At 58.4% G+C, this 50,539-nt stretch carries 54 protein-coding genes and 1 tRNA gene (1 of these 55 running past the window's edge); 30 read left to right on the top strand and 25 right to left on the bottom strand.

Annotated features, from left to right (window positions below; genetic code table 11):
* Positions 1 to 200: 200 nt before the first annotated feature.
* The 7 genes from AC2TEL_RS10220 to AC2TEL_RS10190 all read right to left on the bottom strand — a co-directional run bounded on the left by AC2TEL_RS10220 (position 201) and on the right by AC2TEL_RS10190 (position 7,964).
* On the bottom strand, positions 201 to 1,082 hold the full coding sequence (locus AC2TEL_RS10220; protein WP_480903594.1) for a DMT family transporter: 882 nt from the start codon (positions 1,080 to 1,082) through the stop codon (positions 201 to 203).
* Positions 1,083 to 1,218: 136 nt separating this feature from the next.
* On the bottom strand, positions 1,219 to 1,632 hold the full coding sequence (locus AC2TEL_RS10215) for a Fur family transcriptional regulator (RefSeq protein WP_480843042.1): 414 nt from the start codon (positions 1,630 to 1,632) through the stop codon (positions 1,219 to 1,221).
* Positions 1,633 to 1,704: 72 nt separating this feature from the next.
* A complete protein-coding gene (locus AC2TEL_RS10210; protein WP_480903591.1) occupies positions 1,705 to 2,409 on the bottom strand; it encodes an endonuclease/exonuclease/phosphatase family protein in 705 nt (234 codons plus the stop codon).
* A gap of 115 nt (positions 2,410 to 2,524) precedes the next feature.
* Positions 2,525 to 3,289 (bottom strand): outer membrane protein, encoded by a 765-nt coding sequence (locus AC2TEL_RS10205; RefSeq protein WP_480903588.1) that lies wholly within the window; start codon positions 3,287 to 3,289, stop codon positions 2,525 to 2,527.
* A 61-nt stretch (positions 3,290 to 3,350) separates the two neighbouring features.
* Positions 3,351 to 4,589, bottom strand: coding sequence for a DUF3179 domain-containing (seleno)protein (locus AC2TEL_RS10200; RefSeq protein ID WP_480903585.1), 1,239 nt, complete (start codon positions 4,587 to 4,589; stop codon positions 3,351 to 3,353).
* Positions 4,590 to 4,636: 47 nt separating this feature from the next.
* Positions 4,637 to 6,304 carry a sulfatase-like hydrolase/transferase gene (locus AC2TEL_RS10195; RefSeq protein ID WP_480903582.1) on the bottom strand — a complete coding sequence of 556 codons (1,668 nt, stop codon included), beginning with the start codon at positions 6,302 to 6,304 and terminating at the stop codon, positions 4,637 to 4,639.
* Positions 6,305 to 6,545: 241 nt separating this feature from the next.
* Positions 6,546 to 7,964, bottom strand: coding sequence for a protein adenylyltransferase SelO (locus AC2TEL_RS10190; protein ID WP_480843047.1), 1,419 nt, complete (start codon positions 7,962 to 7,964; stop codon positions 6,546 to 6,548).
* An 87-nt stretch (positions 7,965 to 8,051) separates the two neighbouring features.
* On the opposite strand from AC2TEL_RS10190, the gene AC2TEL_RS10185 reads away from it, so the two are divergent.
* Both AC2TEL_RS10185 and AC2TEL_RS10180 read left to right on the top strand, forming a co-directional pair.
* Positions 8,052 to 8,471 carry a cupin domain-containing protein gene (locus AC2TEL_RS10185; RefSeq protein WP_480903579.1) on the top strand — a complete coding sequence of 140 codons (420 nt, stop codon included), beginning with the start codon at positions 8,052 to 8,054 and terminating at the stop codon, positions 8,469 to 8,471.
* A 30-nt stretch (positions 8,472 to 8,501) separates the two neighbouring features.
* Entirely contained in the window at positions 8,502 to 9,392 is an 891-nt protein-coding gene (locus AC2TEL_RS10180; RefSeq protein WP_480903576.1) for a fatty acid desaturase, read from the top strand.
* Here the strand turns inward: AC2TEL_RS10180 and AC2TEL_RS10175 are convergent.
* Entirely contained in the window at positions 9,389 to 10,516 is a 1,128-nt protein-coding gene (locus AC2TEL_RS10175) for an anhydro-N-acetylmuramic acid kinase (RefSeq protein WP_480903573.1), read from the bottom strand. The genes AC2TEL_RS10180 and AC2TEL_RS10175 overlap by 4 nt on opposite strands.
* A 248-nt stretch (positions 10,517 to 10,764) precedes the next feature.
* Here AC2TEL_RS10175 and AC2TEL_RS10170 point away from each other — a divergent pair, with 248 nt between their 5' ends.
* The 8 genes from AC2TEL_RS10170 to tyrS all read left to right on the top strand — a co-directional run bounded on the left by AC2TEL_RS10170 (position 10,765) and on the right by tyrS (position 19,240).
* Positions 10,765 to 12,030 (top strand): MFS transporter, encoded by a 1,266-nt coding sequence (locus AC2TEL_RS10170; RefSeq protein ID WP_480843051.1) that lies wholly within the window; start codon positions 10,765 to 10,767, stop codon positions 12,028 to 12,030.
* A gap of 354 nt (positions 12,031 to 12,384) precedes the next feature.
* Positions 12,385 to 13,476: a hypothetical protein gene (locus tag AC2TEL_RS10165; protein WP_480843052.1), complete on the top strand. Its 1,092-nt coding sequence runs from the start codon at positions 12,385 to 12,387 to the stop codon at positions 13,474 to 13,476.
* Positions 13,473 to 13,619 carry a hypothetical protein gene (locus tag AC2TEL_RS10160; RefSeq protein WP_480843053.1) on the top strand — a complete coding sequence of 49 codons (147 nt, stop codon included), beginning with the start codon at positions 13,473 to 13,475 and terminating at the stop codon, positions 13,617 to 13,619. The genes AC2TEL_RS10165 and AC2TEL_RS10160 overlap by 4 nt, the downstream gene beginning before the upstream one ends.
* A 17-nt stretch (positions 13,620 to 13,636) precedes the next feature.
* The gene (locus AC2TEL_RS10155; protein ID WP_480903570.1) at positions 13,637 to 14,824 is read left to right on the top strand and encodes an MBOAT family O-acyltransferase; all 1,188 of its coding nucleotides are present in this window, start codon (positions 13,637 to 13,639) and stop codon (positions 14,822 to 14,824) included.
* Complete coding sequence (locus AC2TEL_RS10150) at positions 14,821 to 16,401, top strand: amino acid adenylation domain-containing protein (protein ID WP_480903566.1); 1,581 nt, start codon at positions 14,821 to 14,823, stop codon at positions 16,399 to 16,401. The genes AC2TEL_RS10155 and AC2TEL_RS10150 overlap by 4 nt, the downstream gene beginning before the upstream one ends.
* 20 nt (positions 16,402 to 16,421) lie before the next feature.
* The gene (locus AC2TEL_RS10145) at positions 16,422 to 16,661 is read left to right on the top strand and encodes an acyl carrier protein (protein WP_480903564.1); all 240 of its coding nucleotides are present in this window, start codon (positions 16,422 to 16,424) and stop codon (positions 16,659 to 16,661) included.
* Positions 16,662 to 16,664: 3 nt separating this feature from the next.
* Positions 16,665 to 17,585, top strand: a complete 921-nt coding sequence (locus tag AC2TEL_RS10140) for a sulfotransferase family protein (RefSeq protein ID WP_480903561.1) — start codon at positions 16,665 to 16,667, stop codon at positions 17,583 to 17,585.
* Positions 17,586 to 17,950: 365 nt separating this feature from the next.
* A complete protein-coding gene (gene tyrS, locus AC2TEL_RS10135; RefSeq protein ID WP_480903558.1) occupies positions 17,951 to 19,240 on the top strand; it encodes a tyrosine--tRNA ligase in 1,290 nt (429 codons plus the stop codon).
* 63 nt (positions 19,241 to 19,303) lie between these two features.
* Here the strand turns inward: tyrS and AC2TEL_RS10130 are convergent, their stop codons facing one another.
* On the bottom strand, positions 19,304 to 20,134 hold the full coding sequence (locus AC2TEL_RS10130; protein WP_480903555.1) for a hypothetical protein: 831 nt from the start codon (positions 20,132 to 20,134) through the stop codon (positions 19,304 to 19,306).
* A 225-nt stretch (positions 20,135 to 20,359) separates the two neighbouring features.
* Between AC2TEL_RS10130 and AC2TEL_RS10125 the strand changes: the two genes are divergently transcribed.
* Together AC2TEL_RS10125 and AC2TEL_RS10120 are read left to right on the top strand one after the other, a co-directional pair.
* The gene (locus AC2TEL_RS10125) at positions 20,360 to 21,115 is read left to right on the top strand and encodes a 3-hydroxyacyl-CoA dehydrogenase (RefSeq protein WP_480903553.1); all 756 of its coding nucleotides are present in this window, start codon (positions 20,360 to 20,362) and stop codon (positions 21,113 to 21,115) included.
* A 9-nt stretch (positions 21,116 to 21,124) separates the two neighbouring features.
* Positions 21,125 to 21,670 carry a sugar O-acetyltransferase gene (locus AC2TEL_RS10120; RefSeq protein ID WP_480903550.1) on the top strand — a complete coding sequence of 182 codons (546 nt, stop codon included), beginning with the start codon at positions 21,125 to 21,127 and terminating at the stop codon, positions 21,668 to 21,670.
* Positions 21,671 to 21,736: 66 nt separating this feature from the next.
* On the opposite strand, the gene AC2TEL_RS10115 is transcribed toward AC2TEL_RS10120, so the two are convergent.
* From AC2TEL_RS10115 to AC2TEL_RS10105, 3 genes are all read right to left on the bottom strand, one after another.
* Positions 21,737 to 23,545, bottom strand: coding sequence for an ABC-F family ATP-binding cassette domain-containing protein (locus tag AC2TEL_RS10115; RefSeq protein WP_480903546.1), 1,809 nt, complete (start codon positions 23,543 to 23,545; stop codon positions 21,737 to 21,739).
* 68 nt (positions 23,546 to 23,613) lie between these two features.
* The gene (locus AC2TEL_RS10110; RefSeq protein ID WP_480862047.1) at positions 23,614 to 24,354 is read right to left on the bottom strand and encodes a GNAT family N-acetyltransferase; all 741 of its coding nucleotides are present in this window, start codon (positions 24,352 to 24,354) and stop codon (positions 23,614 to 23,616) included.
* 99 nt (positions 24,355 to 24,453) lie between these two features.
* Positions 24,454 to 24,927 (bottom strand): outer membrane protein assembly factor BamE, encoded by a 474-nt coding sequence (locus AC2TEL_RS10105; protein WP_480843064.1) that lies wholly within the window; start codon positions 24,925 to 24,927, stop codon positions 24,454 to 24,456.
* A gap of 84 nt (positions 24,928 to 25,011) precedes the next feature.
* Here AC2TEL_RS10105 and AC2TEL_RS10100 point away from each other — a divergent pair, with 84 nt between their 5' ends.
* The 8 genes from AC2TEL_RS10100 to AC2TEL_RS10065 all read left to right on the top strand — a co-directional run bounded on the left by AC2TEL_RS10100 (position 25,012) and on the right by AC2TEL_RS10065 (position 30,401).
* Positions 25,012 to 25,548, top strand: a complete 537-nt coding sequence (locus AC2TEL_RS10100) for a YceD family protein (RefSeq protein WP_480903543.1) — start codon at positions 25,012 to 25,014, stop codon at positions 25,546 to 25,548.
* Positions 25,549 to 25,754: 206 nt separating this feature from the next.
* On the top strand, positions 25,755 to 25,961 hold the full coding sequence (rpmF, locus tag AC2TEL_RS10095) for a 50S ribosomal protein L32 (RefSeq protein ID WP_008756996.1): 207 nt from the start codon (positions 25,755 to 25,757) through the stop codon (positions 25,959 to 25,961).
* Between the two features lie 24 nt (positions 25,962 to 25,985).
* Positions 25,986 to 27,071 (top strand): phosphate acyltransferase PlsX, encoded by a 1,086-nt coding sequence (gene plsX, locus AC2TEL_RS10090; RefSeq protein WP_480903540.1) that lies wholly within the window; start codon positions 25,986 to 25,988, stop codon positions 27,069 to 27,071.
* A gap of 23 nt (positions 27,072 to 27,094) precedes the next feature.
* Positions 27,095 to 28,066: a beta-ketoacyl-ACP synthase III gene (locus AC2TEL_RS10085; RefSeq protein ID WP_480862048.1), complete on the top strand. Its 972-nt coding sequence runs from the start codon at positions 27,095 to 27,097 to the stop codon at positions 28,064 to 28,066.
* Positions 28,067 to 28,162: 96 nt separating this feature from the next.
* Positions 28,163 to 28,465 carry an integration host factor subunit alpha gene (gene ihfA, locus AC2TEL_RS10080; RefSeq protein WP_008755922.1) on the top strand — a complete coding sequence of 101 codons (303 nt, stop codon included), beginning with the start codon at positions 28,163 to 28,165 and terminating at the stop codon, positions 28,463 to 28,465.
* Between the two features lie 18 nt (positions 28,466 to 28,483).
* Positions 28,484 to 29,125: a MerR family transcriptional regulator gene (locus tag AC2TEL_RS10075; RefSeq protein ID WP_480843068.1), complete on the top strand. Its 642-nt coding sequence runs from the start codon at positions 28,484 to 28,486 to the stop codon at positions 29,123 to 29,125.
* Positions 29,126 to 29,186: 61 nt separating this feature from the next.
* Positions 29,187 to 29,263 (top strand) — tRNA-Pro (locus AC2TEL_RS10070).
* A gap of 61 nt (positions 29,264 to 29,324) precedes the next feature.
* A complete protein-coding gene (locus AC2TEL_RS10065) occupies positions 29,325 to 30,401 on the top strand; it encodes a 2'-deoxycytidine 5'-triphosphate deaminase (RefSeq protein ID WP_480843069.1) in 1,077 nt (358 codons plus the stop codon).
* 3 nt (positions 30,402 to 30,404) lie between these two features.
* Here AC2TEL_RS10065 and AC2TEL_RS10060 read toward each other — a convergent pair whose 3' ends face one another.
* From AC2TEL_RS10060 to argS, 6 genes are all read right to left on the bottom strand, one after another.
* Positions 30,405 to 30,647: a hypothetical protein gene (locus AC2TEL_RS10060; RefSeq protein ID WP_480843070.1), complete on the bottom strand. Its 243-nt coding sequence runs from the start codon at positions 30,645 to 30,647 to the stop codon at positions 30,405 to 30,407.
* A gap of 63 nt (positions 30,648 to 30,710) precedes the next feature.
* Positions 30,711 to 31,367, bottom strand: a complete 657-nt coding sequence (scpB, locus tag AC2TEL_RS10055; RefSeq protein WP_480843071.1) for an SMC-Scp complex subunit ScpB — start codon at positions 31,365 to 31,367, stop codon at positions 30,711 to 30,713.
* Positions 31,360 to 32,154, bottom strand: a complete 795-nt coding sequence (locus AC2TEL_RS10050) for a segregation and condensation protein A (RefSeq protein WP_480843072.1) — start codon at positions 32,152 to 32,154, stop codon at positions 31,360 to 31,362. Before AC2TEL_RS10050 ends, scpB begins: the two co-directional genes overlap by 8 nt.
* Entirely contained in the window at positions 32,144 to 33,151 is a 1,008-nt protein-coding gene (gene nagZ, locus AC2TEL_RS10045) for a beta-N-acetylhexosaminidase (protein ID WP_480903538.1), read from the bottom strand. The genes AC2TEL_RS10050 and nagZ overlap by 11 nt, the downstream gene beginning before the upstream one ends.
* Positions 33,148 to 34,263, bottom strand: coding sequence for an SPOR domain-containing protein (locus tag AC2TEL_RS10040; protein WP_480843074.1), 1,116 nt, complete (start codon positions 34,261 to 34,263; stop codon positions 33,148 to 33,150). The genes nagZ and AC2TEL_RS10040 overlap by 4 nt, the downstream gene beginning before the upstream one ends.
* 39 nt (positions 34,264 to 34,302) lie before the next feature.
* Positions 34,303 to 36,048, bottom strand: a complete 1,746-nt coding sequence (gene argS / locus AC2TEL_RS10035; RefSeq protein WP_480903535.1) for an arginine--tRNA ligase — start codon at positions 36,046 to 36,048, stop codon at positions 34,303 to 34,305.
* Between the two features lie 133 nt (positions 36,049 to 36,181).
* Here argS and AC2TEL_RS10030 point away from each other — a divergent pair, with 133 nt between their 5' ends.
* Positions 36,182 to 36,733, top strand: a complete 552-nt coding sequence (locus tag AC2TEL_RS10030; protein WP_480903532.1) for a putative pterin-binding protein — start codon at positions 36,182 to 36,184, stop codon at positions 36,731 to 36,733.
* Here AC2TEL_RS10030 and AC2TEL_RS10025 read toward each other — a convergent pair whose 3' ends face one another.
* Entirely contained in the window at positions 36,734 to 37,876 is a 1,143-nt protein-coding gene (locus AC2TEL_RS10025) for a deoxyguanosinetriphosphate triphosphohydrolase (RefSeq protein WP_480903529.1), read from the bottom strand.
* 76 nt (positions 37,877 to 37,952) lie between these two features.
* Between AC2TEL_RS10025 and AC2TEL_RS10020 the strand changes: the two genes are divergently transcribed.
* Positions 37,953 to 38,276: a HesB/IscA family protein gene (locus AC2TEL_RS10020; protein WP_170348987.1), complete on the top strand. Its 324-nt coding sequence runs from the start codon at positions 37,953 to 37,955 to the stop codon at positions 38,274 to 38,276.
* 283 nt (positions 38,277 to 38,559) lie between these two features.
* On the top strand, positions 38,560 to 39,339 hold the full coding sequence (gene xth / locus AC2TEL_RS10015; protein WP_480843078.1) for an exodeoxyribonuclease III: 780 nt from the start codon (positions 38,560 to 38,562) through the stop codon (positions 39,337 to 39,339).
* 4 nt (positions 39,340 to 39,343) lie between these two features.
* On the opposite strand, the gene AC2TEL_RS10010 is transcribed toward xth, so the two are convergent.
* Both AC2TEL_RS10010 and dksA read right to left on the bottom strand, forming a co-directional pair.
* Positions 39,344 to 40,495: an FAD-dependent oxidoreductase gene (locus AC2TEL_RS10010; protein ID WP_480903526.1), complete on the bottom strand. Its 1,152-nt coding sequence runs from the start codon at positions 40,493 to 40,495 to the stop codon at positions 39,344 to 39,346.
* Positions 40,496 to 40,566: 71 nt separating this feature from the next.
* The gene (gene dksA, locus AC2TEL_RS10005; protein WP_480843658.1) at positions 40,567 to 40,989 is read right to left on the bottom strand and encodes an RNA polymerase-binding protein DksA; all 423 of its coding nucleotides are present in this window, start codon (positions 40,987 to 40,989) and stop codon (positions 40,567 to 40,569) included.
* Positions 40,990 to 41,371: 382 nt separating this feature from the next.
* Here dksA and AC2TEL_RS10000 point away from each other — a divergent pair, with 382 nt between their 5' ends.
* The 7 genes from AC2TEL_RS10000 to AC2TEL_RS09970 all read left to right on the top strand — a co-directional run bounded on the left by AC2TEL_RS10000 (position 41,372) and on the right by AC2TEL_RS09970 (position 47,708).
* Entirely contained in the window at positions 41,372 to 42,217 is an 846-nt protein-coding gene (locus tag AC2TEL_RS10000) for an AAA family ATPase (protein WP_480843080.1), read from the top strand.
* Between the two features lie 176 nt (positions 42,218 to 42,393).
* Positions 42,394 to 42,783, top strand: a complete 390-nt coding sequence (locus tag AC2TEL_RS09995; RefSeq protein ID WP_480843660.1) for an N-acetyltransferase family protein — start codon at positions 42,394 to 42,396, stop codon at positions 42,781 to 42,783.
* The gene (locus tag AC2TEL_RS09990; RefSeq protein WP_480903523.1) at positions 42,780 to 44,144 is read left to right on the top strand and encodes a DUF2927 domain-containing protein; all 1,365 of its coding nucleotides are present in this window, start codon (positions 42,780 to 42,782) and stop codon (positions 44,142 to 44,144) included. The genes AC2TEL_RS09995 and AC2TEL_RS09990 overlap by 4 nt, the downstream gene beginning before the upstream one ends.
* Before the next feature lie 6 nt (positions 44,145 to 44,150).
* Entirely contained in the window at positions 44,151 to 44,321 is a 171-nt protein-coding gene (locus tag AC2TEL_RS09985; RefSeq protein ID WP_480903521.1) for a hypothetical protein, read from the top strand.
* A 3-nt stretch (positions 44,322 to 44,324) separates the two neighbouring features.
* The gene (locus tag AC2TEL_RS09980; RefSeq protein ID WP_480903518.1) at positions 44,325 to 45,509 is read left to right on the top strand and encodes a vWA domain-containing protein; all 1,185 of its coding nucleotides are present in this window, start codon (positions 44,325 to 44,327) and stop codon (positions 45,507 to 45,509) included.
* Between the two features lie 42 nt (positions 45,510 to 45,551).
* A complete protein-coding gene (locus tag AC2TEL_RS09975) occupies positions 45,552 to 46,979 on the top strand; it encodes an alkaline phosphatase D family protein (RefSeq protein WP_480903515.1) in 1,428 nt (475 codons plus the stop codon).
* A gap of 39 nt (positions 46,980 to 47,018) precedes the next feature.
* Entirely contained in the window at positions 47,019 to 47,708 is a 690-nt protein-coding gene (locus AC2TEL_RS09970) for a M48 family metallopeptidase (protein ID WP_480843085.1), read from the top strand.
* 45 nt (positions 47,709 to 47,753) lie between these two features.
* On the opposite strand, the gene AC2TEL_RS09965 is transcribed toward AC2TEL_RS09970, so the two are convergent.
* The 4 genes in view from AC2TEL_RS09965 to AC2TEL_RS09950 are tightly spaced (at most 42 nt apart) and all read right to left on the bottom strand, a layout consistent with a single transcriptional unit that may run on beyond the window.
* Complete coding sequence (locus tag AC2TEL_RS09965) at positions 47,754 to 48,320, bottom strand: RSP_2648 family PIN domain-containing protein (protein WP_480843086.1); 567 nt, start codon at positions 48,318 to 48,320, stop codon at positions 47,754 to 47,756.
* Positions 48,317 to 49,519 carry an RSP_2647 family RNA methyltransferase gene (locus tag AC2TEL_RS09960; RefSeq protein WP_480843087.1) on the bottom strand — a complete coding sequence of 401 codons (1,203 nt, stop codon included), beginning with the start codon at positions 49,517 to 49,519 and terminating at the stop codon, positions 48,317 to 48,319. The genes AC2TEL_RS09965 and AC2TEL_RS09960 overlap by 4 nt, the downstream gene beginning before the upstream one ends.
* A 42-nt stretch (positions 49,520 to 49,561) precedes the next feature.
* Complete coding sequence (locus tag AC2TEL_RS09955) at positions 49,562 to 49,834, bottom strand: hypothetical protein (RefSeq protein ID WP_480843088.1); 273 nt, start codon at positions 49,832 to 49,834, stop codon at positions 49,562 to 49,564.
* On the bottom strand, positions 49,824 to 50,539 hold the 3' portion of the coding sequence (locus tag AC2TEL_RS09950) for a [protein-PII] uridylyltransferase family protein (protein ID WP_480903512.1). Its footprint extends 2,074 nt past the window's final position; 716 of the gene's 2,790 nt are visible here — the last part of the coding sequence; the start codon falls outside the window, past its right edge; the stop codon is at positions 49,824 to 49,826. Before AC2TEL_RS09950 ends, AC2TEL_RS09955 begins: the two co-directional genes overlap by 11 nt.

The following is a 50,539-nucleotide window of genomic DNA, read 5'->3' as shown; positions in this document are numbered from 1 at the left end:
GGATTGCCCCGGCTGTCCAATATCTCGCGTGCGTGTATGTCGATGATCGTGCTCATGATGCCAGTCCCTGAAGCTGCATTAGTTGTCAGCCTCATACCAGTACCCGGCAGAAAGTAAACGGGCGTCGTTACCGCTAACGCTCTTATTTTCCGACCTTTAGGGCTAACAATTCACTGTTTGCGCCAACGTGCGACGATCCGTCAGGCCGCGATGGCCAATTCGCGCGCCAGTCTGCGTTCGCGAATAAAGGTGTACATGCCCGACCCGATGATCAGCGACGCACCTGCCAATGTCATCAAATCGGGACGCTCGCCAAACATCAGCATTCCGGCGGCGATTGAAAACACCAACCTAGTATAACGGAACGGTGTCAGGGCCGACGCCTCTCCGATCCGCATGGCGGTGACAATGCCGTAATAGCCCAGAACACCAAATCCTATGGCGCCCAGGTAAGGTCCGATCTGCGGTGTTTGCAACGGAACAACAGGCTGAGCCGAGAACACCATAAGCACCGCTCCTGCCAATGCCACTGCGACATACGCCTGCAATGCCACAACAGACGAAGCCACGCGGACATCCAGCCGTCGAGTAATCAAATCGCGTGCCGCGATGGCCACGACGGTGGCGACGACAAACAGCGACTCGGGCTGGAACCCCTCCAGACCCGGCCGGATAATCATCAGAACACCGATAAATCCAACGCCAATCGCGCTCCACCGGCGCCAGCCGACCTGTTCACCCAAAAACAGCGCAGCCCCCATGGTTACCGCCAGCGGCATCGCCTGAAACACGGCAGCCACAGTGGACAGTTCCACCAGCGACAGCGCGGTCACGAATGTCAGTGCGCCAAAGGCTTCGGCCGCGCCACGCGCCAGCGGCAAGGGCTGCCAAGCCACCGGATCAAAGATGCGTTTGCGCGTTGCCAACGACATCAGCACAAAGACGAGCCCGCAGAACAGGCCCAGCACGATCATGATCTGGCCGGTCGGCACACTGATCGACAGGTGCTTGATAAACATGTCCTCAAGCGAGAAGGCCGCCATCGATGCGATGATCAGCAGAATGCCGTTTACGTTGTTCATTTGCGCGTCCGTTGGAATGGGCCGACAAAACATGAGCCCTTAAGGCACCAAAACCCCAACTATTGCGACGTAGCAAGCAGAATTCCGACACGTTTGATGAATTGCCGTGAGGCGATCAATCGCGTTTCGTGATGGATCAGTCCTGTTCCAGCGGAACGCCGTACAGTTCCAGGCGGTGCCCCTTGAGGCGATACCCCAGCTTGGCCGCTATCTTTTCCTGCAATGCTTCGATCTCGGGGTCGACGAACTCGATCACTTCGCCCGACTGCATGTCGATCAGATGGTCGTGGTGATCGCGCTCGGCATCCTCGTACCGCGCACGCCCGTCGCCGAATTCAAGTCGTTCGAGTATCCCCGCCTCTTCGAACAACTTCACGGTGCGATAAACCGTGGCGATCGAAATCCCCGAGTCCTCGGCCGAGGCGCGGGCATAAAGCTCTTCAACATCCGGGTGGTCCTCGCTTTGTTGCAGCACGTGCGCAATGGTTCGGCGCTGACCTGTCATGCGCAGGCCCTTGGCTTCGCAACGGGCGATGATCGTGTCGGACATAGTGACCCCCAGAGCTGTTCGGGTCTCTGTCTTAGTACGGATGCGCGTGCTGCGCCACAGGTGAATTGCCCTTTAAGCGGCGCGCTGCAAATCCGCCCAGACCGGCAAATGGTCCGATGCGATATGCGCCGGACGTGCGTCGTGCACTCCGTGGGCCATCGCGGACAGCCCCTGCCCCAACGCAATCCGGTCCAGCGCGCCCAATGGCTGAGCCGCCGGAAAACTGGGTACGGGAGGCAGAAACCGCATGTCCGGGGCGAGGTGATCCAAAACCGGCTGACGAGACCATTCATTGAAGTCCCCGGCCCAGACCGTAGGCATTTGATTCAGATCGGAATCGAAGCGACGGATATGGGTAATCTGTTGTCGCCGCGAGGCAGGCAGAAGCCCCAGATGCATTCCCATCACACGCAGTGGGCCGATTTGGGTATCGAACTCTACACGTACGGCACCGCGCGGCTCTAGCCCAGGCAGATCATGATGCCCTGTCTGCCGCACGTGGATGGTGTCTCCTCGCCAGATGACTGCATTTCCGTGCCAGCCCAGACTGCCCGCTCCGCCGAGTTCGACCACCTGCCAACCAGATTCTTCGAGCATGAAATGCGGCAGTGCTGCCGGGCGCGGTGGCAAGCGTTTGTCGGCTTCCTGCAGGACCACGATATCGGCCTTCATCCCGTCCAGCACCTGAAGAATGCGCTGCGGTTGCCTGCGAAAGTCCAGGCCCACGCACTTCTGAATGTTATAGCTGGCCAACCTCAGGGTCGAATTATGTGTCATGGTGATCCGGGACTGTTGTCGCCCACAAGATGCCATGTGCAGAGGCGGTGGCAAGCCCCTGTTTCCAATCGGCGCCTGAGAACCCCGCTACGGCCTTGCCCTGATCGTCCAACCATCAGAACCGATAGGTTGCCCCGATCACCGGGCCCGACTGGCTGAATGAATAGTCGTTACCGCTGATCTCATGATCAAACGAGATGTATCGATATCCACCTCGCAGCAGCCACCTGTCGTTGATCGCATAGTCCGCCGTCAGCAGGACCTGCCAGGTTTCGCTGCCACTGCGGAATCCGCCGTAGTCCAGAAACGCAGTTCCGGACCAGCTGTTGGTGAAAGCATAACGCGCGCGCGCTGCGACTACAGGATCCGTCCAGCTTTCGTCGGCCGTCGCGCTCCGCCCCGGCGCGGTTCCGGGTGTCAGTAGAAAATCTGTGTCTGTGCTGTACCAGCGAAACCCGCCCGCCAGATCTACCTTGAGATCGATATCCTCGTACACTCGGTATCCCAGATAACCACTGAAGAATTGCGTTTTGACAGACGTGTTCAGGTTGCCATTCGCCGGCCCTGCAGTTGCAGTGTCAAAGGAAAGGTTGGTGTAATTGTAATCGGCCAAAACGCTCCAACGGCCGTTTGACGCGGCGAATGTGCCCATGAAGGCCATGTCAAGATTGCTGAGCGCATCGGAAAAGCTGAGCGTCGCGTCCAGATTACCCATCGGGGTGTTCAAGGATGTTTTTGTCTCGGGCATGAACAGATAAATCGTGGCCTCATAAGACCATTCCGATTGTTGCGCGGCCGAGGCGTGTGCCGTGAGAATTCCAACAGCGGCTGTAAGGACCAAACTCAATGACTTACGGACTGAAACTAATCTAAAAAACATGGAATTTCTCCCTTCACCATCCAATGTTCCCCGCCCTGAGCGCAATCAGGTGAGTGTTTTTTCAAGCTGCTGCCTCCGACGGTTCCCGGGCGTCTTGTGCAACAGGATTGATACCGGTTTCCGGAAAAAACTCGACCCAGACGTGCCAGAAGATGCCCGCGCGCAGGGTTTCGACCCGTTGCAATTGACCCTGATCAGAATGACCCCAGAAATTGCAGCGGGTCACTGGCTGGCCGCTGTCATTGTACCAGATGCCGAGGCTTTCGTATTTCGGGTCCAGGCTGGCGACGACATCCCGACCACCAACCCGTGCATTCACGATCCAGTTGTTGTCGATCACGAAATCATCTGTCCAACACGCCGCGTCCTGTCCGATCGTGATCCCCCAGACAAGGGTCTTGTTCGGCAACCGGTCATCCGAACGTTCCATATTGTCCATGACAGGGGCGTCCTCCTGATGCTGGCGGCCAATGCCCCAGCCAAAGGTGATTTCTGTCACGGTGTCCAACAAACGCAGTAACGGATTCGGTGACGGCTTGTTCAGATAGACTTCACCTTCGGGAAAAGCCTTCTGGAACCCGCGGAAGGTCATTCGATATGTCGGCCAGGGCGTCATGCGCGCCTCGGGTCGCAGCGGACAGGTCGGGTCGGTCGTATCCCGGTCCGCCTCGCGGAAGCCATAGATGTGCTGGATCGGCTCGCCGGTCTCATTGTCGCGCAGGATCAGGTTGTTGCCATGCTGGGCCAGAACTTCAAGGTCCAGACGTTTGCCCTCGATCCGAGGGATATAGCCCTGCCCCAGATTAGCCATGGCGCAGTAAGTCATGACGACATCTTCACCGCCCAGACCGGCCTCGTTCCCCGCCAGATGAGGACGCATGATCTGTGCATCAGGGTGAGCCCGCGCCTGACCGTTGTTTTCGATCACGATCACAGGCGCGGTCGGACCGACGTATTTGCGGGCCTCCGCGATCGGAAAATAGCTTGCGTCGTTCAGTTGGTTGCGCAGCCCCAGATGCACCCAGACATAGGGAAAGCCATAAAGCAGCAGAACAAGCAACGTCCCGATCACCCACGCCCACCGTGCGCCGCCACCGAGGATGAAATGCGACATGGTCGCCACAACAAACGCACCAAGGCCGATGGCAATCAACCGATACTCGTGCCGAATAAAGCGCACCATATTCTCGCGCTTGACCTTCAGCAGCATCTGCGACACGTCGCCGAGATCTCGAAAATAGAGGAACCCGATGCCGAGAGAAACGGCGAAACCCATTAAGAACAATATGTTGCCGAGCATAGCAGGCTCCTTACGTTCTGAACTCGAGGCTGGTCGCCCCTTCCCGTCTATTGCTGTGGCGATCCTCGTTTGACCATGAACGCCTCGACGGCCTTTTGCGTCTCGGGCCGGATGTTCTCGATCCCTTCATAAGGCACACCATAGGCCGGCTCTATGTCCGGGAACTTTTCTTTCCGAGCCATGTGACGGCCCAGGATACGCACGAATTCCTGCCCACCCCAGGCGCCGACCTCGGTCGAAACCGAGTATTCCTCGCGCGTGTCCCGATAGAGGTCGAAGAACTCGGCAACGATCGCGTTCTCGCCCGGCCCCGGCAATTTCAGCTTGAGCTGGTCCTTGACGATCGCCTCGGGTTTGGCGACCGAGTAGATGATGACATGATCGCGGCGCGCTTTGCTCTCATCGCCAAACAACAACGCGGCCGATTGGTCCACTCCGTCGACCAGACGGTCCCTCGGAATAAACTGGTCGGCACCCGCGAACCGCGACAGTGTCGTATAGAGGTCCGAGACATGGATGATGCTGTTCAGTAATTCGTCAGCTCCGATCATTCCGGGCCAGCGGATAAAGGCATCGACGCGCACGCCGCCCTCGGTCGTGTCGCCCTTGCCCCCGGCATAGATCATCGGCGTAAACCCGGACTGGGGCGCGTATTTGGTAAAGTGGCCGTTGTCTCCCATAACGACAACGATCGTGTTTTCAGCTACCCCGAGTTCGTCCATGCGTGTGAACAAATCGCCCAGCCACTGATCCAGCAGTTGCATCTTGTCAACGTAGAGCCCGCCATTCGCGCTTTCCGGTCCCTCCCGTCCGGCGCGCGTATTGTCCAGCGGAATCATGGGCCAGTACTGCAGGAAGAACGGCTCTTCCCCGCTGGAAAGTCGTTCAAGCTCTTCCAGTGTTTTATCCTGGAAGGCCTGATTCATCTCATCATACTTGGCGGCATTCCAACGCTCGCCGCTTTCCATCCGAATTTCGCGAATGGGCCCTCCGGTCTCACCTTCGATCACGGTCATCATTGCCGACGCGTCCGGGCGGAACCAATCGTCTATCGTGTATTTGTCATCGTAGTCCCGGATCGCGACAGAAACCTGTTCCCGGATCGCATCGTCGTTGAAAATTGTCAGCTGGCCCTGTTGGTGAATTGCGTGCTGGGCATAGTCGAATCCCTGGTTCATCGCCCAGCTTTCGGCAATATCCCCCATGTGCCATTTGCCGACATGGCTGGTGGCATAGCCTGCCTGCTTGAGCACTTCGGCCAGCGTCACCTCATCGCCCGGCAATCCAAATCCGGCAATGTCGACGGTCGTGTCCCCCATTCCCATGCGTACCGGCAAACGTCCGGTCATCTGTGCCACACGTGTCGGCGTGCACGACGGTTCGGTATACATCCGCACCATTCGCATCGCCTCGTCCGAGAAATCGTTGATGTTGGGTGTCTGGTACCCGCGCACTGCGTTCAGTTCCGGAATACCCATGTCGCCGAATCCCATGTCATCGATCAAAACGCTTACGATGTTGGGCGGCTTGCCCCCGTTACCCTCCTGAAACGCGGCCAGTTCCGCGTCAACTGCGGCATCATCTTCGGCCCATTGTGCGCCATGCTGTGCCTCAAGGATGTAGTATTCCGCGTCATGTGAAATAGGAGTGTCCTGCGCAAACACCGGCGCGGCGGTCAGGCAGGAAACGAACGAACAAAACAATCTCAAATTCATGTAACTTCCTCACCTGACTTGGGTTTTTTCCGTGACCAGAGGAACGGGTCTCTCATATTTTTACATTCTAATCTAAAAATGCCATTTTTTCCAAACGTGGCGCCGGCTGATTTCCCAAGCGCTGAATTACAAAACAAATCGCCGGGCATTCAAACCGGCAACCGTCACTTCATCACGATGAAATTCACAAACCAAAACGGCCAGCGTTATAGGCGGGACAACGACCTTGGCTCCCTATTTTTCAGGTTCCACAGAACGTGGCGTGGACCACTTCGCTCTCGGTTGGTGGTCGCGACAGATCCGCGTTCTCAGGCTGATCAGTGAACGGCTGCGCCAATACCGCGTTCAGCCGATGGAACGGCGCGTAATCACCGTTCACGGCCGCTTGTATCATTTGCTCGACCCGGTGGTTTCGCGGTATGAAAGCCGGGTTCGCTTCATTCATCACTGTTTGCGGATCGGTTTCTCGCTGCAACCGCGCCTGCCAGCCCTCCGCCCAACTGTCGAATGCCTCGGGATCGGTGAACTGGTCCCGCGTCTTATCACCGGACAGGGCTCGGAATGTGTTGGTGAAGTCCGCCTGGTTCTGCGCCATTCGCGTCAAAAGGTCCGAGATCAATTGCAGGTCGCCCGCCTCCACCGTCCGCAGGCCAATCTTGGCCCGGAACCGGTCCAGCCAGTGCTGCTGCATCAGTTCAGGCATTGCGTGGACGATCTCGGTCGCTTCTTCAACAGCGGCTTCCTTGTCCTCGAATTGCTGGATCAACGACGTCGCGAGCTGCGCGAGATTCCAAACCGCAATGTCAGGTTGGTTCGAATACGCATACCGGCCCATCCTGTCGATCGAACTGTAGACCGTGTTCGGGTGGTAGGAATCCATGAAGGCGCATGGGCCATAGTCGATGGTCTCACCGGCAATCGAGCAATTGTCGGTATTCATCACGCCATGAATGAACCCGACACTCATCCAATCAGCAATCAATCGCGCCTGGGTGTCCCGAACACCGCGCAACAGACCCATCGGACCGTCCGCCTGTGGGTAATGCCGGGCAATGGCGTATTCGGTCAGTTGCCGCAAACGGTCCAGTTGCCCTCGCGCCGCAAAGACCTGAAATGTCCCCACCCGCAGATGGCTTTGCGCCACGCGCGTCAGGATGGCACCGGGCATCGGACCTTCGCGCAATACGATCTCACCGGTCTCTACCGCCGCCAGCGCGCGCGTTGTCGGTATGCCCAGCGCGTGCATTGCCTCGGACACGACATATTCGCGCAGAACCGGCCCCAGCCACGCGCGTCCATCGCCTTGCCGGGAAAAGGGCGTTCGGCCGGAACCTTTCAGTTGAATATCCCGCCGGACTCCGTCTGCGCCGACGGTTTCCCCCAGCAGGATTGCCCGCCCGTCGCCCAGTTGTGGATTGTAATGGCCGAACTGATGCCCGGAATACAGCTGCGCCAAGGGTTCGGCCCCATCGGGGACGGCGTTGCCGGCAAAGGTTTCCGCCATTTCCTGCAAGTCTCCGGGCGAGATGTTCAGGATTTGTGACAGCGGCTCGTTGAAGGCAACCATCCTTGGAGCCCGGACCGGTTCGGGCGCCTGCCGTGCATAGAAACTGTCCGGAAGACGGGCATAACTGTTGTCAAAAGGGATCGTCAGGGTCATGAGGCAAACATAATTTGTACGCCCGCAATTGCCATAGCGTATCGGCCCTAGCCCCGGCATAATTGCGGCCAAACGTTCGAGGATACTATGACCGCCCAGCAGATCATCGACCACCTGAACCTGCAACGTCATCCCGAGGGCGGCTGGTACCGTGAGACGTGGAAGGCAGACAATCCCGGCCGGGCTACAGGCACCTGCATCTATTTCCTGCTGCAAGCGGGTGAAAGCAGCCACTGGCACCGCGTCGATGCCACCGAGATATGGCTTTATCATTCCGGTGCACCGCTGGTTCTGTCGATGAGTGAAACGGCTCAGGGGCCCGCAACCGATCATGTGCTGACGCCGGATCTTTCCGTCGGCGCACCCCAACTGATCGTTCCCAAAGGACATTGGCAGGCGGCCCGCAGCACCGGAGTCTACACTCTGGTCAGTTGTACGGTCTCGCCGGGTTTCGAGTTCGAGAGTTTCGAACTGGCCGAGCCCGGTTTTGATATTCCCCGGGCTTGATCCCCTGTGGCGGGCATCTACAGTCACGATATGGATCATCGCACCCTGATAGCTTCACTACCACCGGAAACCAAAGACCAGCTGCAGAAACGATCGGACAAAGCCGGGCTGAGGCATCTGGGGTATTATTTCGCCGTATTGGCCGCGCTCAGCGCCGGGATTTTGGCGCAGGTGCCACTCTGGCCGCTGCTGATCCTGCCTCAGGGCGTCATGCTGGTTTTCGTGTTCACGCTCAGCCACGAATGCACCCACAAGACGCCGTTTAAATCCGGGTGGTTGAATGAGGCGGTCGGGTACCTAGTTTCCCTGCCCATCGCCCTGCCCTTTGTCTGGTTCCGCTACTTTCATCTGGCGCACCATAAGTGGACCAATGACCCTGAGCGTGATCCGGAGCTCGGAGGCAAACCCCGGCCCGACAATTGGCCCAGCCTGTTGGCTTACCTGAGCGGCTGGTTCTACTGGACCGGTATGGCAAAGGTGCTGGTGATGAACGCGTCGGGACGCATCGACGCCCCCTATCTGCCACGACGTCAACACGGCGCGATGAAAACCGAAGCCCGCGTGCTCCTGAGCCTTTATGGTCTTGCCGGGCTAAGCCTGTTCTTTTCTCCGGCGCTGTTCTGGGTTTGGATACTACCCGTTTTGGTCGGGCAACCGGTTCTGCGCCTTTATCTGCTGGCGGAACACGGCCTGTGCCCGCCTGTGGCAAACATGCTTGAGAACTCGCGGACGACCTTTACCAGCCGGATCATCCGTTTTTTGGCGTGGAACATGCCTTACCATGCTGAGCATCATTCCTTTCCGAATGTCCCTTTCCACCAGTTGCCGGCTTTCCATCAATGGACCCAGGCCCACCTGAAGTCGACCTCGGACGGCTATACAGAATTTACCGCAGAATACGCGCGTTCTATGTCGCGTTAACCGTTTCCGACAGCGCCCCTGATCGGAGCCGAAACCGTTCCGCCACCCACAAGCGCACTCACACCTGTGGTTCCGGGACCGGACGTCGGCAATCCACGCGCCACACGCACGGCGAGATAGGCAAAGGCCTGCGCCTCGAGCATATCGCCATCCAGACCGACGGCCTCGACCGGTTCGACTGGGCAGTCCAGCGACACCCGCAACATTTCCATCAACACCGGATTGTGCCGCCCTCCGCCGGTGACCAGAACGCGTGCAGGCGGTTTCGGGCAATGTTCCATACCCTTGGCGACACCGGCAGCACACATGGCTGTCAAGGTGGCAACGGCGTCCGCATCGTTCAATTGCTGAACCAGTTTGATCATCTCGGAAAAGTCATTGCGATCCAGAGATTTCGGTGGCATGCGGGCAAAGAATGGCTCTGCCAGAAACAGCTCGAGCGCACCGGGTTCGACTGTTCCGTTGCGGGCAACGGCACCATCGCGGTCCATCTGTTGTCCAAGTCGGGCTTGCATCAGGTCATCAACCGGTGCGTTCGCGGGGCCGGTATCAAAAGCCAATAGCGCCCCCGGTGCCTCGGGCCCGTCAAAGGACGGGTCTACAAACGTCAGGTTGCCCACCCCACCAAGGTTGAGAAAGCACAAGGGAGCCTCGGCACCGATCCACTTGGCGCAGGCAAAGTGAAAGAACGGTGCCAGAGGGGCACCCTCTCCACCCATTGCAACGTCATCGCTGCGGAAATCCCAGACCACCGGCAGGCCAAGCGCTTGCGCCAGACCAATCCCGTCCCCAACTTGCAGCGTCCCGCGACCGCGCGGTTCATGCGCAAGGGTTTGGCCGTGAAACCCGATCAAACTCACATCTTCAAACTCGGACAACAGTTCGGCATGCGCCCGCGTCACCAACTCGCCCGCGGCTTCGACCCTTACGCCGTGCCACTGGCCCAAAGCTCCGCGCAACTGGGCACGTTCAGCTTCGGAATAGGCGCGATACCCGGATGGACCGAATTCGGAAATCCTGTGCCCGTCGGTTTCCACCACGGCCGCGTCAACGCCATCCAGCGACGTACCGGACATCGCCCCCAAGGCTCTGATCGCCCCGACTTTCCTGTTGGTCCGGCTCACGCTCACCTCATTTGTCTTGTATTCTACCGTACCGGTGCTTCGGCGCAGCGCGCTCAACCTGCCTTTTTACCGGTGCCCAAGGCAAGCCTCATCACTCAAAAGGCACCCATTTTGACGCTATGTGAGCGCAGGACACAACAGAAACCCCAGTCGTTACTTTTTGCAAAAGTTGCGTCAAACCGGTTCCTGAGTAACCATCGCAACAGATCAACCCCCACAGAATTGGTGCAGATCCGCCCGAGAAACACATGGCCGACACAAAAACATCGCAGCAGCCGTCCGAAGGCCGAAACTACCAGCTGATCTTCTGGTCGGGCTCGCTGGCAACGATCGGCACGCAGTTGGTAAACCCGAACCTTGTGCTGCCTTTTCTGTATCTGGCTTTGGGAGCACCTACGTTTTTTGCGGGTATGTTGCTGCCGTTTGTGACCGGCTCGCGTCTAATTGCCGAAATCTTCATGTCCCCGTTCATCAACCGGGTGACCCGTGCAAAACTGGCAGTTTACGTGCCCAATATTCTGACCGCCACTGTACTGGCCGTCCTAGCCCTGTTCGCGACGGGCCTGCCCAACGTGCTGATTGTATTGCTGTTCCTGACGACAGCCACGGTTATGGGTCTTTGTCAGGGTATCACCAGCCTTGGCACCAGCCAGATTTACGGCATTTCCGTTCCGGAAGCGAAACGCAACCGGATGGTGTTTGCGCAGGCAACCATCTCGGGCATTCTGGCTATCGCTGTCGTCTGGGTCACGCGCGACCTGTTGGCCTCTGACCAACCCATGCAGCGCCATATCGTCGTGTTGTGGTGCGGAGTCGTTGCCATGTTCGCCGCCGGCGTCAGTTTTGCCGGGGTACGCCTGCTGGAAGAAGAGCAGGCCCACGCGCCGACGCCAAAGAAAAAGCCGAAACCCCTGACCGAGTTGGTGACCGGTTTCAAAACAGGCATGGCCTATTCCTGGTATCGCAAGTTTCTTCTCGCACGACTGATCTTCGTCTCGGTAGAGCTCGCCATGCCGTTCTACACCATCCATGCAGCCACCTTTCATGTCGGTACAAAACACTCCCTCAGCTATTTCGTAATCGCAGCAAGCTTAGGAATGGTTCTCGGATCCTTGCTGTGGGGGTGGCTCAGCGGACGCATCTCGGTCAAGCCGGTGATGTGGCTCGGATGCCTGATCTCGACCATGTCAGCCGTTCTGGCGCTTGTATTCACGTTTTTAGGTTATGCACAGGACGTATGGGTGTACGCACTGGTCATACTGCTTCTGTCGCTGGGTGGAAACGGAGTGATCTACGGCCGCTACCTTTACATCATCGAGATGACGACTGAGAAAGAGCGACCCTACCTCGTCGCGCTGGGAGATGTCAGCGCGGGTCTGGTCGGCATGGTCTTCGCTGCAATCCTCGGAGCGGTTGCGCATCTGCACGATCCGATCACCCCAATCTTTGCGTTGGCGGCGCTGAATCTGTTCGCCATGCTCTATGCTTTTCGCCTGCCCCCGACCAAATCCTGACCCGGTCAGCCCAAGCGTTATTCTTGGAAAGGGTGCCTTGTCCTTGCCAATTCCCATGCCCACAGGGTGCCTTGGGTGTTTCAGCAGTGAATTAGATCTGAAGCCCTGGGGAAATCGTAAAAAGACTTTGGCTTGACCAGATGCCGTTTATTCAACTCCGGCAAAGAAGCGCAGGGCCAACGTCAGCCAGACCTTCATGCATTCAGTCGATTCTCGGCTTTGCGTCAACCATCACAGTAACGTTTACCATGCTTGGTTTGGAAACATGAGGCATGACATGATCCAGGAAGCTTCGTACAATTCATATGCGCAGAATGCGTGTGTGGAACGGTAGTCGTAATAGTTGATGTAGTTATGTTCGGATTTTGTAAGCGCGGGCCGGCCGATTTCTGGAAAGGTCTGACCAACCCTTCCCTGACCGCAGTCGCAATCGCACTGTTTATTCCGGTAATTTTTATCATTGCGGCGGTCGCGATTGGCCCACGCCTTCTGACTGGCGACACCTACAAATTATTCATGGTGAGTCCTTATGACCGGCACACGCTGGTCAGCCATCGCATATTAAACGGGGTGCCGTCGGATCGTCCGGCCGTGGTGATACTCGGGTCGTCGACTATGGTCTTTTGCGTCAATGAGGCATTGGATCTGGATGGTATTGTCGGCGCCGCGTCTGGCAAAAACTACAATGTTATCAACCTTTCAACCCCGGCCCAGTCCACGGTTGAAATGGCTGCCATCTTGGCAGAGCTCGAATTGCCACCCGGAAGTGTGGTTGTTGCCGGGCTCAACATTGGCATGTTCCGCTCGGTGGTCTACAGCGAGGAAGACAATGCGGTGGCAAATGCCCTTAAGAACCCTCGCTTTGCCTTCCATTCCGAGTTGCTGGAAGACGAGGCTGAGCTTCTTGGAATAGACGTGCCGATCCATACGGACATCTACGCCCTGGTAAATGCCAAGTTCTTCTTGTCCCGTAAGAAAGAAATTCTGGTCAACCTGATTCGCGGCGGGCGCGAACCTGCTGATCCGCTGACAGAGTATTGGGTCAATATTGTGGACAATGATGAGTATCGGGCGAAAGAATTAGACGAGTTAGAAACTTTAATCCAAGAATACCGAGACCTGAAAAACCAGAGTTTTGAGGTGCTGGAGCGGATAATTGAGCGCGAACGTGCGCGCAGCGGTACTTCGTTTGTTTTGATGGAAGCACCGGTAAATCCTGGTTGGTATACAATTCCAGCTGGTGCAACACTATTCGAAACCTTCAAGAAAGACGTGCAAGAATTCGCGGAGGCCAGCGGAACAACCTATTTTTCGGTGCAGGATCACGCCAATTTTCAACAGAAGGATTTTCTGGATTTCGACGGCCACCTGAAAAACGACGAAGCGCGCTTAAAGTGTACACATGCGATCGGAGCGTCATTGGGTGGAGTTCAGGGGGAAGTATGAACGGAAAGCGCTTCAGAATCGACTGGTTGTTCGTAGGGCAGATCGTTCAGGGGATCGTTTTGGGCTGCCTTTTGACCCTGGCGCTTGCTGAAATGGCTACCCTGGCCGGCGACGTTCGTCTGTTTCGGTATCAGAATTTTTAACTGCACGTGGCATTTAGATGATCCAAAGTCCCATATTCTGGTTGGTTCTGGCGACAACGGTACTGGTGTATTGGAACTTGCCACAGCGATTTCGTTTCGCGTTCCTGGCGTCGGCGTCGTACCTCTATCTGGCGTGGCTGGAACCGGTCGGGTCGACGGTTTTGATCGGGTGGGTTTTGTTCTTTTTCTATTTCGCGCCACAGGCCATCGCAGATAACAGGCGCGGACACCTCACTCTTTTAGCTCTTGTTGGTGCCATTCTCTGCTATCTTTTCTGGTACAAGTACCTCCCCGCTCTGGTCCAGCTTCTGGGGGACGCCACACCTGGGTTAGCAATCGCCGTCCCACTGGGGATCAGTTATTTCTCGTTCAAGCTGATCCATTACGCGGTAGAAGTCGCGCGCGGCAATATCACAGACAGATCGCTGTCCCGGTTTTTCTGCTACATCTTTCTTTTCCCGATTTTTACGGCGGGTCCGATTCAGAGATTTGACCATTTCATCGCAAACACGTCCGAAACCTGGGACCGGCAGTTTGCCATCGAAGGTCTCACCCGTATCATACATGGCATCATCAAGATTTTTCTGTTGGCGCAGTTTCTGAACCCATTCCTGTATGGCGGCATCATGCCGCCAAGCAGCGAACGGTTACTCACACACTTTGACAGCTACAGTGCGGCCCAGATCTGGATCTTTCTGGCAGTAACATATCTGTATGCCTATTTGGATTTCAGCGCCTATACCGACATAGCCATCGGTGCGTCGCGGCTGTTTGGGTTCCGTATCATGGAAAACTTCAACTGGCCGATCCTGGCCGTTAATATCCAGGATTTCTGGCGTCGTTGGCACATGACGCTTGCCGGATGGTGCCAAAGCTACATTTACCTTCCTGTGCTGGCTCGGACGCGAACGCCCTATGCCGCGGTATTCGCCACATTTACCGTCATGGGGTTGTGGCATGGCGCTACTGCCGGATGGCTTATGTGGGGCCTTTACCACGCGACTGGCGTTTCTCTTTACATGACCTGGGCACGAACAGCGCGTCGGTTTTTATGGTGGCGCAGACTATCGCAGAGCCCTTTGAGATATCAGGGTATCCTGTTTACCTTTGCGTTCGTAACTGGAAGCTACGCATTCTCTTCAATGGGTGGGGATTGGAGAGATTCATTGCGCGTTTTCATGGCTTTATTCGGTATCAGACTATGAACAGAGCGCTCGTCGATACCGCAAATGACGAATGGTTGGGAAACGGTTTCCTTCGCTCCGCCAAGGCGTCACCGGATGCCCCGGCGCTTTCGATAGCGGGGACCGAGGTCAGCTATGGCGACCTTTTGGACCGAGCCACACGTATTGCCCACGCATGCGAAAGCACTGTAACCGGCGACAGCCGTTTGACCGCCATTTTGGCAACCCACAGCATTACGGCCTATGCCGGTATACTGGGTGCCCTCATAGCAGGGAATGGCTATGTCCCTCTCAATCCGAAGATGCCGGCGCAGCGGCTAAATTTCATGCTTGGTCATTCCGGCTGTGCAACCGTCATCATCGACAGCGACCGCGAAGCTTTGATCGGTGAAGTCATTCAGGGCTTCAAGGGGCTGACGCTGATTTTTGCCGACCGCTATGACGTTTCCGACTTGGACGAACTCTATCCGGACCATACGGTACTCGGCATCCCGACTGACATGCCGCCGCGGCAATCGCCTGCACCGTCAGTGGTCGATCCGGCCTACATCCTTTATACATCCGGCAGCACAGGCTCACCAAAGGGTGTTGCGGTTTCCCATGCCAATGTTGCTCATTTCCTGTCGGTTGCAGAACAACGCCTGAACCTCTCTGCCAGTGATCGCTTCTCGCATATGTTCGACCTCAGTTTCGATCTGTCGATTTTCGACATGTTCATGACATGGAAAGTTGGCGGTTGCCTGTGTGTGCCGTCAGAAGAAGATCGTGCCTTGCCGGTCGATTACATCACGCGTGACCGGATCACCGTCTGGTTCTCGGTACCGTCGCTGGCAACTCTCATGGACCGATTAAGACAGCTTGAGCCGGGGCGCTTTCCAGCTATCCGGGTGAGCCTCTTTTGTGGCGAGGCGCTTCTGTCCGAAACCGCGCGTGCGTGGTGCGCTGCCACTTCAAACGCGCCTTTGCATAACATCTACGGGCCAACCGAAGTCACGCTTGCCTGCACGTGGTATGAATTTGACGATCAAACGGACTATGGCGACATCGTTCCAATAGGCTTGCCCTTTGATGGAATGGCGGCGCTTGTGGCCGATCCGCATTTTGCCGAGGTCGCGCCCGGCGCGGAAGGCGAGCTGATGATGTGTGGCCCGCAGGTTGCGATGGGGTATTGGCGCGATCCTGAATTGACGGCAGGAGCATTCGTGGCCCACCCTGAAACTGGCGAGCGCTACTATCGCACTGGCGACTTGGTGTTGCGCCCTTCAACCGAAAGTGAACCAATCCAGTATGTTGGACGACGGGATTACCAGGTAAAGATCCGCGGTTTCCGGGTCGAGTTGGGAGAGATCGAGGCAATTGTTCGAAAAGCCAGCGGTGCCGCACGATCCGTTGTACTGGGCTGGCCACTTAGGGATGGGCAGCCACAGGGGCTTGTCGCGTTTCTCGAGTGCACCTCATTTGACGAGCGTGCGACCCGAGCGTCCATCGCGCAGCAGCTTCCCGAATATATGCTGCCAAAAAAGTTGATCGCCGTTCCGGAATTCCCAAGTAATACCAATGGGAAGATAGATCGTCGGGTGTTGACTGGACTGTTGTGAGTGTGAATTCGGAGGAGTAGATGGCAATAACAAAAGGCGCAGTCATTGAATACCTGACCAGCGTACATTGTGTAACCTCGTCCGAGATTGGCGGAGATACCCCGCTGTTCAGCAATGGTTTGATCGACTCCTTCGCCATGATAGATTTGGTGTCCTTCATCGAGCAGGATCTGGGGAAGCGTATGAATCCCTCAGACATTACCCTCGACAACTTGGACACAGTGGACAGGATTGTCGCGTTTGTCGAAGACCGAGGATAACCGATGACAGAGACGCAGGGGATAATTGTTCTGAGTTGCCCGCGTTCGGGATCGACGCTTTTGCGGCGACTGCTGGGTGGGCATTCAAACATCTCGGCACCGGGCGAGACCTATTTGCTGTCCGCCTGTGCCCGTTTTCTGAAGGAAGCCCCTGTTGTGGGCGGAATAAACGTTGGGGTTCTGAACGGGCTTGGTTTCCTGGGGTTTTCCGATGACGAAGTGATCGCACGGCTTAGAAAATTTGCCTTTGATTTCCACAGCGAGCATGCAGCAAAGGAAGGAAAGCCCCGTTGGGTCGAAAAGACTGCCGTTGACGCCTTCCACGTTCGTGAAATCGAACGCCTCTGCGCAGATCACGCGCAATTCATCTGCGTTGTGCGGCATGGGCTGGACGTCGCGTGTTCCATGCTCGATTGGGCGTACAAGGCTCAGTCCGTGCCCGATGAGATTCACGACTACGTCAAACGCACTCCGCGGCTTCTTGAGGCTTTTGCCTTGGCCTGGCGGGATAGTACCGATGCCATTTGCGATTTCGCCGCGCGGCACCCGAATAACACTCAGGTCATTCGCTACGAAGATTTGGTGGCGGATCCGGAGACCGTTCTAGCGGCGGTTCTGAAAAACCTGGGTGATGACTTCGAAGAGGGAATGCTGAAAACTGCCTTGCAGGAGCGTGATCCAAAGGGTTTCAGCGATTGGAAAACGTTCTCGAAAAGCTCTGTTCAGAACGATAGCGTCGCGCGTTGGAAGAAGCTGGCGCCGGATGCGATCAGCATGCTCGCACCAATTGTTAACCCTGCCTTAAGCCGCAACGGATATGACGAAGTGCAAGTTACAGCTGCGTTTGATCAGGACCGTGCGCGGGAAAGATACGTAACCGGGCTGCTTTTGCAGTCGATGCGATCAGAAGGCGAGAAGCCTTAGTTCCAATCCTGTCCTTTCCCAGATAGGGCTGGCTCACGAAGGTGGATTGAACCGGGCATACCTTTGCACAGCCGGGCGTTCGGTACAGAATGAATCCCTGGATGGCATATGCGGCATTTCCGTTGTTTTAAGGATAAGCGCTGGATAATGCTCGACCGATTTTCAGGCATCAAGCCTGCACACAACATATTTGAATTCCCAATGGCTAGTGACTGGACATTCCCGAGGACATAGGGAATTAGAAAACCATGTCTCACGGCACTTCTGATTTGCGTGCGGACAAGCGGGTCAGTTTGACATTTACCGACCCTAAACTCACACCTGCCCTTACTGAGAGGGCCAAAGCATAAGGCCTGTTAAGCGTTATGAACTACCACCCCAAATCGGAATTCATCGCCACGATGATCGAGCGCGGCTTTCTCGCCGACTGCACCGATTATCAGGGCCTTGACGACGCGCTGATCAGTGGGGTGCAAACTGCCTATATCGGGTATGACGCCACCGCGCAGTCGCTGCACGTCGGACACCTCATGAACATCATGCTCCTGCGCTGGTTGCAAAAATGCGGCCACAAACCGATCACCCTGATGGGTGGCGGCACGACCAAGGTGGGCGATCCCTCATTCCGCTCGGACGAACGCCCCCTGCTGGGCCCCGAACAAATCGAGGCCAATATCGCGGGCATGAAGCAGGTCTTCGCCAAGTACCTGTCCTATGACGACAGCGAAACCGGCGCTCTTATGCTGAACAATGCCGAATGGCTGGACAGCCTGAACTACCTCGATTTCCTGCGCGATATCGGGCGACATTTCTCGGTCAACCGGATGCTATCATTTGAGTCAGTTAAATCGCGGCTGGACCGCGAACAGTCGCTGAGCTTTCTCGAGTTCAACTACATGATCCTGCAGGCCTATGACTTCCTCGAGCTGAACCGCCGCTATAACTGCGTTTTGCAGATGGGCGGCTCGGACCAGTGGGGCAACATCGTCAACGGGGTCGACCTGACCCGCCGCGTACTGGATCACGAGATCTATGGCTTGACCACACCTTTGCTGACCACCAGCGATGGGCGCAAGATGGGTAAATCGCAGGGCGGTGCGGTGTGGCTGAACGGCGATATGCTGTCGTCTTACGAGTTTTGGCAGTTCTGGCGCAACACCACCGACGCTGACGTGGGCCGGTTCCTGAAAATCTTCACCGAGTTGCCAGTCGATGAATGCGACCGTCTGGCAGCGCTGCAGGGCTCCGAGATCAACGAGGCAAAGATCCGCCTCGCCAATGAAGTTACAGGTCTGCTTCACGGCGCTGAGGCCGCCGCCAAGGCCGAAGCGACCGCCCGCGAAGTGTTTGAAAAGGGCGGAGTGGGCGGCGATCTGCCCTCGTTCGTACTCGACGCCAACGCTTTGAAAGTGTTGCCGGGAATTGAGCTGGGAAAAGATGACGGTGAGATGTACTGTGCTGCGGCTGCATTGTTCGTCGAAGCCAAGCTGAGCAAGTCCGGGAAAGACGCGAAACGCCTGATTTCGGAAAAAGGCGCTCTTGTTAATGACGTCGCTGTAACAAGCGATTTCCCATTTGTTTCAGTTTCGGAATTGAAGAAACCGACAAAGCTGAGTGCAGGTAAGAAACGCCACGCACTGGTCCAAATCGGCTGACCTCAACAAGCCAATAAAAAGTCAAAGGCCACCAACGCAGAGGTGGCCTTTTTCATTTTCGCATCACCGGTTGTTTTTGCCGCCACCACGACCCGGTTTATCACCACTTTCATCGTCGTTGGCGTTATTGCCACGTCCGGGGCTTTCGCCTTCCGGTCCGTTTCCGTGGCCGTTGTTGCCCTTCCCGCCGCCTTTACCCGGACCATCGCCGCCTTTGCCGCCTCCGTGGCCGCCTTTGCCTGGCCCGTCGCCACCTTTGCCGGGTCCCTTCCCGGGGCCGTCATCGCCACCATCACCGGGGCCGTCATCGCCACCGTCACCCGGACCGTCATCACCACCATCGCCGGGACCGTCGTTACCACCATCACCGGGGCCGTCATCGCCACCATCACCTGGGCCGTCGTCCCCACCATCGCCTGGGCCGTCGTCCCCACCAACGCCGGGACTGTCATTGCCGCCATCGCCGGGATCGTCGTTACCGATACCGTCACTAGGGTCTTCATTTCCGCCACCGCCAGGCGATCCGCCGCCCGGGGCAGAAGAATCCCCATCCTGAGCCAGATCAGAGCTGCGATCTTCACCGCGGTTGGCATCGCCGGCGCTCCCGATCGACGCCGTTGGCAGATCCGTCAAAAGTGCGGCAAGCCCGGGGCACTGCGCGCCGGTCACGCGAAGGGTCGTTTCGAAATCCGCGCGCCTTTGAAGGCGCTCCAGAAAGCTTGGGGTTACCTGCGCGCAATCACATAGCGCTGCGTAGTCGCCTGCATTGGCAAGGTTGCGTGCCGTGCTGCCGTTGCATGTTTCAGGTGCGGCCTCAGCTGCCCCTACAATCAGAACTCCCACGAACGGGGCGGCCGCAATCGCGCCCATGGTCTTACTCTTTAACTTTCGCATATCGTTACCTCCTTGCACAAAAACACCAAGGTGCGTCAGGTTCTTCGATCACGAAGTGGCGAACTTGCGTGAAGGGCAGATAAAGAACTGCTGAGGATATGTTCAGAAAACCCTTCTTGGCCCCGTAAATCCGTCAATTGCGATGCATTGCCCCGTCATATCGGTAGACACAGGCGGATCAGCACGATAAATGAACAAGTGTTCAAATCCCGGAAGGAGACCACCATGCACCTGTCCACCACCGCAGCCATCATCACCGGAGGTGCCTCTGGTCTGGGCGAGGCCACAGCGCGATACTTCGCTGAGCAAGGCGCACAAGTCACGATCCTGGACCGTGATACCGAACGCGGTGAACAGGTTGCGGGTGAGATTGGCGGGCACTTTGCACAAACGGACGTGACGGACGAGGACTCGGTCGCAGCGGCCATTTCGCTGGCGATGGAAAAGATGGGCCGGATCACTACCGTAGTGAACTGTGCAGGCATTGCTTACGGGATCAAGACAGTGGGCAAGGACGGCCCCCACCCTCTGGACGCCTTTCAGCGCACCATCGATATCAATCTGGTCGGCACATTCAATGTGTCCCGGCTGGCCTCGGCCGAGATGGCCAAGAATGCTCCGGAACCTGATGGTGCCCGCGGTGTGATCATCAACACAGCCTCCATTGCAGCGTTTGACGGACAAAAGGGACAAGCCGCCTATGCCGCGTCCAAAGGGGGGGTTGTGGGCATGACGCTGCCCATGGCACGCGATCTGGCGTCGACCGGCATCCGCGTGATGACCATCGCGCCGGGTATCTTCATGACCCCAATGCTGGCGGGGTTACCGGAAGAGGTACAGCAACAACTGGCCTCAGACGTTCCCAACCCCGCGCGACTGGGTGACCCGCGAGAATACGGCCGGCTCGCCGGTTTCATCGTCGAAATGGGTTACCTGAACGGAGAGGTCATCCGCATCGACGGCGCGCTGCGCATGCGCTAGGCATGTCGCATGACCGAACGGGAAAAGATGCAAGCAGGAGCTTGGTATTGCTGCCTGGACCCTGAACTAGAAGCGTTGCGCGCCAAAGCGCGTCGCGCCGTTCATGCGCACAACTCCTGTGATCCCGATACGCGCGGCGCAATGGCACCCGCCTTACGGGACCTTTTTGCCAACGCCGGGAAGGGTTGCTTTCTCGAGGCGCCTTTTCATTGCGCCTATGGTGTAAACATTAACCTGGGCAAGCGGGTCTATTTCAACGCCGGTTGCGCCATTCTGGACACGGCGCGGGTTCAAATCGGGGACGACACCATGTTCGGCCCAAACGCTCAAATCTATTGCGCGCAACACGCAAAAGACCCTGCCGAGCGCGCCCGAGGTCTGGAAATCGCCCGGCCCGTCACGATCGGCAGAAACGTCTGGGTTGGCGGTGGCTCCATCATCCTACCCGGAGTGACGGTTGGCGACGAAGCGATAGTCGGAGCCGGCAGCGTAGTCACCAAGGACGTGGCCAAGGGCAAAACGGTCGTTGGAAATCCGGCACGTATCCTTATGTAAAACCACGTTTCATTGCACATGGTCAAAACCAAAAGAAATCCCCATGATTAGGCGCACAACTTGGATTTAACGGCTCTCGGCCTTTTCCTCAAGCATCAGCCATTCGTCTTCAGATGCGGCCAGCTTTTCCTGCCGCTCTACCAACGCCTCGGTCGCTTTCTGAAACTTGACAGGCTCTCGCGTGAACAGGTCCGGGTCCGACATCAACTCTTCCAGCTTGGCGATCTCGGCCTCAAGGCGTGCGATCTCTGCCGGTAGTTTCTCCAACCGGTGCTTTTCCGAAAACGACAATCCCTGTTTCGGCTTTGCTTCCTGCTTGACCTTCGGCTTCGAAGGCTTTGTTTTTTCGCTCTTAAATTCGGTCACATCGCCGCGCTGCGCGATGTAGTCAGACCACCCCCCGGCGTAGACGGTCGCCCGCCCGTTGCCTTCCATCGCGATGGTCGTGGTTGCAACGCGGTCGAGAAAATCCCGGTCGTGACTCACCAGCAGTACCGTGCCGTCATAATCGTCCAGCAACTCCTGCAACAGATCCAGGGTCTCAACGTCGAGATCATTGGTCGGTTCGTCCAGCACCAGAAGGTTCGACTGTTTCGCCATCAGCTTGGCCAGCAGCAATCGTGCTTTTTCGCCACCAGACAAGGACTTAACTGCCGCTCTTGCCTGCGCATCGTCAAACAGGAATTCCTTGAGGTATCCCACTACATGCTTGGGATTTCCGCGCACCATAACCTGATCCGACTTGCCCGAAACCCGCATCTCGGGGTCGCCGGTCAGACTGTCCCAAAGGCTCATCTCCGGGTCCAGTTGCGAGCGCGTCTGATCGAACACCGCAATCTCAAGATTGGTCCCCAGGGTGACGCTTCCGTGATCCGGCGCTTCCTGCCCCAACAGCATCTTCAGCAACGTGGTTTTGCCCACACCGTTAGGCCCGACAAAGGCCACCCGGTCACCGCGCTGCACCAGAAGGTCAAAGCTCCGAACGATCTGTTTGTCACCAAACCCTTTTGCGAGTCCCTTCGCCTCGATCACCTTGCGCCCGGATTTTGGCCCGGATTCCAGTGACATCGCGGCTGAACCCTGACGTTTAATCTGAGCCGCACGCTCGGCGCGCAGCGCTTGCAGGGCCCGGACGCGCCCCTGATTGCGTTTACGCCGCGCACTGATGCCTTCGACCGCCCACCGCGCCTCGGACTTGATCAGACGGTTCAACTTGTGGCGTTGTTGGTCTTCTTCTTCCCAGACTTTGTCGCGCCAGGTCTCAAAGGCCTCAAACCCCTGCTCCTGCCGTCGCACAACACCCCGGTCGATCCAGAGGGTCGCCCGCGTCAACGCACGCAGAAAGGCCCGGTCGTGAGAAATCAGAACAAAGGCTGCCCGTGTGGCGCCAAGCTCACGTTCCAGCCAGGCGATCGCCTCGATATCCAGATGGTTGGTCGGTTCATCCAACAGCATCAGATCGGGGGCCTCGGCCATCAGTTTGGCCAGCGCCGCGCGCCGCCGCTCGCCGCCCGAGGCGGTTTCAACCGGGCGCGAGGGGTCGAACTTCAACCCCTCTCCGGCACGCTCCACCTTGTACAGCTCGCCCGGCTCCAACCCGCTGGAAGCATAGTCGCCAAGGGTGGCAAATCCCTGCATCGCCGGATCCTGCTCCATGTACCCAACGGATTTACCCGGTGGGATCACGATATCACCCCGGTCAGCCTCGACCAGGCCCGCCATCACCTTCATCAAAGTGGATTTTCCCGACCCGTTGCGCCCCACCAGCGCCACACGATCACCGGGTTGAACCACCAGATCAAGCTCGGACAACACAGGATCGCCCCCGAAGGTCAGGGAAATGCCGGACATCTGCAACAAAGGAATTCTCGCCATGACCGCCAGCTAAACCGGCTGGCACAAGGCGTCAACGTTCCGTCTTCACCTTTTCCCAAATTCTCAAATTACCCGGCCACTGCCCGCAACAAACGTTTGCGAGCCGGAGGAATCGCGCCGATCTCAAGCCCGGTGAAAACGTGCAGCGTGTTCATATGCCGGTCCACGACCGCATGATCGCTGACCCAGCCGCCCATGGTCAGATAAGTGCGCAACAATGGCGGCATCCGCAGCATCGCCTTTTTTGCATCCGGTCTGCGCCGCAATCGCGCGGCAAAGCGGAAGACATCAGGTGCCTTGACCCGGGGCAACCAACGTTTTGGTGCGAGATACCGGTGTTTGAGCATCGCAAACGCGTCCAGATACTCAGCCGTTTCGGTCCCGGCGAAGGAGGAACAACCAAACAGCATTTCAACCCCGTTCTGATCCACGAACGAGGTCATCGCACCCCAGGCGACACGCAGGATGTCCGGATCGGTCCACTCGGGATGAATGCAGAATCGCCCCATCTCCACCATGGGCCCCTGAAAGCCCCTCAGTCCCGAAAGGTCGTAGAACTGTGCCGAGTAGCTGTTTCCAATCTCTGACCCGTTTTGCATCATCAGCATTCGAAAGCAGCACACGAGTCGGCCGCCGGCCCGCATGTCCTCGATCAGGATATGCGTGCAATACCCATCATAGTCGTCTCGGTCGATCTTGCCGGTTCCGAAAGCCAGGGTTCGCAGGGCCTGCGCCGCAGCAACATCCTCGTTGCAGTGCGCGATACGAGCCCGATAACGGCCTTTGGTCAACAAAACTGCTCTGGCCATGGTCGCATCCTCCACGGTTGCTGACCTTTGTTATTGCTGTTCGTCCCCTAACACAGGATGTGTGACTATCCCGTGACAACATCAAGTGGAGTCACGAAATCAGTTGTTGACCCCCGGTATGTTGGCCGGGTTGAACTGGCCGATATTGCCAAGCAATTGCCGCAGGAAGCTCTTGTCCTGAATGTTTGAATCTGTGACCCGTCGATCCAGAACGATCACGTATCCGTCCTCAAGCCCGAATCGTTCGATATTTCGGACAACGCCCCGCTGGTCAAAGCTGACTGCGACCAGCTCGCGCGAGACGATCTCGGGCCGTTTGGGGCCACGATAGCGAATGCGCTTGGCTACGTAATAGTAACCGGAGTCCCGCAACACGCCGGAAGAACTCGGAGCTCCCAGAGTTTCAAGCACTGTATCGCGGGTGTCGACACCCACTTTGACCTCGGCCAAGTCCTCGGGCGTCGGCACGTAGCCGTGATTCTTATAGACAGGTGTACAGGCCATTGCGGCCAGAAGGGCACCAAAAGCCAGTGATTTAAACACTGGTTGCATCTTGTTTGTCACCTTCAACATTCACACCCTCTTGCCTTGGCACCTTGCGGCTTCTATCCGATTACAGAAACCGTTGCCTTGGTTCAACACAGGAAAGGGTCTCGAATGACCGGACCGAAACCGCTGCGCGTCGCGGACCTGCAGCAAAACGCCCCGACGCCCTTCGATCTGCGCCCCGGCGCAAAGGCGCTGGAAACGCTCAAACAGGAGCTCGGCCTGCTGGGTCTGCGCAAGCTGTCCTTTGTCGGCTCGGTGCAGGCACAGGGCAAACGCGATTGGGTGCTGACCGGAAAGTTGGGTGCGACCGTTGTTCAACCCTGCGTGATCACTTTGGAACCCGTCACAACGCGGATCGAGACCCCGGTGCGCCGCGTTTATCTGGCCGAATGGGAAGAGACGGACGAACCCGAAAGCGAAATGCCGGAAGATGATGAGACCGAACCTCTGGGCCCCGAGATCGACCCATCGCAGGTTATGGCCGAGGCTTTGTCGCTTGCCCTGCCCCAATACCCGCGCAAGGAAGATGCCGAAATCGGGCAAACCGGCTTTACCGAACCCGGCAAACAGGCGATGACCGACGAAGACGCGAAACCCTTTGCCGGGTTGGCGGAATTGCGCGACGCACTGAAAAAAGACGAGTGACACAGGTCTGTTTTCCTGTCATAGCAGGCCCTCAGAAAAATCGCTTGAACATGTCGAGAATCGCAGTATTTTCGCGCGCTCATCGGAATTTGGGTTGGACATCGTGGGGCTGGTCCCCTAAACGCGCGTCGAACCACGTGATAAACGAAGAATGAAACCCGGTCGGCGGTGTATCTGCTGACCCTTATTAGACAAAGGTTGAGACCATGGCTGTCCAACAGAACAAAGTTTCCAAGTCGCGTCGCAACAACCGCCGCGCACACGACGCTCTGGTTGCTGCAAACCCGAACGAATGCCCGAACTGCGGCGAGCTGAAGCGTCCGCACCACGTTTGCGCATCCTGCGGCCACTATGATGACCGTGAAGTAGTCGCACAGGCCGACGAAATCGACCTGGACGAAGACGCAGCCTAAGCCTTATCGAGCGCAGGCAAAGGTATGACGGATCAGCCCTCGCAAACCGGACGGATAGTGATCTCGGTTGACGCAATGGGCGGAGATTCGGGTCCCGCGGTCGTCGTATCAGGCATCGCAAAGTCTGCGAACAAGAACCCGAAAATCGGGTTTATCCTGCACGGTCAGGAAAGTGTGCTGCGAAAACTGGTTGCCAAACGGCGCGTTCTGGATGGGCGCGTCGTTTTTCGTGATTGCCCGGGTGTGGTCACGATGGAGGACAAACCCAGCCAGGTCGTGCGCAACGGCAAACAGACTTCGATGTGGTCGGCGCTGGAATCGGTTCGCCAGGGCGAGGCCCACGGCGCCGTGTCGTGCGGCAACACCGGCGCGCTGATGGCTCTGTCGATGATGCGCCTACGGAAGTTACCCGGCGTCAACCGCCCTGCCATTGCGATTCTGTGGCCTTCGCGCAACCCGCAAGGGTTCAACGTGATGCTGGATGTGGGCGCAGATGTGCGGGCCGACGCCAAGGATTTGTTGCAATATGCGCTTATGGGTGCCTCGTACGCACGCAACGGTATGGCGCAGACGCGCCCACGGATCGGCCTGCTGAATGTGGGAACCGAAGAACACAAGGGACGCGCGGAACTCAAGGAAGCGCACGCCTTGATCTCGGATTTTTCCGAGCGTGCGAATTTCGACTTTGTGGGCTTTGTCGAAGGCAGTGACATCCCCGGTGACAAGGCGGATGTCATTGTAACGGATGGGTTTACCGGAAACGTCGCGATAAAGACGGGCGAAGGCACTGCAAGCCTGATCGGTGACCTGTTGCGTCAGGCATTTAAATACTCGCCACTTTCGCGGCTGGCTTCGGTACTGGCGATCACCTCGCTGAATCGTCTGAAGAAACGGATTGACCCGCGCCGTGTCAATGGCGGCGTTTTTCTGGGATTGAACGGCACTGTGATCAAATCTCATGGCGGCGCCGATGCCACCGGCGTGTCGGCAGCCGTCAAGCTGGCCTTCACGCTGGCCGAATCCGGATTCTCGGAAAAGTTGGCCGCACGGGTTGCATCCACAGCCGAGCTTGAACAAGATGCCGCGCATTCTGCGTCGCAGTCGGAATAATAACAAAAAGGCAGTACCCCAGAATGGCAGGCCGCTCAGTTGTTGTAGGTGTTGGGCATTATTTACCGGAACGCATCGTACCGAATGCCGACTTTGAAAAGACACTGGACACTTCAGACGAATGGATTCGCACCCGATCCGGGATCGAACGTCGCCATTTCGCCGCCGATGACGAGACAACGTCGGATCTGGCGACCCGTGCCGCTGAGGCCGCGCTGGCCGATGCCGGGCTGACGGCGGATGACATCGATGCGATTATTCTGGCGACCTCGACCGCGGATCTGACCTTTCCGTCTGCCGCGACCATGGTGCAGGCCCGGCTGGGTATGACCAACGGATTTGCCTTTGACGTACAGGCGGTGTGTGCCGGATTCGTTTTTGCACTCAGCAACGCCAACGCATTGATCCTTTCCGGCCAGGCCAAACGCGTGCTGGTCATCGGCGCCGAAACGTTCTCGCGAATCATGGATTGGACCGATCGGTCAACCTGCGTGCTGTTCGGCGATGGCGCCGGCGCACTGATACTGGAAGAGCAAGAGGGGAATGGCTCTCCTCAGGATCGGGGCATCCTTGCAACCGACCTGCATTCCGACGGTCGCTACAAGGATTTGCTGTATGTGGACGGAGGAGTTTCGACCCAGTCCACCGGGCACTTGCGGATGCAAGGCAATCAAGTATTCCGCCATGCCGTTGAAAAACTTGCAAAAACTGCGGAAACCGCACTTGAGCGTGCCGGTGTGGCCAGCGACGACGTCGATTGGATCGTCCCGCATCAGGCCAATATCCGCATCATACAGGGTACGGCCAAGAAAATGGGTCTGCCGATGGAAAAGGTCGTGGTCACGGTGCAGGATCACGGAAATACCTCTGCCGCGTCCATTCCGTTGGCCTTGTCCGTAGGCAAAGAACGCGGCCAGATCAAACAAGGCGATCTGATCGTGACCGAGGCCATCGGTGGCGGGCTGGCCTGGGGGGCCGTGGCCCTGCGTTGGTAACAGGCGCAATCCAGCTTACACAGCCGCCTGCAATTCATTGATATTGACAGCGAATTTTCCATCGCCATATGCTTTGCTATCAACAGGGGAAAAAGCATGGGCGACAAAACACTGACCCGAATGGATCTGAGTGAGGCCGTATTTCGTGAGGTTGGCCTTTCACGCAACGAAAGCGCGCAACTGGTCGAAAGCGTTCTGAACCACATGTCGGACGCGCTGGTGCGCGGTGAACAAGTCAAAATCTCATCTTTCGGCACATTCAGCGTACGGGACAAAACCGCTCGCATCGGTCGCAACCCCAAGACCGGTGAAGAAGTGCCTATTCAGCCCCGCCGCGTTTTGACTTTCCGCCCGTCGCACCTGATGAAGGATCGCGTCGCCGCTGGGAACCGCAAGTAACACCCGAGGCCCGCAGAAATGAGCAAGTCCCCCGACGCCTTTCGCACAATCAGTGAAGTTGCGGATTGGCTGGGTGTTCAGGCCCATGTGCTGCGATTCTGGGAAAGCCGATTCAGTCAGGTGAAGCCGGTCAAACGGGCTGGTGGGCGCCGGTACTACCGTCCCAACGACATGCGCCTGTTGGGCGGCATAAAAAAGCTGCTGCACGACGATGGCGTGACGATCAAAGGTGTCCAGCGCATTCTGCGCGAAAAAGGTGTGGCGCACGTTGCGTCGCTTTCGCCGCCTCTGGATGACGAGGCGGCGCAGACGGTTGCACCGGTGGTTGAGAGCCCTGCTCCGCAAACCGAAGTTGCCGATGAAAATACGGTTGTACCTTTCACCGTCAAACCTGCTCCGGCAGAAGACCGTCAGTTCGGACTTGATCTGCAAACGCCCTCCGGGGCCAGCAATGGGCGGGATGCTCCGGCGCAAGCCCCGGTTGCCTTGACAGAGCCATCTGGTCAGGACGATCTGGACACGGCCCCATTGCTGGGTGGGATCGCGTCTTTGACCTGGCAAGTCGAGGACTTCGACCCCCAGGTGCTGCGCCGGATCGCGCCCATAGCCAAAGACCTGCGCGCCTGGCTTGATCGGGTCGAAACCCAACCGGCGGGATAAGAAAAAAGGCGATGATTTCCTCTTGCCCCTGCCGGGAAAGTCTTTATGAACACTCCAACGTCGGGCTATGGCGCAGCCTGGTAGCGCGTCCGTCTGGGGGACGGAAGGTCGCAGGTTCGAGTCCTGCTAGCCCGACCAAATCACACCGACGTTTGTGGCAAACAGGCCAGATCCCGCTCTGGCACCAGAGGGGATCGGAATGACAGGCGTATGCCCGAACCAACAGATCGAGGCAATGATCGCAAGCGGTGAAATCACCGCCAATCCTGAAATCATTCCTGCACAGATCCAACCAGCCAGCCTTGATTTGCGTTTAGGGACAGTGGCTTACCGCGTGCGCGCCTCATTCCTTGCGGGTGAAGGCCGCACCGTTTCTGATCGTCTGGCGGAATTCGAGATGCATCGCATCGACATAACCGACGGAGCAGTTCTGGAAAAAGGCTGCGTCTATCTGGTTCCGCTGATGGAATCGCTGGCCTTGCCAGCCGAAACAAGCGCGGTCGCCAATGCCAAAAGCTCAACTGGTCGGCTGGACCTGCTGACGCGCGCCATCACAGACGAAGGCACCGAGTTCGACCGGGTTCCCGCTGGTTATACCGGACCGCTCTATGCCGAGATCTGCCCGCGCTCGTTCTCGGTTCTCGTGCGCCCAGGAATGCGCCTGAACCAGATCCGGTTCCGCCGGGGTCAGGCGGTTCTCAGCGACGCGGAACTGACGGCGCTGCACAACGACTCGCCGCTGGTCGATGGCCCTGCGGTCATTCAGGACGGGTTGGGCTTTTCGGTCGATCTGCAACTGCCTGATACCGATCTGGTTGGGTACCGCGCCAAGCCGCATACCGGTGTGATCGACCTGGATCGTATTGGTGGCTACGATCCGCAGGACTATTGGGAGGAAGTGCGCACCACCGACGGGCGCATCATTCTGGACCCGGGCGCGTTCTACATTCTGGTCAGCCGCGAAGCGGTGCACATCCCACCGATGTATGCAGCGGAAATGGCCCCCTATCTGGCTATGGTGGGTGAATTTCGGGTGCATTACGCGGGCTTTTTCGACCCCGGTTTCGGCCATGCGGCCGCAGGTGGGGCAGGCTCACGTGGTGTGCTTGAAGTCAGGTGTCACGAGGCACCGTTCGTGCTGGAACACGGACAGGTCGTCGGGCGTCTGGTTTATGAGAAGATGGCGGAGATGCCCACGCAGCTATACGGTGCGGGAATCGCCTCGAACTATCAGGGGCAAGGCTTGAAACTGTCCAAACATTTCAAGACTTTATAAGCTTCAGAACTTCATGAATCGGCGCATCTGGCGGGTCATCCGCTGCGCTTGTTTCATCCCTTGCGCCTGTCGGCGCGCGCTGTCCTGCATCTGGCTTCCTGCTTTGGGGATGCGCGAAGCCTCGTTCGGCTGATCCGGTTTGCGGCCCACACGGCTCGCCATATCCAGCCCTTTGTCGACTCCACGAGTTACAAGACGGCGCATCACCTGACGCACGATCATGTCGATGATCCGATTGGCGTTCATTGCTCTCTCCGTTTCCTGTGCCTCAGCATAGGCGTTTTGTGCGGCAACAAAAGGGCGTGCCGATCACTCTTCCTCGAACAGTTCAGACTGATCCTCTTCATGCTCCTCCTCCCGTTCGACGCCCAATGGCACCGCACCCGGTGGCGGTCGGTTTTCCAGCAGCCCGGCGGCTCTCAATTCCTTGAGACCGGGCAGATCGCGTGCGTTCTCCAGACCGAAATGGTCCAGAAACTGCGGCGTCACAACAAAGGTAACAGGACGACCGGGAGTCATGCGGCGCCGTCCCAGTTTGATCCATTCCATCTCGAGCAACTGATCGATTGTCCCGCGCGACACGGACACGCCACGAATCTCTTCAATCTCGGCCCGTGTACAGGGCTGATGATATGCCACGATGGCCAGCGTTTCGATCGCAGCCCGGCTCAATTTCCGTGTTTCAACGGTTTCCTTTTGCATCAGGAATCCCAGATCGGGGGCGGTCCGGATGGCCCAGGCCTCACCGACCCTGACGATGCGCACACCACGCCCGTCATAGCGTTTCTGAAGCATTTCAACCGCTTGCGCCGCGTCGCTACCGTGGGGCATCCGCGCCTCCAGGTCAGCAATCGTTACCGGCTCGGCACTGGCGAACAGAACGGCTTCGACCATGCGTTCCTGTTCCGCCAAGGGCGGCGCTTCGAACAGGGTGCCGGTGCCTTCGTCTTGAGGGGCGTCAGTCACGGTTGTCGGTCCTCTTGCGCAAATGGATCGGGGCAAAGGTCTCGCTCTGCTTCATTTCCATATGTCCTTCTTTCACCAGCTCCAGCGAGGCCGCAAAGGTCGCCGCCGTGGCCGAGCGCCGCCGCACCGGATCAGCATCCCATCCGTCGGGCAGATAGGTCTCCATATCGGTCCAGGTACCAGCAAACCCGATCAGAGGGCGCATCCGCTCAAGTGCCTGCTCCATCGTGAACACGGCGTCGCGGTCCATGACGAAGGGGCGGAATTCATCGCGTGTCCGGATACGGGCATATCCCTGCATCAGATCCAACAGCGTGGCGGAATAGGTCACTGTACGGATGCGGGTCACATCCTCGCCCTGCCCGCGTTTGAAAAAATCCCGACCTAGCTGATCCCGCGCCATAAGACGTGCGGCGGCATCGCGCATGGCCTGCAGGCGTTCAAGCTGGAACGCCAGATGCGCGGCGAGCTCCTCACCCGAAGGTCCTTCGTCATCCGGGTCAGGCGGCAGCAACAGACGGGACTTCAGAAAGGCCAGCCATGCGGCCATGACCAGATAGTCCGCCGCCAGTTCGATCCGCAGCGCTCGGGCTTTCTCGACAAAGGCCAGATATTGTTGAGCCAGCGCCAGCACCGAGATCTTTCGCAGATCAACCTTCTGCGTACGGGACAGCATCAGCAAAACATCCAACGGGCCTTCAAACCCGTCGACGTCGACGATCAACGCCTCAGCAGCCAGCCGATCCGCGATCGACACCGGGTCTTCGCTGAAAAGATTATCGTTCATAAACCTGCCCGCCCATTAGGCGAGATAGTTCCGCCTCGGCGGCAGGGATGTCAAGTTCCTGCGGTGGGCGGCGCTGTGCCAGCGCACGATCCGCGCGGATTTGCGCTGCTTCCGACATCTGCCCCGCAGCATCGAGGACCTGCGCACGGGCCTCGAATGACCCGTTGCAATGTAAAACGACATCGCACCCGGCGTTCAAGGCCTGCTGCGCGATCTTCGAGGGCGGACCGCTGAGTGCTTTCATCGAGATATCATCGGTCATGATAAGGCCATCGAATCCAATATTCTCGCGGATCAACCCAATCATCTTTGCCGAAATCGTCGCCGGCCGCGCATCGATCCGGTCATAGACCAGGTGCGCTGTCATCCCCATTGGCAGATCGTTCAGAGCGCGAAACGGGGCAAAGTCACTATGTTCCAACTCTTCCGGCGGCAAATCCACATGTGGCAGGTCGTGGTGACTGTCCAAGGTCGACAACCCATGCCCCGGCATATGTTTCACAACCGGTAGAACGCCGCCATCCAAATGCCCGTTCGCCACAGCTCGTCCGATCCCGGAAATCCTAGCAGGATCAGAGCCGTAGCAGCGGTTCTTCAGAAAAACATGTGTGGACTCGCGCGCCAGATCGACCATGGGGGCGCAGTTGCTGTCGATCCCCAGCGTAAACAGTTCGTCGGCAATCAGCCGGTATCGCAGATACATCGCACGTTCGGCTTCGTCTTTGGCGCGAACCGCGTGATCCAGCGGCGGTAACCATTCGCGGGCCAAGGGCGCCCGCAACCGCTGCACGCGACCGCCTTCCTGATCGATGGTGATCGGGCAATTGCGACCGACCGCTTCGCGGAAGTCGTCGCAAAGCGCGCGAACCTGATCGGCAGTGTTGATGTTTCTGGCAAATAAAATGAACCCGAATGGGTTCATCTGTCTGAACAGGGATTTTTCTTCCGGCGTCAACCGAAACCCTTCGGCGTCGGTAATGACTGCTCCGAAACTCACCGGGCGGCGACCGGAATGCAATCCGCACCTTGCGCTACCAGCGCGGCACAGAACTGGCGTGAGTCGCTTACGTCCTCGAACCCGAGCACGCGCAGCCTGTAAAACGTGCGTCCTCCGCTCGAAGTTTTCTGAATAACTCGCTGTTTTCCATCCATATATTCACCGAAGCGTCCGCTTATGCGAACCCATTCGGCTTGCGCAACGTCCGCGCTTTCATAGGCCCCCAACTGCGCAAGGCGCGTGCCCTTGGCCAGTGTATTGGGATCTACGTCCAATCCCACGGCGGCTTTGACGGCTGCGTTGATCGCAGCTTCGGTCCCGCTGTTGGCGGTCAGTCCGCTGGGTGTCGCGCGGGCCGGACGGGTCTGAGGCCGCAGCGAACGGCGCACGCCCGGTAGTGCTGCCAAAGCCGGATCGGGCAACTGAGCCGCCAGATCGGCCGGATCGATAGCAGGCTCTTCCTCCGGTGCGGCCAGCGAGGCCAATTGAACGCCCGACTCTTGCGGTTGATCGCTGTCGGCACCCTCACCCGCCAATTCCGCGACCAGAGTGTCAACGGCACTTTGCCGTTGCCGGGCGGTTTGTTGATCGGCGGCTTCTTCTTCGATCAGGTGAACGGCCGGTGTCGGTTGAACCGCGGCCATCGGGACATCCTCGTCCGTCAGCGATACCGGGCGAGGCGCAAGAATCAGACGATCCGCCGGAGCTGCCGCAGACCCGACAGCTGCCACTGCGTTGACCGCAAGTCCCTGATGGTCCGCCGGCGTTCCGCCCGGGTTTTCAGGCTGAATGCGCATCGGACCTTCGACGGCGCGAACAACCGGAACGCCGCTGACATCGCGCATGACCAGTTTGTATCCCCAGACTCCTATACCGGCGACCAGCGCCAAGGACGCGGCGGCCCCGAGCATGTTGACCACACGCCCCAACCCGGCCCCCACTGGCGGAACCCCGTCATAACCCTGCATCTCGTCGGGATACTCATACTCATCCTGAGGATGAGCTTGATTCGTGTAATGCATGTGCTCGGGGCCTTGGTGCCCCGAGTAATCGTAACTCGCCATTTCCGCCTCACCGCCCGATTGCGCCTGAAAATAGGGCACGCGGGTCATTTCTTGTCTGCCTCAGTCCGACGGTTCGGGCGGTATTGGTTACCGCATCTCCTGCGCCGGAGTAACGCCAAGAATACCCAAGCCCGCTGAAATCACAACAGAAACGGCCCGGGCCAGAGCGATTTTTGACTGACTTGTGGCTGCATCGCCATCCTGGATGAAGCGCAACTGGGTTTCGTCGTTGCCCTTGTTCCACAGCGCGTGGAAATCCCCAGCAAGTTCATAGAGATAGAAGGCAACCCGGTGCGGCTCATTCGTACGCGCGGCAATCTCGACCAGACGAGGCCATTCAGCCAGCTTCTTGGCGACGGTCAGTTCAGAGATGTGATCGTTCTTGCTCAGATCGGCTCCGGACAGGGTCGCGTCATCGGCGGCAATCCCGGCCTCGGCAGCGCGGCGCAGCACGCTCATGACGCGGGCATGGGCGTACTGCACATAGAACACGGGGTTCTCGCGGCTTTGTTCCAGCACCTTGTCGAAATCGAAGTCCAGTGGCGCGTCGTTTTTGCGGGTCAGCATGACGAAACGGGTCACATCAGGACCGACCTGATCGACAACATCGCGCAGGGTGACAAAGTTCCCTGCCCGCTTGGACATCTTGAACGGCTCGCCATTCTTCCAAAGTTTCACCAACTGCGTCAGCTTGATATCCAGTGGCACCTTGCCATCGGACAGAGCCGACACCGCCGCCTTCATTCGTTTGACATAGCCGCCGTGGTCCGCACCAAACACGTCGATCAGAGCGTCAAAGCCACGGGTCACCTTGTCATAGTGATATGCAATATCCGGGGCAAAATAGGTCCAGCTGCCGTCGGATTTCTTCACCGGGCGGTCAACATCATCGCCGTGCTCGGTAGACCTGAACAGGGTCTGCTCGCGGGGCTCCCAATCCTCGGGCTTTTTGCCCTTCGGCGGCTCCAGCACACCTTCATAGATCAGACCCTTGTCGGTCAGCGACTGCAGCGCAGCTTCGATCCGGCCAGTGCCATAGAGCGATTTTTCCGAGAAGAACACATCCATCTCAACGCCCAATGCCTTCAGGTCGGCCCGGATCAGGTCCATCATTGCGTCGGTCGAGAACTCGCGCAGCTCCTCCAGCCATTCGCTTTCAGGCTTGTCGATCAGGCTGTCGCCGTATTTTTCCTTCAGCGCTTCACCGATCGGGATCAGATAATCGCCGGGATACAGGCCCTCGGCGATCTCAGGGCTCAGCCCATTGGCCTCGCGATACCGTTCGTATGCCGACCGCGCCAGCACATCCACCTGCGCGCCGCCGTCGTTGATGTAATATTCACGCGTTACGTCGTGGCCCGAATAGACCAGCAAGCTTGCCAGAGCGTCCCCGAACACCGCACCCCGCGTGTGACCCACATGCAGCGGGCCGGTGGGGTTCGCGGACACATATTCCACGTTTACCTTCTGGCCATGCCCCATTGTCGAGCGACCATAATCGGTGCCCTTTTCCAGCACGGCCAACAGAACGCCCTGCCAGACCGACGGCGCCAGCCGCAGGTTCAGAAACCCCGGTCCGGCCACCTCGGCGCTGGTGATCCTGTCATCGGCCGTCAGTTTTCCAGCCAGCACATCAGCAATGTCGCGCGGCTTCATCTTGGCCGGTTTCGCCAGCACCATCGCCGCGTTGGTCGCCATGTCGCCATGCGCGGCGTCGCGCGGCGGTTCGACCGCCACATTGTCAAAGCTCAGCCCCTCCGGCAGAGAGCCATCGGACTGCATCTGTGCCAGCGCGTCCAGAACAAGGCCGCGGATCTCGGAAAACAGGTTCATTTTGGATGTCCTTTTGCTTGCCCGGCGGTTTATCACGCAGCACAGCAAGGTCAATGGAAGCGATCAGTTTAGGCTTGGTTTACCGGCAAAGCCCGCTAGTGTCAGCGTAATTTCAGGAAACGGAGACCGATCCATGCGCCTAGCCCTGCCCCTTACGCTGCTGTTGTCCACCTCTTTGCCGGCATGGGCCGAAATGCCCGCGCCCCGAGGTCACGTCTTGTTGACACTGGGTGGAGCAATCTCAGAGACCAACCTGCCCGCGCAAGGAGAAAAGGATGGCGGTTTGCTAGGATATCTCGAAGTTCAACACGACGGAGCTGCGGGCTTTGACGCGGAGATGCTGGATGGATTGAAGCAGGTGGAGATCACCATCACCTATGGCTCTGAAGGCAACCAACGTGACATCGCCTTTTCCGGCCCGCGCCTGTCAGATGTGATGGCGTTGGCCGGAGCCGAGGGTAAGACCGCGAAACCGATGGCGATGGACGGATATCAATCCGAAATCCCTTGGGACAGTATCGCAACCCATCAACCCATCGTCGCGACGCATGCGGATGGAGTACCGATGGGGATTGGAGGTTATGGCCCCACAATGATCGTATTTCCGCGCACCGATGACACCGATCTGGCCCAGGAGCAGGCCGGGCAGCAGGTCTGGGCTATCGCCTATATAGGCGTCGAATGATCAGCGGCCGGTAAGCCTCGCATGGTCCTGCAGTGCGAACCGATCCGTCATGCCAGCAATGTAGTCCGAGACAATCCGTGCCAGCGCAGTTTCGGACCCCGCCGCTTCAATATCACCATGCCACCTCTGGGGCATTTGTTTGGGATCATTCAGGTAGATTGGGAACAGGTCTAGGACAACCTTGCCGACTTTGTCCCGCACCTTCATGACACTGGGTGCGCGATACATGCGCGCAAACAAAAAGGTCCGGATTTCCTTGAGTTGAGCCCAAAGATCGTCTGAAAATCGGATCACAGGATAGCTCAGATGCCGAACATCTTCGACCGTCTGCGCTCCTGACCGGGAAATCAATCCCCAAGAGGTATCGATGACATCAGACACCATGACACCAAAAACCCGCCGTAACGCCTCATGCCTGCGGCGGTAAGGGTCCAGTCCGGGATACTTCCGGTCCACCTCGGCGTAGCATTCGCCGACGATTGGTAATCGCTGAATTTCCTCGTCGGTAAATAATCCTGCGCGCAGCCCATCCAGCAAATCGTGGTTGTTATAGGCTATGTCATCGGACAATGCGGCAACCTGAGCCTCGGCGCTGGCATGCGTGTGCAGCTCCAGATCAAACCCGCCATTGCATTCGGCAAGGGCCCAAGGAAGTTCGCCCAATACGGGCCCGTTGTGTTTGGCGATACCTTCCAGGCATTCCCAGGTCAGGTTGCACCCATCAAAATCCGCGTAGTGCCTCTCGAGTTTCGTAACGATCCGAATGGCTTGGGCATTGTGGTCAAAGCCCCCATAGGGCTCCATCAGCGCGTGCAGCGCATCCTCACCCGTGTGGCCGAACGGGGTGTGCCCAAGGTCATGCGCCAAGGCCACCGCTTCGGTCAGTTCACCGTTCAGCCCCAAAGCCCCCGCAATCGTTCGCGCCACCTGAGCGACTTCGATGGAATGGGTCAACCGGGTACGATAACTGTCGCCCTCATGTTCGACAAATACCTGTGTTTTGTGCTTGAGCCGTCGAAAAGCACTGGCATGAATGATCCGGTCCCGGTCGCGCTGAAAGCATGACCGGAAACTGCTTTCCTCCTCCGGCACAAGCCGTCCTCTTGCGCGGCCCGGATCCGAGGCAAAACCCGCTCTGTCCAAAGGTCTTGTCCTTGTCGCCTTTCGTTGCACTTTCTATATTGTATGATGTTGAGGAAATAAACCTTTGGAGTCCGGCATGAATCTGCCCCCCACAGTCACAGAACGCGCCTTTGACCGACTCGCCGAAATTGGCGCAGCGGATCAGGGTCAAGCCCTGCGCGTCGCAGTGGAAGGCGGCGGATGTTCCGGATTTCAATACGAAATTGCGCTGGACGAACCCAAAGACGACGACCTTGTGCTGGAAGGCAAAGGCCAGAAGGTCATCGTCGATTCGATTTCGCTGCCCTTTCTGGAAAACGCGGTGATCGATTTCACTCAGGAACTGATCGGCGCCAGGTTTGTGATCGAGAACCCCAACGCCACCTCTTCCTGCGGCTGTGGCACTTCATTCTCGATGTAAAAGCCGGTGGGGGCTTTTGCCCCCACACCCCCAGGATATTTTCAGCCAGATGAAGCAGGGATCCGCTCTCCGACCCTTCCGTCGGAGAGCTTCACCTGGCGCGGTCATCGGCGTCCCCGCCTGTACCGCAAAACACTTTTGGCCCGATCCAGTTAAGGATCCGTTACTTCATCTGGCCAAAAATATCCCGGAGCGCGAGGCAGAGCCTCGCAAACCCGTCCTCTGGCTTGCCGCTGGGCCGGTTCTGCGCGATAGGTAACCTCGGAGCTTCGGAGGATCGCGCATGAAAATCGCCACGTTCAACATCAACGGCATTAAAGCGCGGGCCGAGGCCTTGCCGCGATGGTTGGATGACGCGCAGCCGGACGTCGTTTTGTTGCAGGAGATCAAGTCCATAGACGAAAACTTCCCGCGCGAGATGTTCGAAGAACGCGGCTATAACGTCGAAACCCACGGTCAGAAGAGTTTCAACGGCGTTGCGATCCTCTCCAAGTTACAGCTCGAGGATGTCACACGCGGATTGCCCGGCGATGACGAAGACGAACAGGCGCGGTGGATCGAAGCCACTGTCGTCGGCAAGCAGGCGTTGCGCATCTGCGGATTGTACCTGCCCAATGGAAACCCGACGCCTGGGCCAAAATACGACTACAAACTGGCGTGGATGGAACGGCTTTACAGCCGGGCGCGCGATCTTCTGGCAACTGAAGAACCGGCGCTAATGGCAGGTGACTACAATATAATCCCGCAAGCCGAGGACGCCGCACGACCAGACGCCTGGCGCGAAGATGCCCTGTTTCGGCCGGAAAGCCGTGCAGCATTTCGCAAGATCCTGAACCTAGGTTTTACGGAAGCCTTCCGCGCGATCACTCAAGGCCCCGAGCATTATTCGTTCTGGGATTATCAGGCCGGCGCGTGGAACCGCAACGACGGTATTCGCATCGACCATTTTCTACTGACACCGCAAGCTGCCGATTTAATGCGGGACTGCCGGATCGATGCCGAGGTTCGTGGACACGAAAAGCCTTCGGACCACGTGCCGGTCTGGGTCGATCTGGACCTGTAACCTTTCAAACCGTCGGATCGTAGGCGTAGATCCACTCGTATTTCTGCGCCAGTCTCGGCCCGATTACTGCCAGCGCGGCCTGCGCGGCCAGCCGCACGGGTCCGCGCAGGTGGAAATTTCGCGCATTTGACGCGGCCGCTGCTACCACTTGCGTCGCTCGGGGGCGTCGGGCAGCTTCGTAGACTGCGAGGGCCTGCCTGATGCCGGTCTGTTCCGCAAACGATTTTTGAAGGACCCACGCATCTTCCAACGCCAGGCATGCGCCTTGCGCCATGAAGGGGAGCGTCGGGTGTGCCGCGTCGCCCAAAAGTGCCAGCCGGCCATTCTGCCAGTGCGGCGCGACCGGACGCAAGAACAGTGCCCAAAGATGCGCCTGGTCGACCTTGGATAGAAGCTCGCGCACCGGACCTCCGAAATCGGCAAAACGCGCGCGCAGGTCGTCCGGGTCTCCTTCACGTCGCCAGCCTTCTTCTTGCCAGTCCGAGCGTTCCTCGATCGCCACAATATTCATTAGGCTTTGATCACGCAGCGGGTATGTGACCACGTGCCGTCCCGGCCCCATGGTCAAGGAAGCGCGCGGCGTATCCGCTTTCGGGACCCACGGGACCGTGGCGCGCCAGGCGATCTGATGTGTGAACTTTGGGGCTTCAACCCCGTTCAGCGACGGGCGGATCGCGCTGCGACCCCCATCCGCCGCGATGGCGCAATCTGCGCGCAGGCGTTCACCACTTTGCAGAACAATCTCGGCTTCGGCCGGGTGTTTGCGAACCTCCAAAACCTGTGCATTCAACCGTATATCCACCCCGGTCCGTTGGGCAGCGTCGTGCAACAGCCCCAGCAAATCCGCCCGGTGGTAGTAATATGTCGGACCTGCCCTTGGCGGCGGAATGTGACTGATGACCCGCCCCTTGCGGTAGTCACGCAATTCCGTCCCATGCGATTTCTGGCCAGCCTCAGGCGTATCCGAGACAACGCCCAGTGCACGCAACACACGCATACCGTTGGCGCTGATCTGCAAACCCGCGCCCATTTCCGTCAACTCGGGCGCCTGCTCCAGCACGGTGACCCGAGCCCCGTTTTGCCGCAAGGCCAATGCCGCAGCCAAGCCACCGATCCCACCGCCGATGACACAGAATTCCAGACCGTCTATTTTCATGGCACTGGCTTAACGCAAAAACGCCGGAGCAACAGGCCCCGGCGTTGGTGAATTCCAGATTTGTTCAGCGATCAATCGTCGCGGTGAACCTTTTCGCGCCGTTCGTGGCGCTCTTGCGCCTCAAGCGTCATGGTCGCAATCGGGCGTGCGTCCAGCCGCTTTAGCGAGATCGGATCGCCCGTCTTCTCGCAATACCCGTACTCGCCCTCTTCGATCCGGCGCAGGGCCGAGTCGATCTTGGCCACCAGTTTGCGTTGACGATCCCGGGTGCGCAGTTCCAGCGCACGGTCGGTTTCCTCGCTGGCGCGGTCGGCAACGTCTGGGATGTTCCGGGTGTTGTCCTGCAGCCCTTCGATGGTATCGCGGCTGCCTGCCAAAAGTTCGTTTTTCCAATTCAGCAGCTTGCGGCGGAAATACTCAAGCTGGCGATCATTCATGAAAGGTTCATCCTCAGCCGGGCGATAATCGTCCGGCAGGAAAACTTCCTGCTTCATCTTTGCTCCCTCGGTATTGCCAATAACGTCGGTCGCGATTGTTTTACCTGACATCTGGCACCCCTTTCTGCGGAGCGTTTATCTGACGACGCGGGGAATGTCACTATGCAAACTTTGCCCCGACGCGTCGTCAGCTCGCTCAGTCTAAATATGAGACTTTTAACAGCAAAACCTTGAAAATCTGTGGAAACAGCCGGGCATTTTTGGGGCACTCGCCGAATGCACTATCAAGCAATGCATGCGAATCAATCAGAAAGGCCTGTAGATGCTGAGCTTTTCAACCCGCCGCGACGCGGCGACCTGACTTGTAAATCCCGGAACTGCTCTGTAACTCAGAGGCGCACCCGCGCCCGTTCAGGGTACGAAACTACATGAGGCCCCTATGACCGCACGTTTTCAAGGCACGGCAGAATATGTCGCGACTGATGATCTGAATATTGCCGTGAACGCCGCCGTCACGCTGGAACGTCCGCTGCTGGTCAAGGGCGAGCCCGGAACCGGCAAGACCGAACTGGCCAAGCAGGTTGCAGGCGCGTTGGGGCTGACGATGATCGAGTGGAACGTGAAATCCACGACCCGCGCACAGCAGGGACTGTACGAATACGATGCCGTCAGCCGGTTGCGTGACAGCCAACTGGGCGAAGAACGTGTGCATGACGTCTCGAACTATATCCGCAAGGGCAAGCTGTGGCAGGCATTTGAGGCCGATGAAAAGGTCGTGCTCTTGATCGATGAGATCGACAAGGCCGATATCGAGTTTCCCAACGACCTGCTGCAGGAACTCGATAAGATGGAGTTCCACGTTTACGAAACCGGTGAAACGATCCGGGCCAAACACCGCCCTATCGTGATCATCACGTCGAACAATGAAAAAGAACTGCCCGACGCGTTCCTGCGCCGCTGTTTCTTCCACTATATTCGCTTCCCGGATGAGACCACGATGCGCCGCATCGTCGAAGTGCATCACCCCGGCATCAAGGATGCGTTGCTGACCACGGCCCTGACCCAGTTCTATGAAATCCGCGAGACGCAGGGGTTGAAAAAGAAACCGTCCACGTCTGAGGTGCTGGATTGGCTGAAACTCCTGCTGGCCGAAGACCTGACCGCAGAGGACCTCAAGCGTGACGGCGTCAATGCTCTGCCGAAACTGCACGGGGCGCTGCTGAAGAACGAACAGGACGTACACCTGTTCGAACGGCTTGCTTTTATGGCACGCAGCAAGCGCTGAAACCTGCCTGTACATCGATGATCGCTTGCGTCCGGCCGGGCCGGATGGCAGCATAACCGAAATCAGGGCTTGCCACCGCTCGGCGCCCGACTGCCCGGCAGGAAAGGACGCCCGCTTTGCCCGACGCTCTGTCGATCCGCCCCTTGCGCAGCGAGGACCGCAGTGAATGGTCCGCCATGTGGCATGATTATCTGGCTTTTTACGAAACCACCGTACCGGACGTCGTTTATGATACGACCTTCAGCCGGCTGTTGGGCGATGACCCGCAGGATTTCTCGTGCTTTGTGGCCGAGATCGACGGACAATTGGTTGGCCTGACACACTACCTGTTTCATCGCCACGCCTGGAAAGTCGAGAACACCTGCTATCTGCAGGACCTTTTTGCGCGACCCGAGGCGCGCGGCAAAGGCGTCGGCCGCGCGTTGATCGAGGCCGTCTATACCGAGGCAGATCGCCAGGGTTCACCTGCAGTCTACTGGTTGACGCAGGAATTCAACCATACGGCCCGCAAGCTGTATGACCGCATCGGTAAACAGACACCCTTTATCCGGTACAACCGCCCATGAGGCGATTGGGGGCATTCTGTCTCTTGGTCGTTCTGGCCGGATGTACAGGCGTCGGGCCTGTCGATCAGCCGACACGCGTGCAGGTCATCGAAGCCTCCCTTCCGCCGAGCAAATCCTTTGCGGCCACTCGCCCTTCCCCGCCATCCCGGTCGAACGCAAATATCGCCGCGGACTTTCTGGCCCTGCATTTCGCATTGGAAAGCGGCGCACCCTTACCGGTTTTCACCCGGTTCGAAGGCCCGATCACGGTTCGTCTGACCGGCACTCCGACCTCTTCCATGCAGACGGACCTGACCCGATTGCTTGCACGTATCCAACGTGAGGCGGGTCTGGATATTCGTCAGATATCTGATGGACAGGCCAACATAACAATCGAAGCGGTCAGTCAGAAGCAGATTCACCGCGTGCTGCCGCAAGCTGCGTGTTTCGTCGTTCCCAATTCCTCGAGCCTGGAGGAATACAAGCGCGACCGGCGCAAGAAGAAAAGCAGCTGGAGTGAATTACGTAACCGCGAGCGTCTTGGCATTTTCATCCCCTACGACGCCAGTCCACAGGAAATACGCGACTGCCTGCACGAAGAACTGGCCCAGGCCCTTGGTCCCTTGAACGACTTGTATCACCTGCCGGATTCGGTGTTCAACGACGACAATTTTCACACTGTTCTGACCGGCTTTGATATGCTGATCCTGCGCACGGCCTACGCGCCCGAACTGCGCAACGGCATGACCCGCGAACAGGTCGCACAAGCATTACCCGGCGTGCTCAGCCGCCTGAATTCGCGTGGCGACAGAATACCCGCCCAGTCGGTCTCTGAAACGCCGCGCGCGTGGATCAACGCCGTTGAACGTGCGTTGGGCCCCAACGCAACGGACGCCCGGCGATTGCGCTCTGCCCAGGAGGCTGCCCGGATCGGACGGGAGCAAGGCTGGACCGATCACCGCCGCGCCTACCCCCACTATCTTTTGGGCCGTATGAAGCAATTCGACGACCCCGAAGCGGCACAGCGTGAATACCAGATTGCACTGCAATTCCTGAAAGCCACACCGGGAACCGAGGTGCATCGCGCCCACATCACCGCGCAAACAGCCGCATTTGCCCTGGCGAAGGGTCAGGGCCCGAATGCCTTGCCCGAAATCGACGACGCAATAGATGTGATGATGCAGGCCGAGAATGCAGCATTGCTGGCGACGCTATTGCTGTTGAAATCCGAAGCGCTGCGTCAGGCCGGGCGCACCGATCAGGCACGCGCGGTCAGGGTGGACAGTATCGGATGGGCACGCTACGGGTTCGGCTCGGACGTGGTAGTGCGCTCGGTGACACAGGATATCGCCCAGGGGACTGCCGGCAACACAAATGGGTAACGGCGCATGTTAGTGGTATTGGGAATGGCGATCTTGGGGGCAGTTCTGGGTGCCCTGACCGCCCGCAAACGCAATGGCAGCGGCGCAGACATGGCACAATATGCCGCCGGCTACGGCATCGCGTTTGCGCTGGTCGGGCTGATCCTGTCGCTGATCCTGGTGAGACTGGTGGCCTGACCCATGTTTCTGCCCTTTTTCGAAAACCTTCGAAAGGCCGGCATTCCCGTATCCCTGCGGGAGTACCTGACCTTTCTTGAGGGAATGAAAAAGGGGCTGGCCACCTATGATGTCGAAGCTTTCTACTACCTTGCCCGCGTGTCGATGGTGAAAGACGAGCGCAATATCGACAAGTTCGACCGCGCCTTTGCCACCAGTTTCGAGGGGTTGGATCAGATCAGTTTCGAACAGGTTCTGGAATCTGTCGACATTCCCGCCGACTGGCTGGCTAAGATGGCCGAAAAGCATCTGTCCGACGAAGAAAAAGCCGAGATCGAAGCTTTGGGCGGTTTTGAGAAGCTGATGGAAACCTTGCGCGAACGCCTGAGCCAGCAACAGGGTCGTCATCAGGGTGGCAACAAATGGATCGGTACGGCCGGAACCTCCCCGTTCGGCGCCTATGGCTACAACCCCGAGGGTATCCGCATCGGCCAGAAGGAAAGCCGCCATCAACGTGCGGTCAAAGTTTGGGACAAGCGTGAATTCAGGAATCTCGACGACACGGTCGAATTGGGGACACGCAACATCAAGGTCGCCCTCAAACGCCTGCGCCGCTGGGCACGCGAAGGTGCAGCAGACGAGTTGGATCTGGACGGAACGATCCGCGCGACAGCCGAACACGGCTATCTGGACGTCAAGACCCGCCCCGAGCGCCACAACGCGGTCAAGGTGTTGCTGTTCCTCGACGTCGGCGGGTCGATGGACCCGCATATCAAGGTTGTCGAAGAACTGTTTTCAGCAGCCCGGTCCGAGTTCAAGCACCTGGAATACTACTACTTCCACAATTGCCTGTACGAGGGCGTCTGGCGCGACAACCGCCGCCGCTGGGACCAACAAACCCCGACGCATGAAGTCCTGCGCACATATGGCGGTGACTACAAGTGCATCTTCGTCGGCGACGCCTCGATGAGCCCCTATGAAATCGCCTATCCCGGCGGTGCCAACGAGCACTGGAACCAGGAGGCCGGGCAGGTCTGGCTACAACGTGCACGCGAGCAGTGGACCTCGAACCTATGGATCAACCCCGTGCCCGAAAAATACTGGGAATACACCCATTCCATCGGCATGATCCAAGAAATTTTCGAAGACCGCATGGTTCCGATGACCCTCGCAGGGCTGGAACAGGGTATGCGAGAACTGACACGCTGACCCTTGAAGGTGACTTCAGTCCCGCATAGGTCGGTGGTCAATATGAGCAGTGAAAATCCAATTACCGGCCCGATCCTGATCCTTGATGACATACGCGACGGGCGGATGCACCTTGCGGCTATCTTCATCACTAAAAAGGGTACACGGCCGGAACGGGTTTCGACGTCGGAGCATGATGTCTCGCCACAACTTTTGGCTGAGTACGCCAAACACGACGTATACCGCGGCCGCTTCTCCTTGCCGGCCGACAAGCCGTCCTCTTACCGCTGGAATGGCACCGAGTATTCAGTGGCCGGACTGACGGCAGACCTGCGCCTTGCCTATGTCTCCTGCAACGGTGAGGAGCATGGAGACATGGCGCGCGACGGCGCTGAGCGCAACGCCATGTGGACACGCATGGCAAGGCAACATGACAGCGCCCCGTTCGCCCTTCTGCTGCACGGCGGCGATCAGATCTATGCGGATGAGGTCACCGATGGCCACCCTCTCTGTGACGGCTGGCCGGACCGCTTGCCCCTTGATCCATCGCGTGCCGATCTTCTCGACCTTCGAGAGCATCTGCGAGAAGGCTTTCTGCGACGCTATCTTGCCAATTATGCTGCACCGGACGTGGCCCATCTGTTGGCCCGGGTTCCTTCGCTGATGCAATGGGACGACCATGATATCTGCGACGGTTGGGGGTCACTGCGGAGATCGCGGACGTATTCCCCAATTGGTCAGGCCCTGTTCGATGTCGCGCGCGAGGCAGCTTTGTTGTTTCAGCATGCAACCGTTGATGGCGATCTGCCCGCCCGCTTTGCAGACCCGTCCGGCCTGCATCTGGGCTGGTCGGTACAGACCCCGGGTTTGCGTCTGATCGGGCCGGATTTGCGGTCCGAACGCACGCGTCGGGAAGTGATGGGCAAGCGCGGTTGGCAGATGATGGAAGATTTGGCTGTGCAACCGTCGCCCGGGCGCACTTTGGTCATGTCCAGTGTTCCATTGTTGGGGCCAAGGCTGTCGCTGCTTGAACTGCTGATGGTGTTGACGCCGCGAATGCAGAAATACGAGGATGATTTGCGGGACCAATGGCAAAGCCGGGCGCATCGGGATTCGTGGGCCCATATGCTGGAGCTGACGCAGCGTATTGCCGCGCACCGCGACCAGAATGTGACGGTCATTTCCGGGGAAATCCATCTCGCCACGCGAGGTGAAATGAAGCTCGAACAAGACAAAACCCTGCATCAGCTGGTCGCCTCCGGGATCACGCATCGCGCTCCGCCGCGTGCCTGGGCACGGGTGCTGGGTGCGCTGGCGACGATCGGGGAAACACCGTTGCCTGGTCATCCGATCCGCATTCGCCGCATTCCCGGTCAGCAAATGCGTTATATCGCCGAGCGCAACTATCTGATCCTTCAAGGAACCGATGGCCAGTGGTCAGCGCAGTGGAACTTTGAGGACTCTGGCCTGTCTGACCCGCAGCCGCTGTGACCCCTTGCCAGCCTTGATACACTGGCCCATATCTGGGATATGCTGCGCCTCACGCCAATTCTGCTGGCAATCGCCTATGCCGTTGTAATGTACCGGATTTCCGTCTGGCGCACGCATCGCGAGCTGGATGCCAAGTCGACGGAACTGGCCGATCCGGTGCTCAAACGCATGACCGACCGACTGGCCGTTGCGCTCGGGGTCGAGCGTGTGCCGGTCTATATCTACGAAATCGATCCGGTGAACGGGTTGGCCGCTCCGGACGGGCGGATCTTCATCACGCGCGGGTTCTATCGAAAGTTCTGCAACGGAGAGGTCTCGGCCGAGGAAATGGCCAGCGTGATCGCGCACGAGCTTGGCCATGTCGCGCTGGGACATGCCCGGCGGCGGATGATCGATTTCTCGGGTCAGAATGCCATGCGGGCCGCCCTGATGATGGTTTTGAACCGTTTTATCCCGTTTGTCGGCGCGTGGATCGCAAATGCCCTGACCGCCCTGCTCGCCTCGCGCCTGTCCCGTGCCGATGAATACGAGGCGGATGAATATGCCGCCGCATTGCTGACCAAGGCAGGTATCGGGATTGGGCCGCAGAAATCACTGTTCCACAAGCTCGAGGATCTGACGCAGCAACGTGCGGGTGTTGTTCCGGCCTGGCTTATGAGCCATCCAAAAACAGATGAGCGGGTAGCGGCGTTGGAAGCGTTGGAACAACGGTGGAGTTCTGGTGAGTGACAAGCGGCAGCGAGGGGCCAGCCCCTCGCGCTCCCCGGGATATTTTCAGCCAGATGAAGAGGATCCGGAATGCGTGTCCAAGCCTTTGCCCAGACGGGGCAGACGGGCTTTTTTCATCAGGCTCCGCAATGTCCATTGAACACCGGACAGTCGGTTGGCTTCTGCCAGAACCCGGCGTGCAATCGCGGAAATTCCATCCGGATCGGTCAGCCAAAACTCATGCAAAAAACCGTCGGGATCGCGGCGGTCAAGCCCTTCCTCGGCCAGGACGTTCCGAGGAAAATCCTTGGCATTCATCGTGATGATCAGGTCTGAAGATGATCCGATAGCGGTCGCCAGCACGTGAATATCGGCGCTGTCCGGAAGCCAGAGCCTGTGTTCCAGACCGGTCGGAACATTCTGTTCCGCGTTCGGCCATCGCGCCTGAGTCAGCGCGATTTCGGCGCGGGCCTGCGCCTCGCCCTCGGGGCCGATCTTTCGCGCGGCGCGGGCCCATTCCTCGAGAATGCGGCCTGACCAAATTGGAGTGAAATGGCCCAGTTCGGCCGCACCAAGTAACAATTCCCGCATCACGGTTGGGTAGATCACGCAGGTGTCCAGTACCGCCTTCATAGCCGGTAGAACACAGCCTTGAGGTACCCGCTTTCGGCCAGTTGCGGCAATTGCGGATGATCCGGGCCGGCGAAGCCCGTATGGATCAGTTGTGCCTGCCGTCCTGCCCGCCCGATCCCGCGCGAGGATGCGTCCCGGAACCGGCCCAGATCGGCAGCGTGCGAGCATGAGCACAAGCCGAGGTAGCCGCCTTGCTTGACAAGTGGCGCGGCCAGACGGGCAACACGCTCATAGGCGCGGAGCCCGGCGTCAAGCGCCTGCTTGGACGGGGCAAACGCTGGCGGATCGCAGATGACGACGTCGAATTGCGCGCCCTCGTCGCCCAGCTTTGTCAAAACCTCGAATGCGTCGCCCTGGCGGGTCTGGAACCGATCCGAAAAACCCGAGGCTTCGGCCCCTTTTGTCGCCAGTTCCAGCGCAGCGGCAGATCCATCCACTGACAATGCCCGCCCGGCTCCACCAGCCAGCATGGCCAGTCCGAAGCCACCCACATGGCTGAACACGTCCAGAACATGTGCTTCTGGCTGAACCAACTGCGCCGCAAAAGCGTGGTTTGGGCGCTGGTCGTAGAACAAGCCGGTCTTTTGGCCTCCGGTCAGGTCAGCCATGTAGGTGGCACCGTTCATCGGCACAGGCAGAGGTTTGTCCGGTGCAAAACCGCGCAAAGTCATGTTCTCGTCGTCCAGCCCCTCCAACCCGCGAGTGCGGCCCGACGCGTTCTTCAGAATGGTTGTCACGCCCGCAACCGCGGCAAGAGCTTCCGCCAGCTTCTCCAGATGCGCTTCGGCCCAGGCAGCGTTGGGCTGGATCACGCAAGAGTCGCCAAAACGGTCGATGACGACACCGGGAAAACCATCAGCCTCGGCATGGATCAGCCGGTAATACGGTGCATCGAACAGGCGCTCGCGCATCTCCAACGCCCGACGCAGGCGGGTCTCGAACCAATCCGCGTTTAGATCTGCGTCAATGTCCCGATCCAGCACGCGGCACATGATCTTCGAGGTCGGGTTAACTGCCACCAGGGCGATGGGCGCGCGTTTGTCGTCTTCCAGCACGGCCAAAGCGCCGGCCGCAATCTTTCGCGTCCGACGGTCGGTGACGATATCGTTGGCATAAACCCATGGGAACCCGTGGCGCAGACCGCGCGCATTGGCTTTGGGTTTCAGGCGGATACGGGGGCGGTCGGCAGGTTGGATCATGGCGCCCTCTTAATCGCGAATGCAGCGCGGGGAAAGACCTTGTCAGCGCGGCCGCTTGCGCCAACCGCCGCGTCGTTTCGGGGCTTCGGCCGTCTCAAGCCCATCGCGCAGAACCTGAGTCATCGGATGGTCCGCATCCTGTGCGGAATAAACCGCGTGCAATTCGGTCAGGGCCTTTTTCTGGTCGCACTCTGCGGGCAGGCCAAGAGCCCAATCCAGAAAGATGCTGCGGCATTCGGGCAAGGCGATACCTTCAATGCGATAGGCTTCCCGGATCAAACCTTTGGGATCATTGGGATCATCACTACGCGCCATCATTGCCCTCCTCGACGACGCCACCGATCAGTTCGGCGGCAGTGGTGTAACTCTCCTGTAGCGCGGCCTGTAGCTGCTCGACCCGCTCAAAACCAGTGGCCCGGCACAAAAAGGACGCCCCGCCCTCGCCGATTCTGTCGGCTTCGATCACCTTGCCGGACAATAGCCGCGCCGCGCATTGCACGGACCAGCATAGGTCGTAACAGTCTTTCAGGGTTTGCGCTTGTGCGACATCCAATAATTCGGCTGCGACGGCGCCATCCAAACCGGAATGCACATCCCGCCGGGGCGTGCCCGACAGCAGGGCGCCGGTTTCGGCGATCAGCTCAATATCCATCATGCGGCCGGGGCCATTCTTGGCATCCCAAACACCTGCCGGTGCTTTTGCCGCCGCCAGCCGGGCGCGCATCTCGGCCACTTCTCTCAGCACTTTCGCCCGGTCGCGCGGACGCGACAGGAAATCAGCGCGGAAAGCTTCGATGTCTTCGCCCAACCCGACATCCCCCGCGACCACATGCGCTCGTGTCAGGGCAAGATGTTCCCATACCCAGGCCTCGTTCTGCTGATAGTTGGTGAAACTGACCCAACTGGTCGCGACCGGGCCCTGATTTCCTGACGGGCGCAGGCGCATATCGACCTCATAAAGCCGGCCCTGAGACATCGGTGCCGACAGGGCCGTGATCAGCGCCTGTGTAAAGCGGGCGT

This window comes from Ruegeria sp. HKCCD9138 (genome assembly GCF_057220975.1).
This window is presented reverse-complemented; position numbering and strand designations above follow the sequence as displayed.

Bases quoted from the DNA above. Each gene is read 5' to 3' on its own strand.
- AC2TEL_RS10220 (WP_480903594.1), bottom strand. From the start codon at position 1,082: ATGAACAACGTAAACGGCATTCTGCTGATCATCGCATCGATGGCGGCC.
- AC2TEL_RS10215 (WP_480843042.1), bottom strand. From the start codon at position 1,632: ATGTCCGACACGATCATCGCCCGTTGCGAAGCCAAGGGCCTGCGCATG.
- AC2TEL_RS10210 (WP_480903591.1), bottom strand. From the start codon at position 2,409: ATGACACATAATTCGACCCTGAGGTTGGCCAGCTATAACATTCAGAAG.
- AC2TEL_RS10205 (WP_480903588.1), bottom strand. From the start codon at position 3,289: ATGTTTTTTAGATTAGTTTCAGTCCGTAAGTCATTGAGTTTGGTCCTT.
- AC2TEL_RS10200 (WP_480903585.1), bottom strand. From the start codon at position 4,589: ATGCTCGGCAACATATTGTTCTTAATGGGTTTCGCCGTTTCTCTCGGC.
- AC2TEL_RS10195 (WP_480903582.1), bottom strand. From the start codon at position 6,304: ATGAATTTGAGATTGTTTTGTTCGTTCGTTTCCTGCCTGACCGCCGCG.
- AC2TEL_RS10190 (WP_480843047.1), bottom strand. From the start codon at position 7,964: ATGACCCTGACGATCCCTTTTGACAACAGTTATGCCCGTCTTCCGGAC.
- AC2TEL_RS10185 (WP_480903579.1), top strand. From the start codon at position 8,052: ATGACCGCCCAGCAGATCATCGACCACCTGAACCTGCAACGTCATCCC.
- AC2TEL_RS10180 (WP_480903576.1), top strand. From the start codon at position 8,502: ATGGATCATCGCACCCTGATAGCTTCACTACCACCGGAAACCAAAGAC.
- AC2TEL_RS10170 (WP_480843051.1), top strand. From the start codon at position 10,765: ATGGCCGACACAAAAACATCGCAGCAGCCGTCCGAAGGCCGAAACTAC.
- AC2TEL_RS10165 (WP_480843052.1), top strand. From the start codon at position 12,385: ATGTTCGGATTTTGTAAGCGCGGGCCGGCCGATTTCTGGAAAGGTCTG.
- AC2TEL_RS10160 (WP_480843053.1), top strand. From the start codon at position 13,473: ATGAACGGAAAGCGCTTCAGAATCGACTGGTTGTTCGTAGGGCAGATC.
- AC2TEL_RS10155 (WP_480903570.1), top strand. From the start codon at position 13,637: ATGATCCAAAGTCCCATATTCTGGTTGGTTCTGGCGACAACGGTACTG.
- AC2TEL_RS10150 (WP_480903566.1), top strand. From the start codon at position 14,821: ATGAACAGAGCGCTCGTCGATACCGCAAATGACGAATGGTTGGGAAAC.
- AC2TEL_RS10145 (WP_480903564.1), top strand. From the start codon at position 16,422: ATGGCAATAACAAAAGGCGCAGTCATTGAATACCTGACCAGCGTACAT.
- AC2TEL_RS10140 (WP_480903561.1), top strand. From the start codon at position 16,665: ATGACAGAGACGCAGGGGATAATTGTTCTGAGTTGCCCGCGTTCGGGA.
- tyrS (WP_480903558.1), top strand. From the start codon at position 17,951: ATGAACTACCACCCCAAATCGGAATTCATCGCCACGATGATCGAGCGC.
- AC2TEL_RS10130 (WP_480903555.1), bottom strand. From the start codon at position 20,134: ATGCGAAAGTTAAAGAGTAAGACCATGGGCGCGATTGCGGCCGCCCCG.
- AC2TEL_RS10125 (WP_480903553.1), top strand. From the start codon at position 20,360: ATGCACCTGTCCACCACCGCAGCCATCATCACCGGAGGTGCCTCTGGT.
- AC2TEL_RS10120 (WP_480903550.1), top strand. From the start codon at position 21,125: ATGACCGAACGGGAAAAGATGCAAGCAGGAGCTTGGTATTGCTGCCTG.
- AC2TEL_RS10115 (WP_480903546.1), bottom strand. From the start codon at position 23,545: ATGGCGAGAATTCCTTTGTTGCAGATGTCCGGCATTTCCCTGACCTTC.
- AC2TEL_RS10110 (WP_480862047.1), bottom strand. From the start codon at position 24,354: ATGGCCAGAGCAGTTTTGTTGACCAAAGGCCGTTATCGGGCTCGTATC.
- AC2TEL_RS10105 (WP_480843064.1), bottom strand. From the start codon at position 24,927: ATGTTGAAGGTGACAAACAAGATGCAACCAGTGTTTAAATCACTGGCT.
- AC2TEL_RS10100 (WP_480903543.1), top strand. From the start codon at position 25,012: ATGACCGGACCGAAACCGCTGCGCGTCGCGGACCTGCAGCAAAACGCC.
- rpmF (WP_008756996.1), top strand. From the start codon at position 25,755: ATGGCTGTCCAACAGAACAAAGTTTCCAAGTCGCGTCGCAACAACCGC.
- plsX (WP_480903540.1), top strand. From the start codon at position 25,986: ATGACGGATCAGCCCTCGCAAACCGGACGGATAGTGATCTCGGTTGAC.
- AC2TEL_RS10085 (WP_480862048.1), top strand. From the start codon at position 27,095: ATGGCAGGCCGCTCAGTTGTTGTAGGTGTTGGGCATTATTTACCGGAA.
- ihfA (WP_008755922.1), top strand. From the start codon at position 28,163: ATGGGCGACAAAACACTGACCCGAATGGATCTGAGTGAGGCCGTATTT.
- AC2TEL_RS10075 (WP_480843068.1), top strand. From the start codon at position 28,484: ATGAGCAAGTCCCCCGACGCCTTTCGCACAATCAGTGAAGTTGCGGAT.
- AC2TEL_RS10065 (WP_480843069.1), top strand. From the start codon at position 29,325: ATGACAGGCGTATGCCCGAACCAACAGATCGAGGCAATGATCGCAAGC.
- AC2TEL_RS10060 (WP_480843070.1), bottom strand. From the start codon at position 30,647: ATGAACGCCAATCGGATCATCGACATGATCGTGCGTCAGGTGATGCGC.
- AC2TEL_RS10050 (WP_480843072.1), bottom strand. From the start codon at position 32,154: ATGAACGATAATCTTTTCAGCGAAGACCCGGTGTCGATCGCGGATCGG.
- AC2TEL_RS10040 (WP_480843074.1), bottom strand. From the start codon at position 34,263: ATGACCCGCGTGCCCTATTTTCAGGCGCAATCGGGCGGTGAGGCGGAA.
- argS (WP_480903535.1), bottom strand. From the start codon at position 36,048: ATGAACCTGTTTTCCGAGATCCGCGGCCTTGTTCTGGACGCGCTGGCA.
- AC2TEL_RS10030 (WP_480903532.1), top strand. From the start codon at position 36,182: ATGCGCCTAGCCCTGCCCCTTACGCTGCTGTTGTCCACCTCTTTGCCG.
- AC2TEL_RS10020 (WP_170348987.1), top strand. From the start codon at position 37,953: ATGAATCTGCCCCCCACAGTCACAGAACGCGCCTTTGACCGACTCGCC.
- xth (WP_480843078.1), top strand. From the start codon at position 38,560: ATGAAAATCGCCACGTTCAACATCAACGGCATTAAAGCGCGGGCCGAG.
- AC2TEL_RS10010 (WP_480903526.1), bottom strand. From the start codon at position 40,495: ATGAAAATAGACGGTCTGGAATTCTGTGTCATCGGCGGTGGGATCGGT.
- dksA (WP_480843658.1), bottom strand. From the start codon at position 40,989: ATGAAGCAGGAAGTTTTCCTGCCGGACGATTATCGCCCGGCTGAGGAT.
- AC2TEL_RS10000 (WP_480843080.1), top strand. From the start codon at position 41,372: ATGACCGCACGTTTTCAAGGCACGGCAGAATATGTCGCGACTGATGAT.
- AC2TEL_RS09995 (WP_480843660.1), top strand. From the start codon at position 42,394: ATGTGGCATGATTATCTGGCTTTTTACGAAACCACCGTACCGGACGTC.
- AC2TEL_RS09990 (WP_480903523.1), top strand. From the start codon at position 42,780: ATGAGGCGATTGGGGGCATTCTGTCTCTTGGTCGTTCTGGCCGGATGT.
- AC2TEL_RS09985 (WP_480903521.1), top strand. From the start codon at position 44,151: ATGTTAGTGGTATTGGGAATGGCGATCTTGGGGGCAGTTCTGGGTGCC.
- AC2TEL_RS09980 (WP_480903518.1), top strand. From the start codon at position 44,325: ATGTTTCTGCCCTTTTTCGAAAACCTTCGAAAGGCCGGCATTCCCGTA.
- AC2TEL_RS09975 (WP_480903515.1), top strand. From the start codon at position 45,552: ATGAGCAGTGAAAATCCAATTACCGGCCCGATCCTGATCCTTGATGAC.
- AC2TEL_RS09970 (WP_480843085.1), top strand. From the start codon at position 47,019: ATGCTGCGCCTCACGCCAATTCTGCTGGCAATCGCCTATGCCGTTGTA.
- AC2TEL_RS09965 (WP_480843086.1), bottom strand. From the start codon at position 48,320: ATGAAGGCGGTACTGGACACCTGCGTGATCTACCCAACCGTGATGCGG.
- AC2TEL_RS09960 (WP_480843087.1), bottom strand. From the start codon at position 49,519: ATGATCCAACCTGCCGACCGCCCCCGTATCCGCCTGAAACCCAAAGCC.
- AC2TEL_RS09955 (WP_480843088.1), bottom strand. From the start codon at position 49,834: ATGGCGCGTAGTGATGATCCCAATGATCCCAAAGGTTTGATCCGGGAA.